The following is a 57,671-nucleotide window of genomic DNA, read 5'->3' on the forward strand; positions in this document are numbered from 1 at the left end:
CGCAACGCCAGCAAGCCGGCCATCGCCGACTCGGACGAGCAGTCCATACGGATGATGCCGTCGTGGTCAAGGTGCATAAAACGGAAGGTCTGATCGATGGAATCGTTAACCAGCGTCAGATCCAGGGCGTAATGCTCGGCGATACGCTGCCAGTAGGCGATGCCGGAACCGCCGAGCGGATCAACCCCAAGCTTCATGCCCGCACGTTGAATCGCCGGCATGTCAACGATATCCGCCAGCCCTTCGACATACGGTTGCACCAAATCCTGCGCGTGCAGGCGGCCGCTGCGCCAGGCCTGATCCAGCGACTGGCGCTGTATGCCCTTCAGACCTTGCGCCAGCAGTTCATTGGCGCGTTTTTCAATCACCGAGGTCAGGTTGGTGTCAGCCGGACCGCCGTTCGGCGGGTTGTATTTGATGCCGCCGTCCTCCGGCGGGTTGTGCGACGGCGTAATGACGATGCCGTCAGCCTGCGCACCGCCCTGGCGGTTATGGCTGAGGATGGCATGGGAAACCGCCGGCGTCGGCGTGAAGCCGTTGTTTTCCTGCACCACCACGTCGACGCCGTTGGCCGTCAATACTTCCAGCACCGAAATAAACGCGGGTTCAGACAGCGCGTGGGTGTCCTTGCCGACGTAACACGGCCCACTGATGCCTTGCTGGCGACGCACTTCGGCAATCGCCTGCGCGATGGCGAGAATATGCGCTTCATTGAAACTGTGGCGCAACGCGCTGCCACGGTGACCGGAGGTGCCGAATTTCACCGCATGGGCGGCGTTGCCCGCTTCCGGTTGCAGCACATAGTACTGCGACGTCAGCTGAGCCACATTAATCAAATCGCTTTGCTGAGCCGGTTGCCCGGCACGTGGATTGTTCGCCATCAACTTTTCTCCCTTTCCTCTGTCCAGCGGCCGGGCGAAGGGTTGCGCGACCACTAGGACGGGCGGTTCGCTAAATCAGATCGTGCCGCACACTTTTTCTGTCAGTTCCGCCGGGAACTGCATCGCCAGCATGATATGTTCAATCATGCTGCGCTTGCGGCCGGTATTGGTATTGGTAATCACCCAATAAGGGGTGCCGGGAACGTGTTTCGGTTTGGTATGGGTTCCGTTTGCCAGCAGCGTTTGCTGATCGCCGGCAAAATAGGTGCGTGTACGCCCATGCAATGCGTCGGTCGCGGCAGCGAAGCCGGCCGCATCGAGGGTGTACAGCGTTGACAGTACCAGCATAAAACGATTTACGGCCTTGCTCTGCTCGGCGTATTCATCCGACAGCAACAGTTCTCGCATGGCGCGGACGCGATCCCGCGGGCGCGACGCGGCAGCTTTTTCCGGCTCCGCGCTGCCACTTGCAGCGGTAGAAACGGGGCGCGCTGGCTGCCCTGCGGTAAACTTCAACATACGCCGTAAAATATCGGACGCACTTTCCCCAATATGTTGCGTGTGGCTGGCAATATAGCGGTAAAGTTCTTCGTCGACTTCAATAGTTTTCATCTTTATCCAGTACTGTATTTTTCTACGTAGAACCCGAAACCGGGTTCTGCATTCAAGCTATGGGATTATAAGGTTAAAAGCGCGAGAGCAAACATAACAAAGTGCCCTCTGGGGGCAAAAGCAGACTATTACCTATAGCCGGCATTACCCACCCACCTCTTTGCTGGTGGGTATGATACCCTAACAGAATGTTTTCAGGTCATGAACTTCGCCATGAAATTACACTATCAATTATTGGCCGCCCAGGCCGAACAGACAAACGCCCTGCCGATTGTGCTGGTACACGGGCTATTCGGCAACCTCGACAACCTCGGCGTACTGGCGCGTGATTTGAACCGCCAGCGCCCGGTAGTAAAGGTTGATTTGCGCAACCATGGACTTTCGCCACACGCAGCCGAGATGAACTATCCGGCGATGGCGCAGGATTTGCTGACGCTGCTGGACAGTCTGAATATCGAGCGTGCCATCGTCATCGGTCATTCCATGGGCGGCAAGGCTGCGATGGCCTTGACGGCGATTGCCCCCGAGCGTATCGCCAAGCTGGTGGCGATCGATATCGCACCGGTGGCTTATCAAACCCGGCGCCACGATGAAATCTTCGCCGCCTTGCAGGCGGTGAGCGCTGCCGGCATTACCCAACGCCAGCAGGCGGCGGAGCTGATGCGCACCATGCTGGATGAAGAAGGGGTAATTCAGTTTCTGCTGAAATCGTTCCATCAGGGCGAATGGCGTTTCAACCTGCCGGTGCTGATCGAACACTATGAAACCATCATTGGCTGGCAACCGGTGCCCGCCTGGCCGCAGCCAATCCTGTTTATCCGTGGCGGGTTGTCACCTTACGTAAAAAACGACTACCGTGAGGACATTGCCCGCCAGTTCCCACAGGCGCGGGCATATGAAGTGGCTGGCAGCGGCCACTGGGTACACGCCGAGAAACCGGAGGCGGTACTGCGCGCCATACATCGATTCATCGACCAGGCCTGACGGCCAATTGGCGAAAAAACGCGCTAAAGATAACGGCTTAGCGCGTTTGCAACGCAGTAAAGCATTGTCGTTGCTCCATCTGCTGGGGTAATATGGCGCGCTATAATTTTGCCGCCGTCGCCAGCGTGGTGTAACACGCCGGAATGGGGGCAAATTTGGGTTAGGTTTTATCGACCTGAACTGTATTAACCGAACCGTCCGGAAGCGTGAAACGCTTTTTGATGCAAACTCCCTTGCAGTACCGCTACCTATGGCAAAAGAACAAACGGATCGCACGACGCTGGATCTGTTCGCAGATGAACGCCGTCCGGGGCGCCCGAAAACCAACCCGCTATCCCGTGATGAACAGCTTAGAATCAATAAGCGGAATCAGCTACGGCGCGATAAAGTACGTGGTTTGCGGCGTGTGGAGCTGAAAATCAACGCGGATGCGGTGGACGCTCTGAACAAACTGGCGGAACAGCGTAATATCAGCCGCAGCGAGCTCATTGAGCAAATGCTGCTGGCGCAACTGGCGGAAGCACAGCCAGAACAATGATCTTATCGGCCGCACGTGCGGCGCGGCGTTAAGGACGACGCCGGATCAACTCCGCATTCCATTCTTCGGGCATCGCATAAACGTGATAAAACCCCGGAGCAAATTTCTGGCATGATACGCGTTTAGCGGTGGGACCTGGTTCCCTACCATGGCGCCATTTTAAACGATACCGGTGCGAAAGGCGGGCGTCGAGTATTGTAATTAATTGAATTTAAAGGTTATACGCGATATGGCTAACGTAGGCATTTTCTTTGGCAGCGACACCGGCAATACCGAAAACATTGCCAAGATGATCCAAAAACTTCTTCGTCAGAGCTTTGGCGACGATGTGGCTGAGGTGCATGACATTGCCAAAAGCAGCAAAGAAGACCTGGATGCATTCGACATTCTGCTGCTCGGTATCCCAACCTGGTATTACGGTGAAGCACAATGTGACTGGGACGACTTTTTCCCTACGCTGGAAGAAATAGACTTCAATGGCAAACTGGTTGCGCTGTTTGGCTGCGGCGATCAGGAAGATTACGCGGAATATTTCTGTGATGCGATGGGCACCATTCGTGACATCATCGAGCCTCGCGGTGCCGCGATCGTCGGTCACTGGCCAACCAAAGGCTATCATTTCGAAGCCTCCAAGGGTCTGGCAGACGACGATCACTTCATCGGCCTGGCGATTGACGAAGATCGTCAACCCGAACTGACCGACGAACGCGTTAAGGGCTGGGTGGCGCAAATCAGCGCAGAGCTGAGCCTGGCGGACATCGTAGGTTAAGCGGCGGTTATTTCCAAGGCCCTGCGAGGCGCATGATTAACGCAGGGCCGTTATCGACATCACGGATTGAAGCGATAGAAGCTACAAAATTGTAACTTCCCCCCTCGTCACGGTAGACTGCGGTTCGGTTTATCCCACCCATCAAGATGTTACATGTGTGACATGTAACGGTGCGAATATATCTTTGTTAACAACCGGCGGTTTCCATTTAGGTCAACCGGTTCTATAATGAGACGCAATAAATTCTTTGTGCCGACCGATGCCATAGGCAAAAATGCCTCAACTTGATTAGCATAGTAACAGGACTGAATCCGCATGACTGACAACAACACCGCATTAAAGAAGGCCGGCCTAAAAGTCACGCTTCCGCGACTCAAAATCCTGGAAGTACTGCAAGATCCGGCTTGCCATCACGTCAGTGCGGAAGATTTGTACAAGAAACTGATTGATATGGGCGAAGAAATTGGTCTGGCGACGGTTTACCGCGTACTAAACCAATTTGACGATGCCGGGATTGTCACCCGCCATAATTTCGAAGGCGGCAAATCAGTATTCGAACTGACCCAGCAGCATCATCACGATCATCTGATTTGCCTGGACTGCGGCAAAGTGATCGAATTCAGCGATGAATCCATCGAAGCGCGTCAGCGTGATATTGCCAAACAGCACGGCATCAAACTCACCAACCACAGCCTGTACCTGTACGGTCACTGTGCCATCGGTGATTGCCGTGAAAACGATACGTTACACGACAAAAAATAACGCTGATGCATTAATAAGCAAGGAACCGCCAGACGGCGGTTTTTTTATGCCTGTCAGACAGGCAAAAAAATCCCCGGACGCACCGGGGAAATCCTGTCACAAAGATAACAATGCAGCGGCAAACTTACTCTCTCATCAGGGTATTTCCCCCCACTCCCCAAGCGCCCCGCCGCCGACACGCAGCGAGGAATTGGTCACTACGCCTGCACCGATTCCGCCCGGCTAAAACGCTGGCCGTCAGGGCTGACCGCACGGATTTGCACGACGCCGGACACTGCCGGTTTGGCGCTGTCATCGTAGCGTTGCCACTGTTTGCCACCGTCGGTGGAATATTCGATAGCCAGACCCGGCAAGGCAATATTGGCCTCCAGTCTGCCGCCGACAATCCGCGCGCCCGGCACCGGCAGGCGGTATTGCACCCCGCCTTTATCCAGCTTGCCCAACTCGCGCTGCCCCAGCAGGTTGGCAAACCGCAACCAGTCCTGCTGCAACTTTTTGTCATCGACAAAGCGGGTTTCTCCGCCCTTGTATTCGCGACCTGCCTTATAGTCCTGTTCCCAGCTGGCACGGTGCCAGGCTCGTTCTGCCACCGACAGCGAGCGCGGGAACATCATGTACTCCATTTGCGGATCGGTGCGCACCACTTCACTCCACAGCTGGGCAGAAAGGCCATAGGCGCCCGGCCACGGTTTGTCGCTCTTGGCGGTGAAATAGTTGCCATCGCGATCCACCGACGTTTCAGCGTTCTGCGGCATGTTATCCGGTGCGAAGCTGAATATTTTGCGTTCATCACTGAAGCGGGTGCCCCAGTAATAGCCGCTTTCGTTTGGATTGACCTCGTACGGGAAGTCCAGATAGACGTAGTCGGGGTTGGAAACCACCACTTCGTATCCCTTGTTGGCCCAGTCATTTACCGAATCGAACCCGCCCCAGTACAGGGTATCCCAGAAGTTGACGCCAACGCGCGCCGTGGCGAACGCCTTGGCGTCTTTGGCATCCTTCAGCCCATCCTGCCAGGCCTGCATTCTCTCGATGCCGTGCGCTTTAACCCGTTTGCTGACTTCCTGACCGAAGTAGCTCGGCAAGTGTTCCATGTCGGCAACCTTGCCCTGCTCGATCATCTGCTGGCAAACCTGCGACTTGGCCCAAGGTTTGTCTTCTTTGCTCAGATCGAGCATGCCCTTGCCCGGTTCCGGCTGTTTGATGTCGGTATAGCCGGCACCCAGACGGATGTTCTTGGCTTCGTCGCCACCAAAATGCCAGGTTTTCAGCGGCTGGCCGGCTTCCTTGTGCATTTGGGCAATTTCACCGATCACCTTGTCGACAAAGCGGGTTGACGAATCCAGGCACGGGTTCAGATAGCTCTGGCGATTGAAGAATTGCACCGAGGTGGTATTGGAGCTGTCGGTTGGATCCAGCAGGCGGAACTCCTCGGCTTGTGCCTGTTTACCCTCGGCAAGCAGTCTCTTGTAACGTGCTTCCATGGATATCACCGCCGCACGCGCGTGCGCCGGCATATCGACCTCCGGGATCACCTCAATCTGGCGAGCCTGGGCGTACTTGATGATGTCGATATAGTCCTGACGGCTGAAGAAACCGCCGTAAATCTCTGGCCCCTGGCCGTACTGCGGCAGCAGGCAGGTTGTTTCGCTCAGATCATGGCAGCGTTGGCCGCCAATCTCGGTCAGCTCCGGCAGGCCGGGGATCTCGATGCGCCAGCCTTCATCATCGGTCAGGTGGAAGTGGAACTTGTTCAGCTTATAGGCCGCCATCTGATCCAGCAGGCGCAGCACCGCATCCTTGTGGTGGAAGTTGCGCGCAACGTCGAGGAACAGGCCACGATATTCAAAGCGCGGCGCATCTTTAACCTCCAGCGTGGCGATTTTCTTGTCGCCGGCGATCGGGATCAGCGACAGAATTGATTGCAGGCCATGGAACACGCCAGCCTGATCGAAGCCGGTCACCACCGCCTGTTTGGCGCCGATCTGCAACTTATAGGCGCCCGCCACTGCCAGCTCCCCCTTGAAGGCGTTCGGCTTGATGTCGGTTTTAATCGGATAACCGCCGCTGGTCGGTGCCACACCCAGCAAGGTAAAACGTTCTCTGACCACATCGGCTGCCGGCTTGGCCAGTGCGCTCAGTTCCAGCGCCACGCCGTTGCTCAGGTCCACGTCCTGGGCATGAACCTTGACTTCCATTGGCGTCGGGATAATTTGCCCGCGCAACGATGCCGCCGGCAGGGTTTTCAGCTCGGCGTTTTTGACAAAGCGCGAAGCTGGCGTCATCAGAACGTTTTTATCGTCCTTGGTACGTTTCCATTGATCGCCGGTAAACGGCGCCACAAACCGATCCAGATCTTCGGTATCGGTATTGGCCAGCATTTTTGGTTTGGCGTCACCAGAGGTTGCGTACCAGCGTGGCAGGAAGTCGGTTTTGAACAGTTGCCAATATTCCGTCACGATCGGAATTTCCACCGCTTTGCCGGCCGGGAAACCGCTGAACGTTTCGCTCGGCATCAATTTATACAGATCGCCGGTCAGGTGAGAGATGGTGAACTGCTCGTTGTCGACCTGCAACGTCTGGCGTGGGCTGTGGAAATAGATCACCCAATCCTTGCCGGTGATATCTTTGCCGTCGTTGGCCAGCGTAATCAGCACCTTGTTGCACGACGCCCAGTCTGCACCCAGCCTGGCGCAATCAACGCCATTTTCCGCCGCACGGTTGTCAACCATCTTGATATTCAGTTTCAACTGGCTCAGTTGATCCACCAGCTGTTGATCGGCCATGGCGCTACCGATATTGCCGAACATGCCAACGCTGGCCGTCAATGCGGCAAGGGCACTCAATTTGAATATGTTCATCTTCGACCTCATGCGTAATCAGTGATTATTTGCGCGAATTTCTTGCCAGATCTTGCCGCACTGAGCGTCATACGCCTGGCCGTTGCCAGTGTGTGCAGCTTGAATGCAGCTCTGATAATCCAGTACGCGGACCGTTTCCTGCTCGGCGAACTGTTGATGCTGTTTCTCTTGCTTCAATACGTTCAATACCGCCTGGCAGGACTGCAGTTTCTCTGGCGAACCTTCTGCCGTATTGATACAGGCGCTGTAGGCTTGGCGCAGTTTGGCGTCTTCCGGCGGGGTTTGTGGCTGAACGCAGGCGCTAAGCCCGAGCACCGCAGCCACCAACAACAATACGTTTTTCATCGCTGTTCCTTGGGCAAGTTTCCCCGGCATTACCACCGGGGAAGGAGCATTAGAAAATGGTAAATGGCGCAATCACGATAAATTTCACGTCGCGCTCATCCTGGAAGATGTTGCCATAGCCGCCACCGTAGCTTGGAATGTCGGTATGGTTGTCGTATTGCGTGAAGTGCAGCTTGAACAAGGTGCCTTTCGCCCGCCCTTCTTGTATGGTGTACAGTGCATCCAGGCTATAGGCACTTTCCTTCAGACGCTGGTTTTGGTCATACATCGGGTTGGTGCTCGGCTTGGCGTCCCAACCGTAAACGTAGGATGCGCCCACCGCCCAGCCCGGCAAATTCCAGTTGCTGAGGTCGTACATGGCACCGGCGAACACCGCTTTTTCGCCATTGGCATTGAAGTCGGAACGGTTATCCCACCAGATATCCAGCCGGCCATTGGAGGAGGCGTAGGTTGGCGTCATACGCTGTAAAAAGAACCCCTGATTACCTTCTGCCTTCACCCAGGTTCCTTCCAGCCGCAAATCTACCTGGCCGATTTTGTAGCCAAACGTCAGCGCTTGCAGCCATGCCATACCGTCATACAGATCGCTGGTGCCTGCCGGATTGACGTCTTTGGCATCATGAATGCGATCGCGTGCCCCGTAAAATTGGTAGCTGGCGCTCAACGGGTTGCCTGCAACGTCGAACTTGTAAGAACCTTTGGCAAAGTATTGGTCCATATAGCCTTGCGACTGGCCGAATGCCGCTTCCAGCACCAGATCGTTCTTAAAGTCATATTTGGCACCCAGCGAGTGCAGATAAGACACGCCGGTTTTCTTGTCTCCCTGACGGAACTTGTCCATTTCCAGGTTCCATGGGGATTTGTATTTGTCGGTCCACATGTAGGAAAAACTCAGGGCACCGGCGTCGCCGTAATCAAAGTTGGCTCCGGCTTCAGCACCCTGATAGGTGCCAGGCATAAAGCTCCAGTGCGGTGCCAGCAGCGTTTGGCCAGTCGGCTGGATCCAGCCTGCTCGCGCCCAGACCGGGCCGTATTTGAATTTACCCGCCGCTTTGTAAACGCTGATACCGCTCTTGTCGCCGGACCAGTCTTCGTCATAGGCATGGTTGGAGTTGGAGAAGGCAATTTCGTTCGGGTGACCACTTTCTGAGGATTCAGCCATTTCGATGGCGGTAAAGGCGGCCAGATCGATACCGAACATATCCGCGGCATAGCCGGAGGAAAAATCCAGATTGGCATTCCAGGTGGAATGCGACAGGTTGGTTTTATATTTGTCGCCATCCGTTACGTCTTTACGGTCGCGTTCACGTTGCCAGTAATAAATACCGCCGGTCAGCGTGGAGTCATCAATAAACCCTGCCGCTTTTGCGTCAGGGGCCATAGCAAAACCCGTTCCCAACAGTGCACCCGCGACTGCGAGCGCCAGCGTTTTACGCCGTGCACCGTGCGTAGCCATAATAAAATTCCTCTTTGACGTAACGTAAAAGTGCGACCGCCGCGTTCACCACTGCCCTGCACGACCGCTAATAAAAACCCAATCGGGTAAAAGTTTTTCGCCATGAGGGAAAAACCCCACAGCATTTATTGCTACTGATAGACTATTTTTCGCGACGCGAATTATCAATTGAAAATTACGATAGGTTTGTCAAAGTATGACAAAGAGCACATATTGATGAGAAATTATTACGCAAATCTATTTAAGGAATTTTGAATAAAAAATTCAATTAAATCAGAATAATTATAGATAAATTAATTTTATACATCTTAGTTGAATGGTTTCAGCCATGGTAAAGTCGTGAATTATCACCAATTTAGAGAGCGCTCTCTAAACGACATTAATTCGCAACGCAAATATACGGCTGGCGGGCAGTTTGCGGATCGATCGGCGCAGGAAAAAACCAGGGAATGACGCCGCGGAAAAGCGGCAAAAAAAAAGCGCAACCGGCGTTGCGCTTGTTGTTCCAAGCGGTTTAGACGCCCGCTTTGGCCCAGGTATCACGCAGGCCTACGGTGCGGTTAAACACCAGATGTTCAGCCGAAGAATAGCGGCTGTCGGCGCAGAAATAGCCTTCTCGCTCGAACTGGTATGCGCGTTCAGGCTGCGCCGCCGCCAGGCTTGGTTCGACAAAGCCGTGCTTGATCACCAGTGATTCAGGGTTGACGGTCGCCAGGAAATCTTCTGCCGCCCCCGGGTTGGCCACGCTGAACAGTCGATCGTACAGGCGAATTTCCGCGGGCAGCGCATGTGCCGCAGAAACCCAGTGGATCACGCCCTTCACCTTGCGGCCATCGGCAGGATCCTTGCTCAGGGTGTCTGCATCGTAACTGCAGAAAATGGTGGTGATCTCCCCTTCCGCGTCTTTTTCCACGCGCTCGGCCTTGATGACATAGGCATTACGCAAACGCACTTCCTTGCCCAGCACCAGTCGCTTGTACTGCTTGTTGGCTTCTTCACGGAAGTCGGCGCGGTCAATGTACACTTCGCGACTGAACGGCACTTCACGGTTGCCCATTTCCGGCTTGTTCGGGTGATTGGGCATGGTAACCATTTCCAGCGCATCTGCCGGCAGGTTTTCAATCACCACCTTGACCGGATCCAGCACCGCCATGGCACGTGGGGCATTTTCGTTCAGATCGTCGCGGATGCAGGATTCCAGCGCCATCATTTCAACGTTGTTATCCTGCTTGGTCACGCCGATACGCTGGCAGAATTCGCGGATGGACGCCGCGGTATAACCACGGCGACGCAGGCCGGAGACGGTCGGCATACGCGGGTCATCCCAACCTTCCACGATGTTCTCGGTCACCAGCAGGTTCAGCTTGCGCTTGGACATGATGGCGTATTCGAGATTAAGCCGTGAAAACTCATACTGACGCGGATGGCATGGAATGCTGATGTTATCCAGCACCCAGTCATACAGACGGCGGTTGTCCTGGAACTCCAGCGTACACAGCGAATGGGTAATGCCTTCCAACGCATCGGAAATGCAGTGGGTGAAATCGTACATCGGATAGATGCACCATTTTTTGCCAGTCTGGTGATGTTCGGCAAATTTAACCCGGTACAGTACCGGATCGCGCATCACGATAAACGGCGAAGCCATATCGATCTTGGCGCGCAGGCAGGCAGTACCTTCGGCAAAGTCGCCGTTACGCATTTTTTCAAACAGCGCCAGGTTTTCTTCTACCGTGCGATCGCGGTACGGGCTGTTTTTACCCGGCGCGGTCAGGGTGCCACGGTATTCGCGGATCTGTTCCGGTGTCAGTTCGTCAACGTAGGCCAGGCCCTTGTTGATCAGCTCAACCGCATACTGATGCAATTGATCGAAATAGTCAGAGGAATAACGGACATTGCCGCTCCAATGGAAACCCAGCCACTCAACGTCACGCTTGATAGACTCAACGAACTCGATATCTTCTTTGACCGGGTTGGTATCGTCAAAACGCAGGTTGCACTCGCCTTGATAATCCTTGGCAATGCCAAAGTTCAGACAAATGGATTTCGCATGGCCAATGTGCAGATAGCCATTAGGTTCAGGCGGGAAACGGGTATGAACCGTTGAATGCTTCCCTGATGCCAGATCTTCGTCGATGATTTGACGGATAAAATTGGTTGGGCGGGCTTCAGCCTCACTCATTTCACTGTTCCTCAAATGCCAGAGTGCTTCACATAACCGCCTATGATCCAACAACCCACGCGCGGAAACAACCGTTAGTTTCATCAAAAAGTATAAGGCTATGCTGCAGCGTAATCCATCATGCCGCCTGCAGGCAGCGGCAGACGCCCAAAAAAAAGCGGGAAGAGATTGCTCTCCTCCCGCCAACGTCTGGGAGCGTCACGTCATGACTCGCTGGCCCCCAAGGTACTACTCAGGAAAAACGGTCTTATTTTTGAATCTCGAACAGGATGGTCTGGCCCGCAACCACATTGCCGCTGGCCTGCGCAGTCAAGCCGGCATAATCGTCGGCGTTGCTGACTACTACCGGGCTGATCATTGAACGGGCATTGGCATTGAGGAACGCCAGATCCAGTTCCAGAACCGGTTGCCCAGCCTTGACTTCGGCTCCCTCTTCCACCAGTCGCGTGAAGCCCTGGCCGTTCAACGCCACGGTATCGATGCCCATATGCACCACGATTTCCGCGCCGTTGGTCGTTTCCAGGCAGAAAGCGTGGTTGGTGTTAAAGATCTTCACCACGGTGCCGTCAGCCGGCGCCACAACGGTTTTGTCGGTCGGGCGAATCGCCACACCGTCACCCACCGCTTTGCTGGCAAAGGCTTCATCTGGCACCTGATCCAGCGCGATCACCTCGCCGCTGACCGGTGCAACCAGCGTTTCCAGCACCGCTTTCGGCGCGTTTGGCACCGCCTGCGGCTTGGCTTCGGTTACCGGCGCGGCGGCCGTGGCTGCAGCGGCAGGCACTGGGCCAGCTGCCACCACGTTGCGCATGGCGCTGGCGATCAGTTCAGCACGGGTACCAACGATAATCTGCACGCTTTGCTTGTTAAGACGAATGACGCCGGATGCACCGAGGCGTTTCGCCAGCGCATCATTTACCAGCGCAGAGTCCTTCACGTTCAGACGCAGACGGGTAATGCAGGCGTCGATGCCGGTCAGGTTGTCAGAACCGCCAATCGCACTGACGTAACGGCGAGCGGTAGTGGTGGTTTCGTTTTCGTCTTTGCCGGCAGAGGCATCAACGTTGACGTCATAACCGTCGCTTTCATCACCGGCAACCGCCAGCTCGCGACCCGGAGTCATCAGATTGAACTTGTTGATGGTGAAACGGAACACCACATAGTAGATAACGAAGAACACCAGCCCTTGCGGGATCAGCATGTACCAGTGCGTCGCCAGCGGGTTGCGTGATGACAGCACCATATCCACCAGACCGGCGCTGAAGCCAAAACCGGCGATCCACTGCATGCTGGCGGCGATAAATACCGAAATGCCGGTCAGTACCGCGTGGATCACGTACAGTACCGGTGCCACGAACATGAAGGAGAATTCCAGCGGTTCGGTGATGCCGGTAAAGAAGGCGGCAAAGGCGGCTGCCATCATGATACCGGCAACTTTGGCTTTGTTCTCTGGGCGTGCACAGTGATAAATCGCCAGCGCCGCGCCCGGCAGGCCGAACATCATGATCGGGAAGAAGCCCGCCTGATAACGACCGGTGATGCCCACCACCGCTTTGCCGGCTTCGATAGACTGCTGGCCGCCAAGGAAGTTAGGGATATCGTTAATGCCGGCCACGTCGAACCAGAACACCGAGTTCAGCGCATGATGCAGACCAACCGGGATCAACAGGCGGTTGAAGAACGCGTAAATACCCGCGCCGATCGAACCCATTTTCTGGATATGTTCGCCGAAGTTCACCAGACCGTTGAAAATCACCGGCCAGATGTACATCAGAATAAAGGCCACCAGGATCATCAGGAAGGAAATGAGGATCGGCACCAGACGGCGGCCGCTGAAGAACGACAGCGCCTTCGGCAGCTCCACGCTGCTAAAGCGGTTGTAAATCTCGGCGGAAATGATACCGACCAGGATACCTACGAACTGGTTCTGAATTTTACCGAACGCAGCTGGCACCTGATCGAGGGGGATTTTTTGAATCATCGACACCGCGGCCGGTGAACAGAGCGTAGTCAACACCAGGAAGCCGACAAAGCCGGTCAATGCCGCGGCACCGTCCTTGTCTTTTGACATCCCGTAAGCCACACCAATGGCAAACAGCACCGACATATTGTCGATGATGGCCGAGCCAGATTTGATAAAGAAAGCAGCGAGAGCGTTGTCACCGCCCCAACCAACAGGGTCAATCCAATACCCGACGCCCATCAAGATGGCGGCGGCAGGCAGCGTGGCGACTGGAACCATCAAGGCCCGCCCCACTTTTTGCAAGTAACTAAGAATGTTCACCTTTTCCCCCTATTCGTCCGCGGACGGACCCTATTGGTAGTTTATTGAGACCAGCTCACTACCTTTTAGAAATAACCTATGACACTTGACAGACTGTATCCCACCATTGACCGCCGGACTCTTGGGGTGCGCCTCTGCGGGTTGGTTCATTTGAACACGCCTTGCGTGACTGACCGCTTATTTGATCTGGCAGACTTCACGGTTTGCGCCTTGCAGCGAGCTCAAATTTCCACCAGCCACTCCCAGGTGTAATAGTGGGATGCAGTCTGTTCATGCGGAGTGTAAAAAAATTATTTCGTATCGCAAATTAAAACCTCATTTTTTGTGATTTATATCACCAAAAATGTGCCTTTATCTGTCACATTGCTAGCCATCACACAAAACTTATTTTATTATTCAAAAAATCAAAGCGGATGACCTTTCACACGCATAGCATAAAGCTGAGTTACGCTTAAGCCATCTGCCAAGGCCCGTACAGTATAGCCATAGTTTACTTACCCAAGAGGTGTATGATGAGACTTATCCCACTGAAAGATACCCAACAAGTCGGCAAATGGGCGGCCCGCCATATCGTGCAGCGCATCAATGCGTTCAAGCCAACGGCCGATCGTCCGTTCGTGCTGGGTCTGCCAACCGGCGGCACGCCGCTCGAAGCGTACAAACATCTGATTGCGATGCACAAAGCAGGTGAAGTAAGCTTCAAGCATGTGGTGACTTTCAACATGGATGAATACGTTGGCCTGCCGCAGGAACACCCGGAAAGCTATCATACCTTTATGTATCGTAATTTCTTTGATCATGTTGATATTCCGCGTGAAAATATCAACTTGCTGAATGGTAATGCCGCAGATGTCGATGCCGAATGCCGTCAGTACGAAGAGAAAATCAAATCTTACGGTAAAATCCACCTGTTTATGGGCGGCGTAGGGGTTGATGGCCACATCGCATTTAACGAACCGGCATCGTCTCTGGCTTCGCGCACCCGCATCAAAACGCTGACCGAAGATACCCGTATCGCCAACTCCCGCTTCTTTGGCGGCGACGTCGGCCAGGTGCCTAAATATGCGCTGACCGTTGGGGTTGGCACCCTGCTGGACGCGGAAGAAGTGATGATCCTGGTGACCGGTCACGGCAAGGCGCAGGCGCTGGAAGCCGCGGTGGAAGGTAATATCAACCACATGTGGACCATCAGTTGCCTGCAACTGCATGCCAAGGCCGTGGTGGTGTGCGATGAGCCGTCCACCATGGAACTGAAGGTCAAAACCGTTAAATACTTCCGCGAGTTAGAAGCGGAAAGCATGAAGAATATTTAATTTTTTGTAGGGGGCTACATGTTCGCTTTAACCCACGGCCGGATTTATACCGGCCACGACGTGCTCGATGACCACGCCGTAATCATTGCCGATGGTCTGATTGAACGAGTTTGCCCGGTAGCCGAGCTGCCTGCCGGCATCGAAACGCGCGATCTGGGTGGTGCCATGCTAGCCCCAGGTTTTATCGATGTTCAGCTTAACGGCTGCGGTGGCGTACAGTTCAACGATTCGTTGGACGCCATTTCGCAGGAAACGCTGGAAATCATGCAGCGCGCCAACGAAAAATCGGGCTGCACCAGTTACCTGCCGACGCTTATCACCAGCAGCGATGAATTTATGAAGCACAGCATCGAAGTGATGCGTGCCTATCTGAAAAAACATGCCAATCAGGCGCTTGGTCTGCATCTGGAAGGGCCTTACCTGAGCCCGGCCAAAAAAGGCACCCATAACCCGGCATTTATCCGCAAAGCTGACCGCGAAATGGTCGACTACATGTGCGCCAACGCCGACGTGATCAGCAAGGTGACGCTGGCACCGGAAATGGTCGAACCGCAGTTTATCAAACAGCTGCGTGACGCGGGCATCGTGGTTTCCGCCGGCCACTCCAACGCCACCTACGATCAGGCGCGTATCGGCTTCGCCGCCGGCATCAGTTTTGCCACCCACCTGTATAATGCCATGCCGTACATCACCGGTCGCGAACCGGGCCTGATGGGCGCGATTTTTGACACGCCGGAAGTCTATACCGGCATCATCGCCGACGGTCATCACGTCGCCTGGGCGAGTATCCGTAACGCCAAACGCCTTAAAGGTGATAAATTGGTGCTGGTCACCGACGCCACGGCGCCGGCAGGTGCAGATATTGACCAATTTATTTTCGCTGGTAAAACAATATACTATCGTGACGGGCTGTGCGTTGATGAAAACGGCACCCTGAGCGGTTCTGCGTTGACCATGATCGAAGCGGTGCAGAACAGCGTCGAACATGTGGGTATCGCCCTGGATGAAGCGCTGCGTATGGCAACCTTGTATCCGGCACGCGCCATCGGCGTCGACCAGCATTTGGGCAGTATTGAAGCCGGTAAGGTGGCGAACCTCACCGCCTTTGACCGAGAATTCAACATCACCAAAACTCTCGTTAACGGCAACGAGGTTTAATCAAACAGCGAGTAAATTTATTAATGAGCACTGGCGGGCAGGCACAGATTGGCAACGTTGATTTAGTCAAGCAACTAAATGGAGCGGCAGTGTATCGCCTTATCGACCAACAGGGTCCGATTTCGCGCATTCAAATCGCCGAACTGAGCCAGTTAGCTCCCGCCAGCGTCACCAAAATTACTCGTCAGCTATTGGAGCGCGGGCTGATCAAGGAAGTCGATCAGCAAGCCTCCACCGGCGGCCGTCGTGCCATTTCCATTGTTACCGAAACTCGTCATTTTCATACCGTAGCCGTGCGCCTTGGCCGGCACGACGCCACCATTACGCTGTATGACATGAGCGGCAAGTCGCTCGGCGAAGAGCACTACCCCTTGCCGGAGCGCACCCAGGAGACATTGGAAAATGCACTGTTCAACGCCATTGCCCAGTTTATCGAAACCTATCAACGCAAACTGCGCGAGCTGATTGCCATTTCAGTGATTTTGCCTGGTCTGGTGGATCCGGCACTGGGCGTGGTGCGCTACATGCCGCATATCAGCGTCAATCACTGGGCTCTGGTCGATAACCTGCAGCAGCGTTTCAACGTTACCAGTTTTGTCGGCCACGATATTCGCAGCCTGGCGCTGGCCGAGCATTACTTTGGCGCCACGCGCGACTGCGAAGACTCCATTCTGGTGCGACTGCACCGCGGCACCGGCGCCGGAATTATCGTTAACGGGCAGATTTTCCTTGGCAACAACGGCAACGTCGGCGAAATTGGCCATATCCAGATCGACCCGCTCGGCGAACGCTGCCACTGCGGCAATTTCGGCTGTCTGGAAACCGTGGCCGCCAACGCTGCCATTGAACAGCGCGTCCGCCAGTTGCTGAGCCAGGGATATCCCAGCAAACTGACGCTCGACGATTGCAGCATCAATGCCATTTGCAAAGCCGCCAACCGCGGCGATCTGCTGGCCAGCGAGGTGCTCGAGCACGTGGGTCGTTATCTCGGCAAAGCCGTCGCCATCGCCATAAACCTGTTTAATCCGCAAAAAGTGGTGATCGCCGGCGAAATTACCGAAGCCGAAAAGGTGCTGTTACCAGCCATCCAGAGCTGCATCAATAATCAGGTACTGAAGGATTTCCGCAAAAATCTGCCGATTGTCACTTCCGAACTGAATCATCGCTCGGCGATCGGGGCTTTTGCGTTAGCAAAACGCGCAATGCTCAACGGCGTTCTGTTACAGCGTTTGCTGGAAAGCTAAAACGCATTCCGGCGGGCAGTTCGCTGGTTCTTTCTGCTCGCCGCCATCATGAGACACTGCACCAATGACCATTAAAAACGTTATCTGTGATATCGACGGCGTGCTGATGCATGACAACACCGCCGTTCCCGGCGCCGATCTGTTTTTGGCACGCATTCAGCAACAGGGCATGCCGCTGGTGATGCTGACCAACTATCCGTCGCAAACCGCGCAGGATCTGGCCAACCGCTTTGCAGCGGCCGGTCTTGAGGTACCGGAAAGCGCCTTTTACACCTCGGCAATGGCCACCGCCGATTTTCTGCGACGCCAGGAAGGCAAAAAAGCCTATGTGGTCGGCGAAGGGGCATTGATTCACGAACTGTATAAAGCCGGCTTCACCATCACCGATATCAACCCTGATTTTGTTATCGTCGGTGAAACGCGCTCCTACAACTGGGATATGATGCATAAGGCATCGTACTTCGTGAACAATGGCGCACGCTTTATCGCCACCAACCCGGACACCCATGGCCACGGCTACGTGCCGGCCTGCGGCGCACTCTGCGCCCCGATTGAAAAAATAACCGGTCGTAAACCGTTTTACGTCGGCAAACCCAGCCCGTGGATTATCCGCGCCGCCCTGAACAAAATGCAGGCGCATTCGGAAGAAACGGTGATCGTAGGCGATAACCTGCGCACCGACATATTGGCTGGCTTCCAGGCTGGTCTGGAAACCATTCTGGTACTGTCCGGCGTATCGACCCTCAACGATATTGAAACCATGCCGTTCCGCCCGAGTTATATTTTCCCCTCCGTTGCCGATATCAACCTGTTCTAATTTACGCTGGCGGCTGCCGATGCCGCCATTCTTTCCTTTGCCGCGCTAATACAGCGCTCGCCCGCGTTGTCGATGAATTTAATTTATTTTGGCCTGGGTAAAGTTTCATTATATCCATCGCTAATGCGCGCAGAATGATCCTTGCCGGCAACAAATAGTGCCGTTCAGAGAGATTCCATTCTATTACGCGATGACGAGGTCATAATGAATTCATTAAGTTCGAACACGGTCACCACCATTGCCAATGATGATGCATCGACAATGCCGGACATGACCGGCAAAAAAATCATGATGGGTTTTTGGCACAACTGGCCGGCCGGCGCCAGCGACGGTTACCAACAGGGTCGGTTCGCCAATATGAACCTGACGGACATCCCGGCAGCCTACAACGTGGTGGCGGTAGCCTTTATGAAAGGTGAAGGCATCCCGACCTTCAAGCCCTACAATCTGAGTGACGCCGAGTTCCGCCGTCAGGTCGGCGTGCTGAACGCCCAGGGTCGTGCGGTGCTGATCTCGCTCGGTGGCGCCGATGCCCATATCGCATTAAAAACCGGCGACGAAGAAAAACTGAAAGACGAAATTATCCGCCTGGTGGAAACTTACGGTTTTGACGGCTTGGATATCGATCTGGAACAGGCAGCCATTGGTGCCGCCAATAATAAAACGGTATTGCCCGCCGCGCTGAAAAGCGTAAAACAGCATTATGCCGCACAAGGCAAAAACTTTATTATCAGCATGGCGCCGGAATTCCCTTATTTGCGCACTACGGGCAGTTATCTGGATTATATTTCCGCTCTTGAAGGCGTTTATGATTTTATTGCGCCACAATATTACAATCAGGGCGGTGACGGCATTTGGGTGGATGAAGCCAACGGTGGTGCCGGCGCATGGATCACGCAAAACAACGACGCCATGAAAGAAGATTTCCTGTACTACCTGACCGAAAGCCTGGTCAGCGGCACCCGCGGCTATACCCGCATTCCCGCAGCAAAATTCGCCATTGGCCTGCCGAGCAACGTGGATGCGGCGGCAACCGGTTATGTCGTCGATCCGCAAGCGGTGTACAACGCGTTCAAGCGGCTGGACGCCAAGGGGTTGTCGATCAAGGGGCTGATGACCTGGTCGGTGAACTGGGATAACGGCAACAGCAAAAACGGCGTACCGTACAACTGGGAATTCAGCACGCGTTATACCGCGCTGATCGAGGGTGGCGTCATGCCACCGGTAGAAAATCCGGATGCGCCCAAGGCGTTGAGCGTTAGCGAACTCACCGCTACCTCGTTGACGCTCGGCTGGGCACCTGCCAGCGGTCCAAATCCGATCGCCAGTTACCGCGTATTACGCAATGGCAGCGTCATTGCGCAACCTGACACACCGTTGTTACACGACAGTGGCCTGACGCCAAACAGTCGTTACAGCTACACCGTTATCGCGATCGACAGCAAAAACAACGCCTCTGCGCCAAGCGCTGCGTTGGTGGTCACCACCGTCGAGGATGGCAGCACGCCGCCGGATCCGGCCATCAGTGAGTGGAAGATTAACCACGCATATCGAGAGGGCGATCGGGTGAGCTATCAGGGCAAGCAATATACCTGCCGTCAGGCGCATACCTCTAACATCGGTTGGACGCCGGATACCACCCTCTCGTTATGGCTGCCGCAGCCGTAACTGACACCTGTGGCAAAAATGTAATACAGACGGGCCTTGCCGTTTATAAAACAGACGAAAAGGCCCAATTTTTGAATATTCAATAAATCGATAGCGATAAAATTGAACATTCGCTAATTTTTCACCCTCGCCAAACAACTATTTTTCAGCGTGGCGTTAAAACGCTTGCATCTGCCTGCGCTTTTGACGCATTTTCATAATCAACAGCGCAGCAAAGCCGCGTCGGCGTTGCCCCGCCGGCCACGCTGCCCATAACAGCAAAACAACATCACAGTCTGATAAAAGTCGTTTAGGAGAGTTTGTATGTGTTCTATTTTTGGTGTGCTCGACCTGAAGTCCGATCCGACAGAACTGCGCAAGAAAGCGCTGGAGATGTCGCGTCTGATGCGCCATCGCGGGCCGGACTGGTCTGGCGTTTATGCCAGCGATAAAGCCATTCTGGCCCATGAGCGTTTGTCGATCGTCGACGTCAACAACGGCGCCCAGCCGCTGTACAACGCCGCACACACCCACGTTCTGGCGGTCAACGGTGAGATCTACAACCACCAGGCGCTGCGCCAAAACCTGAGCGACCGCTACCAATTCCAGACCGGCTCCGACTGTGAGGTGATCCTGGCGCTGTATCAGGAGAAAGGCGCAGACTTCCTCGACGATCTGCAAGGCATGTTCGCCTTTGCGCTGTATGACGCAGAAAAGGATACCTACCTGATCGGCCGCGACCACTTGGGCATTATCCCGCTGTATATGGGTCACGACGAGCATGGCAACCTGTTCGTCGCCTCGGAAATGAAAGCGCTGGTGCCGGTGTGCCGCACCATTAAAGAATTCCCGGCCGGTAGCTATCTGTCGAGCCAGGACGGCGAGATCCGCAGCTATTATCAGCGCGACTGGTTCGATTACAGCAACGTGCAGGATAACGTCACCGACGCCAATGCTCTGCGCAACGCGCTGGAAGACGCAGTAAAAAGCCACCTGATGTCCGACGTGCCTTATGGTGTACTGCTGTCCGGCGGGTTGGATTCCTCGGTGATTTCCGCCATTACCAAGAAATACGCCGCGCGCCGCGTTGAAGACGACGAGCGCAGCGAAGCCTGGTGGCCGCAGCTGCACTCCTTCGCCGTCGGCCTGCAAGGTTCACCGGATCTGCGTGCCGCGCAGGAAGTGGCCAATCATCTGGGCACCGTGCACCATGAGATCCATTTCACCGTGCAGGAAGGCCTGGATGCAATTCGTGATGTGATTTACCACATCGAAACCTATGACGTCACCACCATTCGCGCCTCTACGCCAATGTATCTGATGTCGCGCAAAATCAAGGCGATGGGCATCAAGATGGTGCTGTCGGGCGAAGGTGCCGATGAAGTGTTCGGCGGCTATCTGTACTTCCACAAAGCGCCAAACGCCAAAGAGTTCCACGAAGAAACCGTGCGTAAACTGCTGGCGCTGCATATGTACGACTGCGCGCGAGCCAACAAGGCGATGTCGGCCTGGGGCGTTGAAGCCCGCGTACCGTTCCTGGATAAAAACTTCCTCGACGTCGCGATGCGTATCAACCCGCAAGACAAAATGTGCGGTAACGGCAAAATGGAGAAACACATCATTCGTGAATGTTTCGAATCTTATCTGCCGGCCAGCGTGGCCTGGCGCCAGAAAGAGCAGTTCTCCGATGGCGTGGGTTACAGCTGGATAGATACCTTGAAAGAAGTGGCTGCACAGCAGGTTAGCGATCAGCAGCTCGAGACCGCCAGTTTCCGCTTCCCGTACAATACGCCGACCTCAAAAGAAGGCTACCTGTATCGCGAAATCTTCGAACAGCTATTCCCGCTGCCAAGCGCGGCCGAATGCGTACCGGGCGGCCCTTCCGTCGCCTGCTCGTCGGCCAAGGCCATCGAATGGGACGAATCATTCAAGAAAATGGATGATCCTTCCGGCCGTGCCGTCGGCGTGCATCAATCCGCGTATCAATAAACGCTGCTTTTTGCTGATTGGCGAGCCTCCGGGCTCGCCTTTTTGTTGATGTTTTCAACCATTAATTGCATGAACTGTCGATTTTATAGCCAACCTGTTCACAACCCAGACAAACGGCACATTGCTGGGGTTTTTCGGCAAAAAACTTGTTGACGCAAAACGGCCATATACGCATAATGCGCCCCGCAACGCAGATGAAGGCAGCGCGCAAAAAGATGGCTACGTAGCTCAGTTGGTTAGAGCACATCACTCATAATGATGGGGTCACAGGTTCGAATCCCGTCGTAGCCACCATCTTTTTTTTGCGGGAGTGGCGAAATTGGTAGACGCACCAGATTTAGGTTCTGGCGCCGCAAGGTGTGCGAGTTCAAGTCTCGCCTCCCGCACCACTCTCTTCATCTGAGTTAACTCTGCTGATGGGGTATCGCCAAGCGGTAAGGCACCGGTTTTTGATACCGGCATTCCCTGGTTCGAATCCAGGTACCCCAGCCATTTTCCTTCGGGAAGGGGTCAAGGCAGAAGATTTGTTAAGTTGTTGGGGTATCGCCAAGCGGTAAGGCACCGGTTTTTGATACCGGCATTCCCTGGTTCGAATCCAGGTACCCCAGCCATACAAACAACTTGCAAATCAACGCAGTAAAAATTAGCATGGCTACGTAGCTCAGCTGGTTAGAGCACATCACTCATAATGATGGGGTCACAGGTTCAAATCCCGTCGTAGCCACCATTTTTACTGTCACACTATTGGGGTGTCGCCAAGCGGTAAGGCTCTGGTTTCTGATACCAGCATACCCAGGTTCGAATCCTGGCACCCCAGCCATATTTAGAACAGCCCACTTCGGTGGGCTTTTCGCTTTTCTGCGCACGCAAAAATAACAGGCCGGTTTATAACCGACCCGTGTCTGCGCTGCCGTGCTACAGTCCCAGGGCGTATTTCAGCGCCTTCTGCTTCAATACGCCGGCGCGTTCGGCAGCCATCAGCGCCAGATTGCGCGCCACGCTGAGCGGGGCCAGATTATTGCTGAACGCGGTATAAAACAGATCCATGCCGCTTTGCATCAGCAGGTTATCGGTACGCCGCTGGCGCTGATAGCGTAACAACACGGGCTCGCTGGCCCAGTCTTCACCCCGCTCACGCGCCGTGCTCAACACCGCCAGCAACGCATCCACATCACGGTAGCCGAGGTTGACGCCCTGCCCCGCCAACGGGTTGATGGTATGCGCCGCATCGCCGATCAGCGCCAGTCCCGGCAGAACATAACGCTGCGCATGTCGACGCACCAGCGGGAAGGCGCCGGCGGCATGCGCGCTGACCGCGCCAAGCCGCGCCGGGAAGGCATCGGCAATCTCACGTTGCAGCTCGGTCATCGGCATCGCCTGTAACTGGCGGATCCGCTGCGGGCTGTCGTACCATACCAACGAGGCCCAGTCATCGTACAACGGTAAAAAGGCGCGTGGTCCGGACGGGAAAAACCGTTGCCAGGTAACGTCCTGCTGCGCTGCGCCGGTCTGTACGGTAATCAGCATACAGGACTGGCGATATTGCCAACCGCTGGTGCCAATTGCCGCCCGTTGGCGCACCTGCGAATGCGCACCGTCGGCACCGATCACCAGCCGCGTCGCCAGCACTTCGCCGCTGTCCAGCGTCACCAGCCAGCCTTCGGCGTCGCGTTGCAGATGCTGCAGTCTGGCCGGACAATGCAGCGTCAGGTTTTTACAGTGCGACAGCCGTTGCCACAGCGCCAACTGCAGAATACGGTTTTCCACCATAAAACCCAGCTCCGGCAGGCCAAGCGCCGCTGCGTCGAACGCCACCCGCGCAGACTGCCACTCCCAGGTTTCCAACCGGCGATACGCTGCCAGACGCATCTGCTCAACCGCCGGCCAGGCGCCAAGCTGTTTCAATAAGCCGACCGAGGTGCAACCGATCGCGGAAATACGCAAATCCGGCGGGCTGTGCGGCTCGAACGCCTCCGGCGGCTGGTGCTCCAGCAACGCCACGTCAAAACCCGCCTGTGCCAGCCCCAGCGCCGCTGCTGCGCCGACCATTCCGCCGCCCACGACAACGACGTCAACCCGTGTTTGAGATGTCTTCATGTTTGACTATGCTTGTTGGTTGATTGCCGCCGTTCAACCGCTAACGGCGTTTTGTGTCAGTGTACCGGATTTTTTCTCCGGCTTCAGGTCACAGGGCGTTTTCCTCATGCTGGTCACAACCGCATCAAGTGTTTACAATAAGCGCCCTGCAATGTCACTAATGCACCTTTTTTCGCTCCGCACTGATTAATGGCTATTCAATGACCAAGAAACTACATATCAAAACCTGGGGTTGCCAGATGAACGAATACGATTCATCAAAAATGGCCGACTTACTGGGAAGCACACACGGTTACCAATGGACCGACAACGCCGAAGAGGCGGATGTGTTGCTACTGAATACCTGCTCGATCCGTGAAAAAGCGCAGGAAAAAGTTTTCGCTATGTTGGGCCGCTGGAAGCTGCTGAAGGAAACAAATCCGAACCTGATTATCGGCGTCGGCGGCTGCGTCGCCTCGCAGGAAGGTGAACACATTCGCCAGCGCGCACCGTGCGTCGACGTCATTTTCGGGCCACAAACCCTGCACCGCCTACCGGAAATGATCAACCACGTGCAGGGCACCCGCAGCCCGATCGTTGACATCAGCTTCCCGGAAATCGAAAAATTCGATCGTCTGCCGGAACCCCGCGCCGAAGGACCGACCGCCTATGTGTCGATCATGGAAGGCTGCAACAAGTATTGTACCTTCTGCGTGGTGCCATACACCCGAGGTGAAGAAGTCAGCCGGCCGAGCGACGACGTGCTGTTCGAAATAGCCCAGTTGGCCGCGCAGGGCGTACGTGAAGTCAACCTGCTCGGCCAGAACGTCAATGCCTATCGCGGCGCCACCTACGATGGCGGCGTCTGTTCGTTTGCCGAACTGCTGCGCCTGGTGGCGGCGATTGATGGTATCGACCGTATTCGCTTCACCACCAGCCACCCAATTGAATTCACCGATGACATCATCGCCGTGTATGAAGATACGCCGGAACTGGTCAGTTTCCTGCATTTGCCGGTACAGAGCGGTTCCGACCGCATTCTGACCATGATGAAACGCGCCCACACCGCGCTGGAATACAAGGCCATCATCCGCAAACTGCGCAAGGCGCGGCCGAATATCCAGATCAGCTCCGACTTTATCATTGGTTTCCCGGGAGAGTCCCAGGCCGACTTCGAACAGACCATGAACCTGATTGCCGAGGTCAATTTCGATACCAGCTTCAGCTTCATCTATTCTTCGCGCCCCGGAACGCCGGCGGCAGACATGGTCGATGACGTCAGCGAAGACGAGAAAAAGCAGCGGCTGTATATTTTGCAGGAACGCATTCTACAACAGGCACAGCGCTTCAGCCGTCAGATGCTCGGTACGGTACAACGCATTCTGGTCGAAGGTACCTCACGCAAGAGCGTGATGGAGCTGGCCGGGCGCACCGAGTGCAATCGGGTGGTAAACTTCGAAGGCACGCCGGACTTGATCGGCCAGTTTGTCGATGTGGAAATTACCGAGGTGCTGACCAACTCACTGCGTGGCGTGGTGGTGCGTACCGAACAGCAGATGGATCTGCGCGTGCATGAATCCCCACAGTCGGTGATTGCCCGTACCCGCAAGGAAGATGCCCTGGGTGTCGGCAGCTACCAGCCTTCCCTCCATCGCTGAAACCTCGAGGTAACGCCAGGCGTTCTGGCGCTCCTCGGGCGTTACTCTCCTTTTTCGCCGCCGGGCGTCCGCGTCCGGCGATGTTTTATTTTTTATCAAGAGGCTACAGCATCATGCAACTCCCACACTGCCCGAAGTGCAACTCCGAATACACCTACCAGGACGGCGACATGTACGTTTGCCCGGAGTGCGCCAACGAATGGAACGACAGCAGCGCCGCGCAGGACGATGAGACGCTGACGGTAAAAGACGCCAACGGCAACCTGCTGGCGGACGGCGACTCGGTCACCGTGGTCAAGGATCTCAAGGTCAAGGGCAGCTCATCGATGCTGAAGATCGGCACCAAGGTGAAGAACATTCGTCTGGTAGAAGGCGACCACAATATCGACTGTAAAATCGACGGTTTCGGCCCGATGAAGCTGAAATCGGAATTTGTGAAGAAAAACTGAGCCGCTGGCGGTTGGGCCGATCGTCCCGCGGCCCAACGCGCATTTTTCAACCGTCAGGCCTTGAATTCCAGCGCCAGCGCACAGATAGATCAGGGGTAAACTTGCGCGTCGGCCGTGCACCATGAATAATTCACTTTATAGCCGTTATGCGGCGAGTTACTGGTGTGTTAGCCGCTCACGCCGCCCCGGGCCGATTAAGCAGGCCGTTGGGGCGTCAGCGCCGGTCACCGTGCTGCAACGCAAGTATTCTGCGCCGCATTGACGCCCGGGGTTGCCCCGGGCGCGCCCGTCGGTGACGTAAACCGTGAAACATCAACCAGGCCCTGTGCGAGCCTTGAGGAATCGTTTGAACGTCGCAACACAAGAAATTCTGTTAGAGCCCGCAGATAACAAGCGCTTGCTGAGCCTGTGCGGCCCGTTTGATGACAATATCAAACAGCTGGAACGTCGGTTGGGCATCGAAATCAACCGCCGTGACAACCGTTTCAAGCTGGTCGGCAAGAACCCCTGCGTGGTGGCTGCCGCCGATATCCTGCGCCATCTGTATGTCGATACCGCGCCCATCCGCGGCGTAGTCCCGGATATCGATCCGGAGCAGATCCATCTGGCAATCAAAGAGAGCCGGGTGCTGGAGCAGGTGGCCGACAGCGTGCCGGATTACGGTAAAGCGGTAAACATCAAGACCAAGCGCGGCATGGTGAAACCGCGTACGCCTAATCAGGCGCAATATATCGCCAATATTCTCGATCACGACATTACCTTTGGCATCGGCCCGGCCGGTACCGGCAAGACCTATCTGGCGGTTGCCGCCGCGGTCGACGCGCTGGAACGCCAGGAAATCCGTCGTATCCTGCTGACCCGCCCAGCGGTGGAAGCCGGGGAAAAACTGGGCTTTCTGCCGGGCGATCTCAGCCAGAAGGTAGACCCTTACCTGCGTCCGCTATACGACGCGCTGTTTGAAATGCTCGGTTTTGAACGGGTTGAAAAACTGATCGAACGCAACGTGATCGAAGTCGCGCCGCTGGCCTATATGCGCGGTCGTACGCTGAACGACGCCTTTATCATTCTTGATGAAAGCCAGAACACCACCATCGAACAGATGAAGATGTTCCTGACGCGCATCGGTTTTAACTCCAAGGCGGTGATCACCGGCGACGTGACGCAGATTGACCTGCCACGCAACCAGAAATCCGGCCTGCGTCATGCGGTAGAAGTGTTGTCGGAAGTGGAGGAAATCAGTTTCAACTTCTTCCATAGCGAAGACGTAGTACGCCACCCGGTGGTCGCACGCGTGGTTATCGCCTATGAAGCCTGGGAAGCAGCCGAACAAAAGCGCAAGGATGCACTCGCCGAACAGCGCAAACGCGAGGCGCAGATCGCCTCTGAGCAGGAGACACCATGAGCCAGGTGATTCTGGATTTGCAAATTGCCTGCGAACACGACAACGGCCTGCCTGACGAAGCCGCCTTCCAGCGTTGGCTGGAGGGCGTGCTGCCGCAGTTTCAGGCCGAGGCCGAAGTCACGATCCGCCTGGTTGACGAAGCGGAAAGCCATGAGCTGAACCTGACCTATCGCGGCAAAGACAAGCCGACCAACGTGCTGTCGTTTCCGTTCGAAGCCCCACCGGGCATCGAACTGCCGCTATTGGGCGATTTGATCATCTGTCGACAGGTAGTTGAACAGGAAGCGGTTGAACAAGGCAAATCGCTGGAAGCCCACTGGGCGCATATGGTTGTTCACGGCAGCCTACATCTGCTAGGGTATGACCACATCGAAGACGATGAAGCCGAAGAAATGGAGTCTTTGGAAACCGAAATTATGCAGGGCCTTGGCTACCAGGACCCGTACCTTGCGGAAAAAGACCCCGCCTAAACGCGTTAGCTGAGTCCCCCACAGCCCGGCAACGGGCTGTCGCTAACTTCTTTACTCTGACATGAGTGATATTAACTAAAACGCCATGAGCGACGACCATTCATCAAGCAATGACAGCCCCAGTCCCAAAAAGGGGTTCTTTACTCTTATCCTTAACCAGCTGTTCCACGGCGAACCCAAAAACCGTGGCGATCTGGTAGAGCTGATCCGTGATTCCGAACAAAACGATCTGATCGATCCCGATACCCGAGACATGCTGGAAGGCGTGATGGATATCGCCGAGCAGCGCGTGCGTGACATCATGATCCCGCGCTCGCAGATGGTGACGCTCAAGCGTAACCAGACGCTGGAAGAGTGCCTGGACGTGATTATCGAATCCGCCCACTCACGCTTCCCGGTAATCAGCGAAGATAAAGATCACATCGAAGGCATTTTGATGGCCAAAGACCTGCTGCCGTTTATGCGCACCGAGTCCGAGCCGTTCAGCATCGACAAGGTGCTGCGCACCGCGGTGGTGGTCCCGGAGAGCAAGCGGGTTGACCGAATGCTGAAGGAGTTCCGCTCCCAGCGTTATCACATGGCGATTGTCATTGACGAGTTCGGCGGCGTGTCGGGCCTGGTTACCATCGAAGACATTCTGGAACTGATTGTCGGTGAAATTGAAGACGAATATGACGATGAGGAAGATCGTGATATCCGCCAGCTCAGCCGCCACATGTATACCGTGCGCGCCCTGACGCCGATCGAAGACTTCAACGACGCCTTCGATACCCACTTCAGCGATGACGAGGTCGACACCATCGGCGGCCTGATCATGCAAGCCTTCGGCCATCTGCCGGCACGCGGGGAAACCATTGAAATCGAAGGTTACCTGTTTAAAGTTGCCATGGCCGACAGTCGACGTATCATCCAGGTTCATGTAAAAATTCCGGACGACGCTCCGCAACCGAAACTGGAAGACTAAATTTCACATGGCCAAAGCCTCTTTACTTGAACGCCAGTGGGTTCGCGCCCTGCTGGCGCTGTTGTCCGGTGCCAGCGGAACGCTGGCCTTTTCACCTTACGATCTCTGGCCGGCGGCGATTGTTTCCCTGTTCGGCTTGCTGGCCGTCACCTTGAATCGCAGCGTCAGGCAGTCCGCCCTGCTCGGCTTTGTCTGGGGCATGGGGCTGTTTGGCAGCGGCGTCAACTGGGTGTATGTCAGCATCGCCGATTTCGGCGGCATGCCGTTCGCGGTCAACATCTTTTTGGTGATCCTGCTGGCCGCCTATCTGTCGCTCTACACCGGGCTGTTTGCCGGGGTGCTGACCCGACTGTGGCCGAAAACCGGCTGGCTGCGGCTGGCCATTGCCGCGCCGGCGCTATGGCAGGTCACCGAGTTTCTGCGCGGCTGGGTGCTGACCGGCTTCCCATGGCTGCAATTCGGCTATAGCCAGATCGACGGCCCGTTGAAAGGCCTCGCACCGCTGTTCGGCGTTGATGCCATTACCTTTATTCTGATGTCACTGAGCGGCCTGCTGGTTTACGCCCTCAATCAGCGGCGCATCGTGCCGGCCGCGATCGCGATAGCGATGCTGTTGCTGCCGTGGCCACTGCGCCAGCTGCACTGGTTTACCCCACAGCCGGAACGCGCGGTCAACGTCGCCATGGTGCAAGGCAACATCGCGCAGTCGATGAAGTGGGATCCACAGGCGCTGATCGGTACGCTGCAAACCTATCTGGACGCCAGCCGCCCTTACGTCGGCAAAGCGCCAATCATTATCTGGCCCGAGTCCGCCATTCCCGACGTGGAAAGCAACCAGAACGGTTTTCTGACCATGATGGACGAGCTGATGCGCGCCAAGAACAGCAGCCTGATCACCGGTATCGTTGACGCGCGCGCGGCCGGACGGGGTACCGAGTTCTATAACAGCGTGATCGTGCTGGGCGAGCAACAGCCTTACCGTTATCCGGCCGCCGACCGCTACAACAAGCATCACCTGGTGCCATTCGGCGAGTTCGTGCCATTGGAAACCCTGCTGCGCCCCCTGGCACCGTTCTTTGATCTGCCGATGTCGTCATTCAGCCGCGGCGACTATGTGCAGCCACAGCTGAAGGTGCGTGGTTTCAACCTGACGGCGGCGATCTGCTATGAAATCGTGCTCGGCCAGCAGGTGCGTGACAATTTCCGCCCGGATACCAATTTCCTGCTGACCATTTCCAATGACGCCTGGTTCGGCCATTCCATCGGCCCGTGGCAGCATTTCCAGATGGCGCGAATGCGGGCGTTGGAACTGGGACGCCCGTTATTGCGCAGTACCAATAACGGCGTTACCGCCGCAGTCGGCCCGACCGGCGAAGTGCTTGCCGAGATCCCGCAGTTCACCCGTCAGGTGCTGGAAGTGAAGGTAACGCCTACCACCGGGGTCACGCCGTATGCCCGCTTCGGTTCGCTGCCGTGGTGGATCATCACCGCACTGTTCGGTGGTCTGGCGCTGGTGTTCAGTCTGCGTCGTAAATAACCTACCGGGGCGCAGCACGCTGCGCCCCGTTTCCGCTTGCCCAATCGCCGGCAAATCAACATTTTTGGCACATTCCTTGCTTTAATTCTTCTGTAATCAATCGCTGATTTACTGTTAGAGACCTGTGCTCGCCCCCTGCACAACCTGCGTGCATCACCAGCCCCACAATGGTGCACAAGGGTTTTATTGCATTCATTTGGTGCGCGTGATGTCTCAAATTATGAAACATTTTAGTTTCAACCTGTTCACAATCGGCTATTTTCTAACGGTAATCTGTACCAAGACTATCTTTATAATGTGAGCAACAGATAGCCATTTTTTACCCTGACGCTCTTTAGTCAGAGCCACCACAACAGCAAGGAGTTGGACCATGCAAATGCGTAAACTGGCGTTGTCGTTACTGCTGATCGGAATGGCAAGTAGCGTAGCCCATGCCGAAGAGTTGACCGGTACGCTGAAGAAAATCAAAGACAATGGCGTGATCGTTGTCGGCCACCGCGAATCCTCCGTGCCGTTCTCCTACTACGACAACCAGCGGAAAGTGGTGGGGTATTCCCAGGATTATTCAAACCAGATCGTCGAAGCAATCAAAAAGCAGCTCAATGCACCAGACCTGCAGGTCAAAATGATGCCGATCACCTCGCAAAACCGCATCCCATTGCTGCAAAACGGTACCTTTGACTTCGAATGCGGTTCCACCACCAATAACATCGAGCGTCAGAAACAGGCCGCCTTCTCTGACACCATCTTCGTGGTTGGTACCCGTTTGCTGGTGAAAAAGGGATCTGAGGTCAAGGACTTCAAGGATCTGGCCGGCAAAGCGGTAGTGGTCACCTCGGGCACCACCTCTGAAGTGCTGCTCAACAAGCTGAACGACAAAGACAAAATGAACATGCGCATCATCAGCGCCAAAGACCATGGCGACTCGTTCCGCACGCTGGAAAGCGGCCGTGCGGTGGCGTTCATGATGGATGACGCCCTGTTGGCCGGTGAACGCGCCAAGGCCAAAAAACCGGATCAATGGGAAATCGTCGGCACCGCACAGTCCAAGGAAGCCTATGGCTGTATGCTGCGCAAAGACGATCCGCAATTCAAGAAACTGGTTGATGACACCATTGCGCAAGCGCAAACCTCAGGCGAAGCCGCCAAATGGTTTGATAAGTGGTTCAAACAGCCTATCCCACCGAAAAACCTGAACATGAACTTCGAGCTGTCTGATGACATGAAGCAATTGTTCAAAGAACCAAACGACAAAGCACTGAACTAATAACAATAGAGCGGAGGCGGTGTACGCCGCCCCGCCCTTTGATGGTCGCGACAGACAGGTAACCGATGCGGCAGGCCGTTCCCCTGCCGCATTTTCCAACGCAGTCACCGCACATCCAAGCCAGCCCGACTGGCACTGCGGCGTCCAGCGTTATGCAACCATCAATATTTAGCGCGCCCGGCGCGTGTTTATCGGAGTTTGTTATGTCAATAGATTGGAACTGGGGTATCTTCTTGCAGCAGGCCCCGTTTGGCAACACCACCTATCTGGGCTGGATCTGGTCCGGCTTTCAGGTGACGATTGCCCTCTCCGTCTGTGCATGGATTATCGCTTTCTTTGTCGGCTCGCTGTTCGGGATTTTACGTACCGTGCCGAACCGTTTTTTGGCCGCCATCGGCACCGCCTACGTCGAACTGTTCCGTAATGTGCCGCTGATCGTACAGTTCTTTACCTGGTATCTGGTGATCCCCGAACTGCTGCCGCCGGACATCGGCATGTGGTTTAAGGCCGAGCTCGATCCCAACGTGCAATTCTTCGTTTCGTCAACCATCTGTCTTGGCCTGTTTACCGCCGCCCGCGTGTGCGAGCAGGTACGTGCCGCCATCCAGTCGCTGCCGCGTGGCCAACAGGCCGCAGGCCTGGCGATGGGTCTGACGCTGCCGCAAACCTACCGCTACGTACTGTTGCCGAACGCCTACCGGGTGATTGTGCCGCCGATGACCTCGGAAATGCTCAACCTGGTGAAAAACTCCGCCATTGCCTCGACCATCGGGCTGGTGGATATGGCCGCTCAGGCCGGCAAACTGCTGGATTACTCCGCTCATGCCTATGAGTCCTTCACTGCCATCACCCTGGCCTATATCGGCATCAATGCCGTGATTATGCTGGTGATGCGCGTCGTTGAACGAAAAGTGCAGTTGCCTGGCAATATGGGGAGTAAATAATGTACGAGTTTGACTGGGGATCGATAGTCCCAAGCCTCCCTTATCTGATGCAGGGCATGATAGTTACGCTCAAGATCACCGTCACCGCCGTGGTCTTCGGCATCGTCTGGGGCACCATTCTGGCGGTGATGCGCCTGTCGCCACTCAAGCCGATCAGCTGGTTCGCCACGCTGTACGTCAACCTGTTCCGCTCGGTACCGCTGGTCATGGTGCTGCTGTGGTTCTATCTGGTGGTTCCAAGCTTATTACAACAGGTTCTAGGCATCTCGCCGAAAACCGATATTCGCCTGATCTCGGCTATGGTAGCCTTTTCGCTGTTTGAAGCCGCCTACTATTCGGAAATCATCCGCGCCGGCATTCAAAGCGTGTCGCGTGGCCAATCCTCCGCGGCGCTGGCGCTGGGCATGACCCACTGGCAATCGATGAAGCTGGTGATTCTGCCGCAGGCGTTTCGCGCCATGGTGCCGCTGCTGCTGACGCAGGGCATCGTGCTGTTCCAGGATACCTCGCTGGTTTACGTGCTGAGCCTGGCTGATTTCTTCCGTACGGCCTCGAGCATCGGCGAGCGTGACGGTACGCAGGTCGAAATGATCCTGTTCGCCGGCTTTGTCTATTTTGTGATCAGCATCGCCGCCTCGGCGCTGGTCAGCTATTTGAAGAAAAGGACTGTTTGATGATTTCCCTGAAAAATGTTTCTAAGTGGTACGGTCACTTTCAGGTGCTGACCGATTGCTCCACAGAGGTAAAAAAAGGTGAGGTAGTCGTGGTCTGCGGTCCTTCAGGCTCGGGCAAATCGACGTTGATCAAGACCGTCAACGGCCTGGAGCCGATCCAGCAAGGCCAGATCCTGGTCAACGATACCCCGGTCAACGACAAGAAAACCAACCTGGCGCAGCTGCGTTCCAAAGTCGGCATGGTGTTCCAGCATTTCGAACTGTTCCCGCATCTGTCGATCATTGAAAACCTGATCCTCGCCCAGGTCAAAGTGCTCAAGCGCGATAAGGCCGCGGCACGAGAAAAAGGCCTGAAACTGCTCAAGCGCGTCGGATTGACCGCCCACGCCGACAAATACCCGGCACAGCTTTCCGGCGGTCAGCAGCAGCGTGTGGCCATTGCCCGTGCGCTGTGTATGGATCCCATCGCCATGCTGTTCGACGAACCGACCTCGGCGCTCGACCCGGAAATGATCAACGAAGTGCTGGACGTGATGGTCGAACTGGCTCACGAAGGCATGACCATGATGGTAGTCACGCACGAAATGGGCTTCGCGCGTAAGGTAGCGCACCGGGTGATCTTTATGGATGAGGGGAAAATCGTTGAAGATCGCAATAAAGACGATTTCTTCAACAATCCGCAATCCGAACGCGCCAAAGACTTCCTGGCGAAAATCCTGCATTGATCCCTGCCAATGCGCCCCCGGTGGGCGCATTAAAAACGCTTGTCTATCGGCAATTTTGATCCGATGCTCAGGATAAAACCAACGAGCAGAGGACACACCGCCATGCCACGCCCCATAATTATTGATTGCGATCCCGGCCTCGACGACGCCATTGCCCTGGCAATGGCACTGCGAGCGCCTGAACTGGACGTAAAAGCCATTACCACCTCTGCCGGCAACCAGACGCCGGAAAAGACCCTGCATAATGCCCTCGCCCTGCTGACGCTGATGCAACGCGAAGAGATTCCGGTCGCCGGCGGCGCCGCCAAGCCGCTGCTGCGCCCGCTGGTGATTGCCGAACAGGTACACGGCAAAACCGGCATGGGCAACACCCGCCTGCCAGCGCCGCGCATCCAGCCAACGGCGACCAATGCCGTGGCGCTGATCGCCGAGCTGCTGCGCACCAGCCGGCAGCCCATCACGCTGGTCGTCACCGGGCCAATGACCAATATTGCGCTGCTATTGGCTCAGTATCCGCAACTAAAGGCCAACATCGAACGCATCGTGTTTATGGGCGGCGCGCTGCACGGCGGCAACGCCACGCCGGTGGCCGAATTTAATATTTATGTCGATCCCGAAGCGGCAGAGATGGTACTGCAGTCCGGCGTGCCGCTGACCATGGCCGGTTTGAACGTGACTCATCAGGCGCTGATGCTGCCGCGGGACGTTGAACGCGTAAAGGCGATCGACAATCCGGTGGCCAACGCGGTGGGGGAAATGCTCGACTTTTATCTGCCCATCTATCTGCGCCATGCGCGCGGGCTGCCGGGCGCGGCGATGCATGATCCCTGTGCCATCGCCTGGCTGCTGGCGCCACAGCTGTTCGACAGCTGCGAACGCTGGGTGGGGGTGGAAACCCAAGGCGCATATACCCTTGGCCAAACCGTGGTGGATGAGTTCCAGCAAAGCGGCAAACCGGCCAACGTACAGCTGTTGACCGGTATTGATCGCCAGGGTTTCGTTGAGCTGCTGCTGAACTGCCTGCGCCGCTATTGAGTTACAGACCGGTATCGACGCCCGCTTGCAATCAGTTTTTTTGACTTAACTCAGCGAATTTTTGCGCTATCACTGCGCATTGGTTATCCATAAGATGTCTTCGAGCTGCCAACATCAATCAACGAAGACCTCAGGAGATAGCGCGATGAGTCGCATACTGGTTTTGAAATCAAGCATTCTGGGTGAGTTCTCCCAGTCAGGGAAATTAGTCGATTATTTTGTTGAAGAATGGCAATCAGCGCATCCGAAAGACAGTTTTACCGTGCGTGATTTAGCCAATCCAACGCTGCCGGAGCTGGATGGCGAGGTGATTGGCGGCTTTACCGCCGGTGACAAGCCGCTGACACCCAAGCAAAAAGCCACTCTGGCGCTGTCTGATGAGCTGATCGCCGAGCTGAAGAGCCACGATATCCTTATCATCAGCGCGCCGATGTACAACTTTAATATCCCGACGCAGCTGAAAATCTATTTCGACCTGGTGGCACGTGCCGGCCAAACCTTCCGCTACACCTCCGAAGGCGCGCAAGGCCTGGTCACCGGTAAAAAAGCGATCGTGATTTCCAGCCGCGGCGGCATACACGCCGATACGCCGACTGATTTGATTACGCCGTATCTGAAGCTGTTCCTGGGCTTTATTGGCATTACCGAAGTGGAGTTCGTGCTGGCCGAAGGGTTTGCCTACGGCACCGAGGCCGCAGAACGCGCCGCCACCCAGGGGCGTGCAACCGTGGCGAGCAAGATACAGGCGACGCAACGGGCCGTACCGGCAGCGCAACGGCAAAGCGGCAGCGCATGGAGAGCCTGGCTAAAGAAACTGTTGGGTTAACCGCCCGCCCCCGCCGCCCCCCGGCGGGGTCGCAGAAATGCGCTGCACCGCCGCGGCATTACGGCTCAAACGGCCGGCGCTGAAATTGATCGTGCCCGCACTTCGGGCATTTTGGCAGCACTTCCGGTGTGTAAAATGCCTGGTGATGATGGCATTTTTCACACACCAGATTCCCCAACCCCACCACTTCGCCGCTGTGGTATACCCCGTGGTGACTAACGTCTTTAAATACTTCGCGCCACTCCAACTGGGTTTTGTCGGTGATATCCGCCAGTTCCTGCCACAGACTTTCTTTAATTACCCGCATGAAGACGCTATCGGTAAAATCATCGCGATTCTCTTCATAGCTACGGGCAAACTCTTCCAGATCGCGTCGAACCGCCTGTTTTACCTGCTCCACCTCGGCGTGGCTCAGCTCGCCAACCGCATTGAGCCGCCGTTCGGCGCTGGCGACCAGGTCGTCAATGTCACGCTCACCGTTCTTTAAACGCTCGGTCAGTGATGTCAGCAATTCGTGATAGTACTGAGCAACCTTGTTCATATTCTCTCCTCGATGAACGTCTGCGACAGAAGCCGTTTTAAACTACCTGTTCTCATTTTAGCCGTAAATTACTGATGTCACTTGGCAAGCAATGGGATTACCAGGTTGTGAAGCGCATCATGGCGGGCATAAATTTAAATACGCCGGCGCAGGGGCGCTTGGAGTTGTTGCCGGCAGGCCTTATCAGCTATGCTATGCGGATCTAAATACTAAACAAAATGCTACGGATGTAGCTGTTTGACACCTACAGGACCACCAGCCGCCATGCAAGAGCAATATCGCCCCGAAGATATAGAAACCAACGTACAGCGTCACTGGCAAGAAAAGCAGACATTCAAGGTGACCGAAGACGCCAGCAAAGAGAAGTACTATTGCCTCTCCATGCTGCCGTACCCTTCCGGGCGTCTACACATGGGCCATGTGCGCAACTACACCATTGGCGACGTAATTTCCCGTTATCAGCGCATGCTGGGCAAAAACGTGCTGCAACCGATCGGCTGGGACGCCTTCGGCCTGCCGGCAGAAGGCGCCGCGGTCAAAAACAACACCGCGCCAGCGCCGTGGACTTACGACAATATCGAATACATGAAGAACCAGCTGAAACTGCTGGGCTTCGGCTATGACTGGGATCGTGAAATCGCTACCTGCAAGCCCGACTACTACCGCTGGGAACAGTGGTTCTTCACCAAGCTGTACGAAAAAGGCCTGGTCTACAAGAAAACCTCCGCGGTCAACTGGTGCCCGCACGATCTGACGGTATTGGCCAACGAACAGGTAATCGACGGCTGCTGCTGGCGCTGCGATACCAAAGTCGAGCGTAAGGAAATCCCGCAGTGGTTCATCAAGATCACCGCTTACGCCGATCAGTTGCTGAACGATCTGGACACGCTTGAAAGCTGGCCAGAGCAGGTAAAAACCATGCAACGCAACTGGATTGGCCGTTCTGAAGGCGTGGAAATCACCTTCGACGTCGCCGACAGCGACGAAAAGGTCACGGTGTATACCACCCGTCCGGATACCTTCATGGGCGCAACCTACGTCGCAGTCGCAGCGGGCCATCCGCTGGCGCAACAAGGTGCCATCAACAACCCGGCGTTGGCCGAGTTTATCGAAGAATGCCGCAACACCAAGGTTGCCGAAGCCGAAATGGCGACCATGGAAAAGAAAGGCATGGCCACCGGCCTGTTTGCCATCCACCCGTTAAGCGGTGAAAAACTGCCGGTGTGGGTCGCCAACTTTGTGTTGATGGAATACGGTACCGGTGCGGTAATGGCCGTGCCAGCCCACGATCAGCGCGACTGGGAGTTTGCCACCAAATACGATCTGCGCATCGCGCCGGTGATCCTCAATCTTGACGGCAGCCAGCCTGACGTGAGCAGCGAAGCCATGACCGACAAAGGCGCGCTGTTCAACTCCGGCGAGTTCGACGGTCTGGACCACGAAGCCGGCTTCAATGCCATTGCCGACCAGCTGGTCGCCAAGGGCGTAGGCCAGCGCAAGGTCAACTACCGCCTGCGCGACTGGGGTGTTTCCCGCCAGCGCTACTGGGGTGCTCCAATTCCAATGGTGACGCTGGAAGACGGCACCGTGATGCCGACGCCGGAAGAGCAGCTGCCGGTGATCCTGCCGGAAGACGTGGTGATGGACGGCATCACCAGCCCGATCAAGGCCGATCCCGAGTGGGCGAAGACCACCGTCAACGGCCAGCCGGCCCTGCGTGAAACCGATACCTTCGACACCTTTATGGAGTCCTCCTGGTATTACGCGCGCTACACCTGTCCGCAGTATGACGACGGGATGCTGGATCCGGCTGCTGCCAACTACTGGCTGCCGGTCGATCAGTATATCGGCGGTATCGAACACGCCATCATGCACCTGATGTATTTCCGCTTCTTCCATAAGCTGATGCGTGACGCCGGCCTGGTGGATTCCGATGAGCCGGCCAAACGCCTGCTGTGTCAGGGGATGGTGCTGGCCGACGCCTTCTACTACACCGGCAACGGCGGGGAGCGCGTGTGGGTTTCCCCGGTTGACGCCACCGTTGAACGCGACGAAAAAGGCCGCATTGTCAAAGCAACCGATCCACAAGGCCGCGAACTGGTCTATGCTGGCATGAGCAAAATGTCGAAGTCGAAGAACAACGGCATCGATCCGCAGGAGATGGTGGAAAAATACGGTGCCGACACCGTGCGTCTGTTCATGATGTTCGCGTCGCCGGCAGAAATGACGCTGGAATGGCAGGAGTCCGGCGTTGAAGGTGCCAACCGCTTCCTGAAACGCGTCTGGAAACTGGCTTTCGATCACCTCGAAAAAGGCGCGGTGCAATCGCTGGACGTTGCGGCACTGAACGAAGATCAAAAAGCGCTGCGCCGCGATGTGCACAAAACCATCGCCAAAGTAACCGATGATATTGGCCGTCGCCAGACCTTCAACACCGCCATCGCCGCAGTGATGGAACTGATGAACAAACTGGGCCGCGCGCCGCAGGACAGTGAGCAGGATCGCGCGCTGCTGCAGGAAGCGTTGCTGGCCGTGGTGCGCATGCTGTATCCGTTCACGCCGCACGTGTGCTTTGACCTGTGGCAGTCGCTGGGTGGCGCTGGCGATATCGACACCGCGCCATGGCCGCAGGCCGATGACGCCGCCATGGTCGAAGACTCCAAACTGGTGGTGGTACAGGTCAATGGCAAGGTTCGCGCTAAAATTACCGTGCCAGCCGATGCAACCGAGGAACAGGTGCGTGAACGTGCCGCTGAGGAACATCTGGTGGCTAAATATCTGGACGGGGTCACGGTACGTAAAGTGATCTATGTTCCGGGCAAATTGCTTAACCTGGTTGTGGGTTAACACAAGGAGGCGTTGTGCGACTTCGTATTATGACGTTGTTGCTGGGGTTGGCGGTGCTGGTCACCGCCGGCTGCGGTTTTCACCTGCGTGGTACCACGCAGGTTCCCTCGGAAATGAAAACGCTGATGCTGGACAGCTATGACCCTTACGGTCCGCTGACTCGCGCTGTGCGTGAACAGTTGCGTCTGAACGGCGTGACCATCGTCAAGGATGCCAAGCGTCAGGACATCCCTTCCCTGCGTATCGTCGGCACCAAGCAGAGCCAGGACACGGTGTCAATCTTCCAGGACGGCAAAACTGCGGAATACCAGATGGTCATGACCGTCCAGGCGCAGGTACTGATCCCGGGCCACGACATCTATCCGCTGGATGCGAAGGTCTTCCGCTCGTTCTTCGACAACCCGCTTACCGCGCTGGCAAAAGACTCCGAGCAGGAAATCATCCTGCAGGAAATGCGTCAGCAGGCAGCACAGCAACTGGTGCGTAAACTGCTGAGCGTGCATGCGGCAGAAGAAGACGCCCAGCAAAAAGCCGCAGCAGCCGCGGCGGCCGTCGCTGAGCAACCGGTAAGTCGCCCAGCGCAATGATCCGCCTTTACCCTGAACAACTTGCCGCGCAGCTCCGAGAAGGGCTGCGCGCTTGTTATTTACTGAGCGGCAATGAACCGCTGTTATTGCAGGAAAGCCAGGATCTGATTCGCCAGGCCGCGCAACAGCAGCAGTTCAGCGAACATTACAGTATTTCCCTCGATGCTCACACCGACTGGGATGCCATCTTCAGCATCTGCCAGGCGATGAGTCTGTTCGCCAGCCGGCAAACGCTATTGCTGATATTGCCGGAAAACGGCCCGACAGCGCCGATTGGTGAACAGCTGGTGAAACTGTCCAGTCTGTTGCATGACGACATTCTGCTGATGCTGCGCGGCCCACGCCTCACCAAGGCGCAGGAAAACAGCGCCTGGTTCAAGGCACTGAGCCCAAACGGCGTTTACCTCACCTGTCAGACACCGGAGCAGGCACAACTGCCGCGCTGGGTGGCAACGCGCGCCAAAACGATGAAGCTGGAACTGGACGACGCCGCCAACCAGCTGTTGTGCTACTGCTACGAAGGCAATCTGCTGGCGTTGGCACAGGCGTTGGAACGGCTGTCACTGCTGTATCCGGACGGCAAACTGACGCTGCCGCGCGTTGAGCAGGCGGTAAACGACGCCGCGCACTTCTCGCCATATCACTGGCTGGATGCGCTGCTGGCCGGCAAAAGCAAACGTGCCTGGCATATCCTGCAACAGCTGCAACAGGAGGACGTTGAGCCGGTGATCCTGCTGCGTACGTTGCAGCGCGAGCTGCTGATGTTGCTGACGCTGCAACGCCGCATGGCCAGCGCACCGCTGCGTACCCTCTTCGACCAGCACAAAGTCTGGCAGAATCGTCGTAACCCGATCACACAAGCGCTGCAACGGCTGTCCGCCGCCCAGCTGCAACAGGCGGTGCACCTGCTGACGCAGATCGAAATCACGCTGAAACAGGACTATGGCCAATCGGTATGGCCACAACTGGAGAGCCTGTCGATGCTGCTGTGTGGTAAACCTCTGGCCACGAGCGTCCCCGATGCCCACTAATCCACCGCGCGCCGCGGCGCTGCACGCCCTGTTCGGCGGCACCTTTGATCCGATTCACTACGGCCACCTGCGGCCGGTAGAAGCGCTGGCCGCTGAAGTCGGCCTCAACCAGGTGACGCTACTGCCCAACCACGTACCGCCGCACCGTCCGCAGCCGGAAGCGAGCGCCCAGCAACGTCTGGCGATGGTCGAGCTGGCCATCGCCGATAACCCGCTGTTTGCCGTTGACGATCGCGAATTGCAGCGCTCCTCTCCGTCGTACACCGTTGAGACGCTGGAAACGCTGCGTAAAGAACGTGGCAGCACGCAGCCACTGGCGTTTATCATTGGTCAGGATTCATTGCTGAGCCTGCACAAATGGCACCGCTGGCAGGACCTGCTGAGTTATTGCCACCTGCTGGTGCTGGCGCGCCCGGGCTACGGTGAGCAGATGGAGACGCCGGCACTGCAACGCTGGCTGGAGGCGCATCGCATCCGTGACGCCGCCGCGCTGAGCGAACGGCCGCAGGGCTATCTCTATTTGGCGCAGACCCCGCTGCTGGAAATTTCCGCCACCGAGATCCGCGAACGCCGCCATCACGGCATCAGTTGCGATGATCTCTTACCGCGTTCGGTGCAGCGCTATATCGAGTTGCAGGGTTTATATCGCTAGCTCAGACCCCGTGATATACTGCGCCGCTATTTTTCAGGTATCCGCCTGCATGAAACCGATTGAACAGAACACACCCGAGGGGGAACCTTTGCAAGGTAAAGCGCTCCAAGATTTCGTTATCGATAAAATCGATGACCTGAAAGGCCAAGACATTATCGCTCTGGACGTCCAGGGCAAATCCAGCATCACTGACTGCATGATCATCTGCACCGGCACCTCAACCCGCCACGTGATGTCGATCGCCAACCACGTGGTGCAGGAATCCCGTGCCCAGGGCATGGAACTGTTCGGCATGAAAGGCCAGGAAGCATCTGACTGGGTGGTTGTCGATCTGGGCGAAGTGATCGTACACGTGATGCAGGAAGAAAGCCGCCGCCTGTACGAACTGGAAAAGCTCTGGAGTTAAGCGGTGAAACTGCAACTGGTCGCCGTTGGCACCAAAATGCCGGACTGGGTTCAGACCGGCTTTATGGATTATCTGCACCGTTTCCCTAAAGATATGCCGTTTGAGCTGACCGAAATCCCGGCAGGCAAGCGCGGCAAGAATGCCGACATCAAACGCATTCTGGACAAGGAAGGCGAGCAAATGCTGGCGGCCGTGGGCAAAGGCAACCGTATCGTCACGCTGGATATCCCCGGCAGCAAATGGGAAACGCCGCAGTTGGCACAACAGCTGGAACGCTGGAAACAGGATGGCCGCAACGTCAGCCTGCTGATCGGTGGTCCGGAAGGGCTGGCGCCGGCATGTAAAGCCGCTGCGGAACAGAGCTGGTCACTCTCGCCGCTAACGCTGCCGCATCCTCTGGTGCGCGTATTGGTGGCGGAAAGCCTCTATCGTGCCTGGAGCATTACGACCAATCATCCTTACCACCGGGAATGACCGGCGCTGACAGTGAGAGTGAAATAAAACAACGGGATGAAAATAGAACGTAACCCTTTTCGCGACTATACGGCTGAATCTGCCCTGTTTGTACGCCGCGCCCTGGTGGCGTTCTTGGTTATTCTGGCGCTGACCAGCGTCCTGATCGCCAATCTGTACAATTTGCAGATCGACCGCTTTGAGGATTACCGTACCCGTTCCAATGAAAACCGCATCAAGCTGGTGCCAATCGCCCCCAGCCGCGGCATTATCTACGATCGTAACGGCACGCCGCTGGCGCTCAACCGCACCATCTACCAGCTTGAGCTGATGCCGGAAAAGGTCGACGATCTGCAGGCTACGCTGCAAGCGCTGCGCCCGGTGGTCGATCTGACCGATGACGACATCACCAACTTTGAAAAAGAGCGCAAACGCTCGCGACGCTTCGTCTCCATACCGGTAAAAACCGCGCTGAGCGAAGTTCAGGTCGCCCGCTTTGCGGTCAACCAGTTCCGCTTTCCCGGCGTGGAAGTCAAAGGCTATCAGCGTCGCTATTATCCTTACGGTTCCGCCCTTACCCATGTAATTGGCTACGTGTCGAAAATCAACGACCGTGACGTCGAACGTCTGAACAAAGACGGCAAAATGCCGAACTACGCCGCCACTCACGACATTGGCAAGCTGGGCATCGAGCGCTATTACGAAGAAACGCTGCACGGCAAAACCGGCTACGAAGAGGTTGAAGTCAACAACCGCGGCCGGGTGATCCGCCAGTTGCACGAACAGCCGCCGTCCGCCGGGCAAGACATCTATCTGACGCTCGATCTCAACCTGCAACGTTATATCGAGCAGTTGCTGGTCGGCAGCCGTGCCGCAGTGGTGGTGAGCGATCCGCGAACCGGCGGTATCCTGGCGCTGGTGTCCAACCCCAGCTATGACCCGAATCTGTTCGTTGACGGCATCTCCAGCAAAGAGTATCAAGGGTTGTTGAACGACCCGAATCGCCCGTTGATCAACCGCGCGACGCAGGGCGTCTATCCGCCAGCGTCGACGGTAAAACCCTACATTGCCGTTTCTGCCCTCAGCGCCGGCGTGATCACCAAAAACACCGTGGTGTTCGACCCCGGCTGGTGGCAGTTGCCCGGCTCGGAAAAGCGTTTTCGCGACTGGAAAAAGTGGGGCCACGGCCGCCTGAACGTAACCAAAGCGCTGGAAGAATCCGCCGATACCTATTTCTATCAGGTGGCGTATGACATGGGCATCGACCGACTGTCGAGCTGGCTGGGCAAGTTCGGCTACGGCGACTATACCGGTATCGATCTCTCCGAGGAGCGCTCCGGCCTGATGCCAACGCGCGAATGGAAACTCAAACGCTACAAGAAACCCTGGTATCAGGGAGATACCATCCCGGTCGGTATCGGCCAGGGGTATTGGACCGCCACGCCTATCCAGATGGCCAAGGCGCTCAACACGTTGATTAACGACGGCAACGTCAAAACGCCGCACCTGTTGGAAAGCACCAAAATCAACGGCGCGCGGGTGCCGTTCCGCCAGCAGGAAAGCCTGCAGATCGGCGATATTCACTCCGGCTACTGGGAAATTGCCAAAGACGGCATGTACGGCGTTGCCAATCGTCCTAACGGCACTGCACGCAAGTACTTTGAAAAGACACCGTACAAAGCCGCGGCGAAATCGGGTACCGCACAGGTATTCGGCTATGAAACCTATAACGCCCACAAACTCGCAGAGCATCTGCGTGACCACAAATTGATGACCGCATTTGCGCCGTACGAAAACCCAACGGTCGCGGTGGCCATCATTCTGGAAAACGGCGGCGCCGGCCCGGCGGTCGGCACCATTACCCGCCAGATCCTGGATCATATTTTGCTGGGTGATGACAACACGCAATTACCGGACGCGCCACCGGCGGCGCCCGGTTCAGAAGGTGAGTAACAGACCATGACAGAAAGCCAACAAAAGGGCTCGATCTGGACCAAAATCCACATTGATCCCACGTTCCTGCTGTTCATTCTGGCCCTGCTGGTGTACAGCGCCTTCGTCATGTGGAGCGCCAGCGGCCAGGATATCGGCATGATGGAGCGCAAGATCGGCCAAATCGTCATGGGCCTGATCGTGATGGGCGTAATGGCGCAGATCCCGCCGCGGGTGTATGAAAGCTGGGCACCGTATCTGTATATCTTCTGCGTTATCCTGCTGATCCTGGTGGACGCCTTCGGCCAAATCAGTAAAGGCGCCCAGCGCTGGCTGGATCTCGGCTTCGTGCGCTTTCAACCGTCGGAAATCGCCAAAATCGCCGTGCCGCTGATGGTGGCGCGCTTTATGAACCGCGATGTCTGCCCACCGTCGTTGAAAAACACCGGCATTGCGCTGGTGCTCATTTTCCTGCCGACGCTGCTGGTGGCCGCGCAACCGGACCTCGGCACCTCGATTCTGATTGCCGCGTCCGGGCTGTTTGTGCTGTTCCTGTCCGGTATGAGCTGGAAGCTGATCGCCGTCGCGGCGGTGCTGCTCGCCGCGTTCATTCCGGTGCTGTGGTTCTTCCTGATGCATGACTATCAGCGTGACCGCGTGATGATGCTGCTCGATCCGGAAAGCGACCCATTGGGCGCCGGCTATCATATTATCCAATCGAAAATCGCCATCGGTTCCGGCGGCCTGTCGGGCAAAGGCTGGCTGCACGGCACCCAGTCGCAGCTGGAGTTTTTGCCAGAGCGTCACACCGACTTCATTTTTGCCGTGCTGGCGGAAGAACTGGGGCTGATCGGCGTACTGGTGCTGCTGGCGCTGTACCTGTTGGTGATCATTCGCGGGCTGATGATCGCGGCCAAGGCGCAAACCACCTTTGGTCGCGTGATGGTCGGCGGGTTGATGCTGATTCTGTTCGTTTATGTGTTTGTTAACATTGGTATGGTCAGTGGCATTTTGCCGGTAGTTGGCGTACCTTTGCCTCTGGTCAGTTACGGTGGATCGGCGCTGATCGTGCTTATGGCTGGGTTCGGCATCGTGATGTCGATCCACACGCATCGGAAAATGCTGTCTAAGAGTTTATAAGAGGTGAGTAATGCGTAAGGAATGGCTTTGGATTGGCGCGGTTGCGGTATTGCTTTCCGCCTGCACCACCACAACGACAGAACAGCAGGCCCCGCCGCAACAGCCATATAACGGGCCGGTGGTAGAGATTGGCGGCGTGGAGCCTCACTATGAACCCTATAACCCTGGCACCTCCCAGGACTATAAGGTTAATGGCGACACCTATCGCATCGTCAAGGATCCGCAAAACTTCTCGCAAACCGGGCTGGCCAGCTGGTATGGCGAAGAGCTCAATGGCAATACTACCGCCATTGGCGAGCCGTTTGACCCGAACGCACTGAGCGCCGCGCACCCTACTCTGCCGATTCCAAGCTACGTGCGGGTGACCAACCTGGCCAACGGCCGCCAGCTGGTAGTGCGCGTCAATGACCGTGGCCCGTATACCAAGGGGCGTATTATCGATCTGTCCAAAGCCGCGGCCGATCGTTTGAACCTGTCGAACAATACCAAGGTGAAGGTTGATTTTATCAACGTCGCCCCGGACGGTACCTTGAGCGGACCGGGCACCATCGGCACCACCGTCGCCAAGCAGAGCTATGCGCTACCGGCGCGTCCTGATCTGAGCAGCGGCGCCATGGGAACACCCATTCAGCAAGATCCGCCGGCATTGAACGCCAACGACGTCCGTCCGATTGACAATGCCAGCCTGAACAACGGCGAAACACCCGCAGCCGGCAACAGCCGCAGCGGCTTCCTCGGCGCGCCAAGCGCCGTACCGGCAGGCGTGCTGGAAAGCGACGAACCGGTTAACGCGGTAGCACCCGCTGCCGTCGGCGTGGCGGCAGGTGCTGCGACAGCCAGCGCAGCCTCTGCCGGCGGCGGTTCTGCATCCGGTTTCGTGGTGCAGGTCGGCGCGTTGAGCAATGCCGAACGTGCACAGCAGTGGCAACAACAGCTCAGCCAGCAGTTCAGCGTGCCGGGCGCCGTGACCAACAGCGGAAACGTGTACCGTGTGCAGCTTGGCCCGTTCAGCGATCGTCAGCAGGCGCTGCAATTGCAGCAACGATTGGCAACTCAGGCACAGCAACAATCATTTGTCACTGTGGCACCTTAAACAGATACCCGGCTGGCGAGAATCCACGGAAACATTTTCTTTCAGCAAAAGATGTGTAAAGCATTGTTAGTCGGATGAATGACTAATGCTTGCCGGGATCCCATCTGTTATAGTGTGGCTCGTTTTTTCATTTACTTTCTCACGGATGTTGTAGTCCAGATCATGAAACATGTAACTTCTTTTCGCATAATCAAGAGCATAGCGCTCGGCACCGTTATCGCGATGAGCGCAGCCAATAGCGCACATGCCGATGATGTTAATATCAAAACCATGATCCCGGGTGTCCCGCAAATCGATGCGGAATCGTACATCCTGATTGATTACAACTCCGGTAAAGTTCTGGCGGAATCCAATGCGGATGCACGTCGCGATCCCGCCAGCCTGACCAAAATGATGACCAGTTATGTCATCGGCCAGGCGCTCAAGTCCGGCAAAATCGGCCAGGAAGATCTGGTGACCGTCGGTCAAGACGCATGGGCTACCGGCAACCCGGTGTTCAAGGGATCTTCGCTGATGTTCCTGAAGCCTGGCGATCGCGTGCCGGTTTCCAAACTGACCCGCGGTATCAACCTGCAATCTGGTAACGACGCCTGCGTGGCGATGGCCGATTACGTTGCCGGTAGCCAGGACGCGTTCGTCAATCTGATGAACACCTACGTCAAGCAACTGGGCCTGCAGAATACCCACTTCCAGACCGTGCACGGCCTGGATGCGCAAGGTCAATTCAGCTCGGCGCGCGACATGGCGCTGATCGGCCAGGCGCTGATCCGCGATGTGCCGGATGAATACGCCATCTATAAAGAAAAAGAGTTCACCTTCAACAACATCCGGCAGGTGAACCGCAACGGCCTGCTGTGGGATACCAGCCTGAACGTTGATGGTATCAAGACCGGCCATACCTCTGCCGCAGGCTACAACCTGGTGGCATCGGCGACCGAAGGCCAGATGCGTCTGATTTCTGCGGTACTGGGCGGCCGTACCTATAAAGGCCGTGAAACCGAAAGCAAGAAACTGCTGACCTGGGGCTTCCGTTTCTTTGAAACCGTCGCACCACTGAAAGCCGGCAAGGAATTTGCCTCTGAACCCGTGTGGTTCGGTGACGCCGATCGCGTCGAACTGGGCGTCGACAAAGACGTTTACCTGACCATTCCACGCGGCCGGATGAAAGACCTGAAAGCCAGCTATGTGCTCAACACGCCGGAAATTCACGCACCGTTGGCGAAAAACCAGGTGGTTGGCAGCATCAACTTCCAACTGGATGGCAAGACCATCGATCAACGCCCGCTGGTGGTATTGAGTGAAGTGAAGGAAGGCGGCTTCGTCAGCCGTATCGTGGATTACATCAAACTGATGTTCCATCACTGGTTCGGCTAACGCTTGAAATCGGCGAAAACGCCCACATATAGCAATTAACACTAACTCTCGCTCCGGCGGGAGTTATAATTTATACAGCCCGCAGATTTGAAGCTGCGTACACTGACTCCGGCTAGCTGGTTTGCCAGCCTGCCGAGACGCCGTACAAGCCATGCCGCAACGCCAATAATGCCGGGTTTAAAAGATGTCACTCTGGAGCGCACATGCAAAAAACTAAACTGAACGAACTGCTCGAATTCCCCTGTTCCTTTACCTACAAGGTGATGGGCCTGGCGCAACCCGAGCTGGTAGACCAGGTGGTTGAAGTGGTGCAGCGCCATGCGCCAGGGGATTATACCCCGCAGGTCAAGCCGAGCAGCAAAGGCAACTACCACTCCGTTTCCATCACCATTACCGCCAGCCATATCGACCAGGTGGAAACCTTATACGAAGAGTTGGGCAATATTGAAATTGTCCGCATGGTGCTGTAATCACAGCATAAAACACTGCTTAGCAACCCGGGCTTGGCCATACTCTGCCCGGGTTGCGTATTTTTGGTCAGCGAAATGCTGGTCGCGAGCCAGAGCGCCCGGTATAATGGCTTTACCACTTCTGTAACCTGACGATGACTCATTTGCAACACAATAAGATCATTTTGCGTCAGCTGGGGTTGCAGCCCTATGCGCCTGTATCCCAAGCCATGCACAACTTCACCGATCGCCGTAGCGAAACCACGCCCGACGAACTATGGCTGGTGCAGCATCAGCCGGTATTCACGCAAGGGCAGGCCGGCAAGGCCGAACACCTTCTGATGCCCGGCGATATCCCGGTGGTCCAGAGCGATCGCGGCGGCCAGGTCACCTACCATGGTCCGGGCCAGCAGGTGCTGTATGTGATGGTCGATCTTAAGCGCAATAAGGTGGGCGTTCGCCAGTTGGTCACCGCCATTGAAGACACCGTTATTAATACCCTCGCCCACTTCCGCATTGAATCGCATGCACGCCCCGATGCGCCTGGCGTTTACGTGGGCAAGCAAAAAATCTGTTCCCTGGGCTTGCGGATCCGCAAGGGCAGCTCCTTCCACGGCCTGGCCCTTAACGTGTCGATGGATCTCGGTCCGTTTCAGCGTATCAACCCCTGCGGCTACGCCGGTATGCAGATGACCCAGGTCAGTGCGCTGGTGCCCGGCGTTGGCATAGAAGACGTACATCCCATCCTGGTTCAGGAATTTGTTCATTTACTCGGCTACCAGACGGTCGAGTCTGGTAACTGGGATATCAACGACTATCTTTAATATTTAGCTCCCAACATAATTAATCAATAAAGAAAGCAATTTGCTTTTCTGATGTGGGCCGATCGGGTCAATGCAAGAAAATGATATGTACAGCGTCAGATTCTTGCTTTTTTTAAATTTTTTATTAATTTAACTTCACTCAGGTGCCTTCAACCGCAGCACTATTATTCTATTCTGCAATATAATTACTAATTCCAACCCCTCCCCCCGCAAAAAGATCAGATCGAACATATTAAATCAACCATGAAAAATCCTAAAATATCAGGCAATTAATTCTCGCCTTTGCCTGCCAAGAGAAGGTCAAATCCTAAATCTCATCTTTTGTTAAGTTTTTAATTGACAAAAACCAAAAAAAGTTCAATAAACTAGTTACTCTTCATGTTAGTGAATTGTAGGGGTGGTTTTGCGTAAAAATGACGAGACATCCCAACCAGCCAGCTAAAAGCTAGCTGGTAATTGGAACAACTAACGCGAATGAGCGCGCTTACATTACGAGTAACGATTACTTTTCGGTGGTTGTCGTTTGAAATTATAAAATTCTCGCTGGTGGGTAAGGAATAATTAGGATGAAGAGGTTAGAGCTACTAGATTATGCACGACACTTTGCCGCACTAATGGTCGTTCTTTTCCACTATACCTTTAACGGTATTAATAATGGTAAAGTTTATACAATTGATTTTATTCCTGGGCTTACTGAAATCACCAAATACGGTTATCTCGGCGTAGATTTGTTCTTTATGATAAGCGGCTATGTCATATTTTACTCTGCTAAAAACAGAAGTGCTGCAAAGTTCGCTGCCTCACGAGTAATAAGATTATACCCCGCCTATTGGTTTGCAGTCATTTTCACAGCTACCTTTGCTTACTTCCTCGGTGGCGAATCAATGTCAGTAAATATAAAAACGGTATTAGTCAACTTGACTATGCTGCAATCAATGTTAGGGGTTAGTGACGTTGATGGCGTTTATTGGACGTTAATATTTGAACTGAAATTCTACCTACTTATTTTTGCCCTGTTATTCATCGGACTACAAAACCAGCTAGAAAAAATAATTATCGGCTGGGCCGCCGTAATAGTTGCTTCGTATTTCATAGGCATAGGTGAGCATGTCTATATGGGTGGATATTACTGCTTCTTTGTTTCTGGAGCACTATTTGCAATGTTAAAAGAACGTTTTTCGTTCACTCGGCTTATCATGCTGGCAGCGTTGTATATAATTGGCACTCTCTATATGATTAATCGCAGAGAGTTATCGGGACATGGATCCAGTAGTGAATCGTTCATCATTCTAGCAGTCATTACTATCTTTTACCTGTTCTTCTTCCTGCAAAACACAACTACCTTTGGCAAACTGAAGCTAAAAGGTTCTAAATTAGCCGGCGCATTAACCTACCCTATTTATTTGATCCATGCTCACTTCGGCTATATGATGCTGAACAAGTTTGCGACAAATGAAAATAAAGTATATGTTTACGTGCTGCTTATTGCCTCCGTATATCTAATTGCAACTCTGATACACTTTATCATTGAAAAAAGATTATCATCCGTTTGGAAATCCCTCTTCGCATTCGTTATTGAGAAGCCAGTAGCGCAAACTCAATTATACTTTGATACTATCAAGCACCAGATAATAAAAACTAAAGAAAAGGCTTAGTCGTTATTCCGCTTGCCGGATGACTTATGCCAGTTAATGAATAAAGTGAACGTATATAAAACTTACTTTCACTTTATTCAACATTACCCATCACGACAGTAACCTCCGTTTTACAGTTCAATGAATAATTTTCTTTAATCTGTTACGCATGGCTCAGTCTTGGCTCCTCCTATCAACAACGCCTTACCACGATAGGGCAAGCTACCGATCGCATCTCATTTCACCCCGATGCTCCCCCATGCACCCGCGAGGTTTACCACAGAAAACTCTACACGCAGCCCTGCCCCGCAGCCACAACAAGGCTAAAGAGTGCACATACCATCAAGATCGATGGACAAATGTAGGACGAGATTGGGCTAAACGGACGTTGCATAGGCTATGACAAAGCACAAAACAATGGCCATGACTGGCTTTCATAATGATACAAGAGGGGCTGAATGGATCATGGTAAAAGTGGTATAGTAACACCAATATTTTACCTGCTTTTCACTAAGACTATTTAATTTGTTGATTTTAAAAAACAAAAAAAGTCTATTCTCGTAACTGGAACCTGCAAGACTATGAGTAAACCAATTCAGATGGAACGCGGCGTAAAATACCGCGATGCAGACAAAATGGCGTTGATCCCGGTAAAAACGGTGGTCACCGAACGGCAGGAGCTGTTACGTAAACCCGAGTGGATGAAGATCAAGCTGCCTGCCGATTCAACGCGTATCCAGGGTATCAAGGCCGCCATGCGCAAGAACGGCCTGCATTCAGTCTGTGAAGAGGCCTCTTGCCCCAATCTGTCCGAGTGCTTCAACCACGGCACCGCCACCTTTATGATCCTCGGTGCCATCTGTACCCGTCGCTGCCCGTTCTGTGATGTGGCGCACGGCCGCCCAGTGGCTCCCGACGCCAACGAGCCGGAAAAGCTGGCGCAAACCATCGCTGATATGGGCCTGCGCTACGTGGTAATCACCTCGGTTGACCGCGATGACCTACGCGACGGTGGTGCCCAGCACTTTGCCGATTGCATTGCCGCCATTCGCGCCAAAAACCCGAACATCAAGATCGAAACGCTGGTGCCAGACTTCCGCGGCCGAATGGATCGCGCGCTGGATATTCTGACCGCGACGCCGCCGGATGTGTTCAACCACAATCTGGAAAACGTGCCGCGCGTTTATCGCCAGGTGCGTCCGGGCGCCAACTACGAATGGTCATTGAAGCTGCTGGAGCGTTTCAAGGAAGCACATCCGGATATTCCGACCAAATCCGGCCTGATGGTCGGCCTGGGTGAAACCAATGCCGAAATCGTTGAGGTGATGCGTGATCTGCGCCGCCACGGGGTGACCATGCTGACGCTGGGCCAGTATCTGCAGCCAAGCCGTCACCACCTGCCGGTGCAACGTTACGTCAGCCCGACCGAGTTTGACGAAATGAAAGAAGAAGCGCTGGCAATGGGCTTTACTCATGCAGCCTGCGGCCCGTTTGTGCGCTCTTCCTATCATGCCGATCTGCAGGCCAAAGGCATGGAAGTCAAATAGCACGCGGTAAGAGCGTAATTTTTTGTTACGCTTTGCCCAGTAAAAACACCAAACGGATGTCTTGCGGCATCCGTTTTTGTTATTTCCTCGACGCTGCGGTTAGAGGTCTTTCTTTTCGACGTTTTGCGCCGTGGTCTGTTGTTCAGCGTTATTCTGCACCGGCGGCGTATCATCGCCAACCGCTTTTTTAAAGCCTTTCAGCGCCGCGCCAAGATCCGCGCCCAGGGTGCGCAACTTACTGGTGCCGAACAGCAGTACGATCAACACGGCAATCACCAGCAGTTTGGTAATACTGATACCTTCCATATATTCCTTCTCTATTCATGTTTGCTGCGGACGCAGCGAAGAAACAAACCTTGCCTGTGGATATTTACCTACTTTTGATCGGCTAAAACAACTACAACCTGTAACAGAGTTAGATCGTCATGGTCGCGTGCTGGCCGCTGACGGGACTACAAAAGCCGGCACGCAAGGTGTAAGATTTCTTCCCTGGGAGATGGCATTCCTCCATAACCGCCCTTACCGGCTGATGATGCCTACGTCACCTCAGAGAGGTGGGTAGCATTGCGCCGGTACTTGTCATATCGCAAACCGCAACGGCATGGCTGGCATTGATTCTTCACGCTGTTGTGCGGGATCGCTGAACTACCCCATCGGCAACATGAATAGTTGAGCACCGCCTATCTGAGATGGTCAATTTTAATGAAGGGATTTTCTGATCATGATGAGTTCTTTGCTAGCTGTATTTATTGGTGGTGGTTTGGGCAGCGTACTGCGCTGGGTCGTCGGCATGAAACTGAATCCGCTGCATGCGCATATTCCGCTTGGCACGCTGGCAGTCAATCTGCTGGGTGGATTTATCATCGGCTTGGCGATGGCCCTGTTTAGCCGTGCGGGCTCCATTGATGCCACCTGGCGTCTCTTGATCACTACTGGCTTTTGCGGCGGTTTGACGACCTTTTCAACGTTTTCGTTAGAAGTTGTTTACCTGATCCAGGACGGGCGCATGCTCTGGGCGTTAACTAATGCGCTGATTAACCTGGCAGGATCGCTGACAATGACCCTATTGGCGTTCATGTTGGTCAATTGGATCGGCGGCCAGTAACCTCAGCTTAATGTTTTCTTAATCTTGCGTACGGATAATCTCCTCCAGTGTGATCAACTGGATGAGATTCCCATGCCGAGCTTGCCAAAAAACCTGTCTGAAATGGCCGCGACCGTATTTTGCCTGGCAATCGTGGTGACGTTCATCAACGTATACCTGTTCGCCTAACGTTATTAGCACGGTTGTAAAAAACTCCACAAAAAGCCGATCTTGCCTTACAATTGAGAATGAACGTTCACACTCAAACGTCAGCGATTTGCTGGCACAGGATCGGGCTATGCCAACCCCAACGGCAAGCAGACAGGCCAAGGCTGAACTGCGACGCAACCAAATAGTCGATGCCGCGAAAATCTGCTTCCGGCAACGCGGCTTTCACGCGGCCAGCATGGCGGAAATCGCCCAGCGCTCTGCACTGAGCGTTGGCCAGATCTATCGCTATTTCGCCAATAAGGACGCCATCATTGAAGAAATCGTCAACCGTATCATCAATGATAAAATGCGGCGACTGGAAGACATCAGCGACCATATCAATCTGATCGCCGGTACCCTCGCCGCCCGCACGCTGTATCAAATGCCCGGCCAAAGCGAGATCGATCACCTGCTGATGCTGGAAGTCACCGCCGAAGCCACACGCAACCCGCTCGTCGCCAAGATGCTCAGCGATGCCGAAGCGCGTCTGTTCCACCATGTCTGCCGCAACCTGAAGGCGCTCTATCCGCAATTTAGCGATGCGGAAATCGCCGCTCGGGTCGAGTTCATCGCGGTGCTGAGCGAAGGCACCGGCTACCGCCTGTTGACCACGCAAAAAGCTGACATCATCCTGCTGGAAGGTTTGTATCGGCAGGCCATCTCTCATCTTTTCCACCAGCCAGAAATTCCTAATGACTAAACAACAACACCGCCAGCGCCTGATTTATGCGCTGGTGCTCGGCCTTTTGGCAGCGCTTGGCCCGCTGTGTACCGACCTGTATCTGCCCGCCCTGCCGGAACTGGCCGGGGAACTGAACACTGCCACCGCCACCGCACAGCTGAGCCTGACCGCTGGCCTGCTAGGTCTGGGCCTCGGTCAGCTGATATTCGGCCCTTACAGCGATAAGCTGGGGCGAATGCGCCCCTTGCTGCTGTCACTGCTGCTGCTATTGGCGGCCTCGCTGTGGTGTGCGCTGGCTCCCAGTATCGATCAGTTGCTGATCGCCCGTTTATTGCAGGGTCTGGCCGGCGCCGGCGGCGCGGTGATCTCTCGCGCCATCGCCCGCGACCTGTATTCCGGCCATGAATTGACGCGTTTTTTTGCGCTATTGATGCTGGTAAACGGACTGGCGCCGATCGTCGCTCCGGTGCTGGGCGGCGTACTGCTGAAGTTTATGGATTGGCGCGGTATTTTTGGCGCGCTGGCGCTGATCGCCCTGCTGTTGTTTGCCCTTTCGTTACTTAAACTGCATGAAACATTACCCGCGGAGCGTCGCAGCCAGGGCGGTATTTTGACCATGCTGATGTCGCTGGGCGGCCTGCTGCGCCAACGCCAGTTTATCGGCCTGTGCCTGACGCAGGGTTTTGTGATGGCCGGCATGTTCGCCTATATCGGCGCCTCGCCGTTTGTGCTGCAAGAAATTTACGGGCTTAGCCCGCAAATGTTTAGCCTGTGCTTTGCGATTAACGGTATAGGTCTGGTGATTTCCGCCCAAACGGCGGCACGGCTAAGCCATCGCTTCGGCGAACTGCGGGTGCTGAAAGCCGGGCTGAGCCTGGCGGCCGTCTCGTCGCTGCTGCTACTGCTGGCCGGCTGGTTGCATGCGCCGCTGATACTGCTGCTGGTGCCGCTGTTCCTGTCGGTAGCGGTGGTTGGCACCGTGGGCCCCACTGCCTCGTCGCTGGCGATGCAAAGTCAGGGCGATCGGGCCGGCAGCGCATCGGCGTTAATTGGCGTGTGCATGTTCGCGCTGGGCGCTTGCACCGTGCCGATTACCGGCTTGGGTGGCACCTCCAGCACGTCAATGGCTCTGACCATCGTCGGCTGTTATGCCATCGCCATTACGCTGTTCACCACGCTGGTGCGTAAACCGCAGGCGGCATGAACAGGCAATAAAAAACCCGCTCGATGAGCGGGTTTTAAGAATATTAGCAATTATAGCTTAGATAGCGATAACGTTAGCAGCAGATGGCCCTTTGGCACCGTTCGTGATTTCAAATTCTACACGCTGGCCTTCAGCAAGAGTTTTGAAACCATTGCTAGCGATGGCAGAAAAGTGAACGAAAACGTCCTTGCTACCATCTTCCGGGGTAATGAAGCCGAAACCTTTGGATTCATTAAACCACTTAACGCTACCTTTAATCTTAGACATCAAACTTACCTTTAACGTGAATGTAAGACACAAAACGTGTGTCCATTACAGTACAGCAACTGGGCGAGATTTTGTCCACCACCGAGATCACATAAAACCAATAAAAAATGAAATAATCGCATGTCCCCCCACTCCCGCTTCAACATGCCGGTAAAGCACCGCCGCCAGACATGACGAACAGGGGTTTTGGCACGCCAGACGTCCCGGTTACAGCGCCTCCGCGAGCGTTGCCCGGCTGTCACTGCGCCACATTCCGCGCTATCATAGGCACTGTATTGTACAAACTGATGAGAATGACCATGAACGGCAAGATAACGACTTTTTTTGAAGACAAAGGCTTCGGCTTTATTACCGATGAGAACGGAGAAAATCGTTATTTTCACGTGATTAAAGTGCAAAACCCGGAGCTGATAAAGAAAAACGCCGCGGTCACCTTTGAACCGACCAACAATGCCAAGGGCCCTTCCGCCTTTGCGGTTAAGGTTCTGGCACCAAGCAAATACATCATCATTGCCAATGAGCGCATCAAGATCAGCAGCATCAAGTCGTTCCACACCTTCACCAAAGAAGTGCCGGTAAAAGCCGAGGTGGACAAAGAAAATACCGTGCTGTCAGTCGGCCTGCTGATGAATCGCATCCGTCCGCAGGCGGCGGCCGAGCCGCAAGCCATGCAAAGCCTGCGCATGCTGTCGATCGTCACCTTTCAAAACGTCACCCACACCTTCTCCGAACACGAGATTGATATGGATGAAACCTTGAGCGCGTTGAAGGCGCTGTAACGCCGGCAACAAATCCCTAAGGCAATTTCAAAGCACCTGTGTTAGCGTGGACTTTCACCTCACACAGGGAGCTGCCATGTCTGAGTCCCGCGACGTTAAAGGCATCATTCATCGCACCATGCGAATCGCCTGCCCGAAATGTGCCTATGTCACCAATCAACAGTGCTCGCGCCTGCAGCAAAGCGTGATGCTGATTTGCCCAAACTGCGGCGTTAAATTCAAACCACAGCAGGGCTGAGCGCCTACTTGAAGAGAATGTGATCGACGCTGTTGCCACTGATCACATTAAACGGTTCCACCCGATTACGCCCCAGCGATTTGGCGCGATACAGCGCGATATCCGCCATATTCATCAATTGCTCCAGCGATTTGTCTTCATTCATTGCCAGGCTGGCGACGCCAACGCTAATGGTCAGCTTCAACGGTGCGCGATCGCCAATGTCGATTTGCGCTTTTTCCACCTGACGCCGCAAATATTCCCCCATCGCCACCGCCTGCGCCGCCAGCGCACGCGGCAGCACGATGACAAACTCTTCACCGCCCAGACGACCGAGCAGTTGATCGGGGCGCAATTCACGACGCAGCAGATGAATAAAATTCGCCAGCACCCGATCGCCAATCACGTGGCCGTAGCTATCGTTAATCAGTTTGAAATGGTCGACGTCAATCAACAGCAACGAAACCGCTTCTTTGCAGCGCTGTTTATGCTCCAGCAGTTCGCGAGCCTTGCGCATCAGCGCGCTGCGCGTCAAAGTGCCGGTGAGAAAATCATGGCTGGCACTGTGTTCCAGCCGTCGCAGCAGTTTGCGATTGACGGCTATCGAACTCGACAGAATCAACGGCCCCATTACCAGCATGGCAATGCCCAAGCGGGCGGACATCAGCGTATCCAGCAGTGCGCCGCGGGTGCTCGGGGTTTCATACAGCATTAAATTGGCCGAAATACTGCTTATTTCGATAATGCCGGTCAATAACGTCAACAGCGTAACGGTAAAGAGCTGATAACTGACCGCGCACCACAGCAGTGCCGGGATCGGGAAGGCAATCGCTCCCGGACCACCGATGT

53 protein-coding genes, 6 tRNA genes and 1 riboswitch (1 of these 60 running past the window's edge) are annotated in these 57,671 nt (G+C 55.2%); of the genes, 47 read left to right on the forward strand and 12 right to left on the reverse strand.

Annotated features, from left to right (window positions below; all coding sequences use genetic code 11):
- Together NYE85_RS21115 and seqA are read right to left on the reverse strand one after the other, a co-directional pair.
- Positions 1–881, reverse strand: an 881-nt coding sequence (locus NYE85_RS21115; protein WP_259006690.1) for a phosphoglucomutase, incomplete at its 3' end; no start/stop codon positions are given.
- 75 nt (positions 882–956) lie between these two features.
- Positions 957–1,493, reverse strand: coding sequence for a replication initiation negative regulator SeqA (gene seqA, locus NYE85_RS21120; protein ID WP_259006691.1), 537 nt, complete (start codon positions 1,491–1,493; stop codon positions 957–959).
- Positions 1,494–1,694: 201 nt separating this feature from the next.
- Here seqA and ybfF point away from each other — a divergent pair, with 201 nt between their 5' ends.
- The 4 genes from ybfF to fur all read left to right on the forward strand — a co-directional run bounded on the left by ybfF (position 1,695) and on the right by fur (position 4,546).
- On the forward strand, positions 1,695–2,477 hold the full coding sequence (ybfF, locus tag NYE85_RS21125; RefSeq protein ID WP_259006692.1) for an esterase: 783 nt from the start codon (positions 1,695–1,697) through the stop codon (positions 2,475–2,477).
- Positions 2,478–2,727: 250 nt separating this feature from the next.
- Positions 2,728–3,015: a LexA regulated protein gene (gene ybfE, locus NYE85_RS21130; RefSeq protein WP_259006693.1), complete on the forward strand. Its 288-nt coding sequence runs from the start codon at positions 2,728–2,730 to the stop codon at positions 3,013–3,015.
- Between the two features lie 229 nt (positions 3,016–3,244).
- A complete protein-coding gene (fldA, locus tag NYE85_RS21135) occupies positions 3,245–3,784 on the forward strand; it encodes a flavodoxin FldA (RefSeq protein WP_259006694.1) in 540 nt (179 codons plus the stop codon).
- 315 nt (positions 3,785–4,099) lie between these two features.
- Positions 4,100–4,546, forward strand: a complete 447-nt coding sequence (gene fur, locus NYE85_RS21140; protein ID WP_259006695.1) for a ferric iron uptake transcriptional regulator — start codon at positions 4,100–4,102, stop codon at positions 4,544–4,546.
- 197 nt (positions 4,547–4,743) lie between these two features.
- On the opposite strand, the gene NYE85_RS21145 is transcribed toward fur, so the two are convergent.
- The 5 genes from NYE85_RS21145 to nagE form a co-directional block, all read right to left on the reverse strand.
- Complete coding sequence (locus NYE85_RS21145; protein WP_259006696.1) at positions 4,744–7,407, reverse strand: family 20 glycosylhydrolase; 2,664 nt, start codon at positions 7,405–7,407, stop codon at positions 4,744–4,746.
- A gap of 18 nt (positions 7,408–7,425) precedes the next feature.
- The gene (chiQ, locus tag NYE85_RS21150; RefSeq protein ID WP_259006697.1) at positions 7,426–7,752 is read right to left on the reverse strand and encodes a ChiQ/YbfN family lipoprotein; all 327 of its coding nucleotides are present in this window, start codon (positions 7,750–7,752) and stop codon (positions 7,426–7,428) included.
- A gap of 49 nt (positions 7,753–7,801) precedes the next feature.
- Positions 7,802–9,208: a chitoporin ChiP gene (locus tag NYE85_RS21155; protein ID WP_259006698.1), complete on the reverse strand. Its 1,407-nt coding sequence runs from the start codon at positions 9,206–9,208 to the stop codon at positions 7,802–7,804.
- 514 nt (positions 9,209–9,722) lie between these two features.
- Entirely contained in the window at positions 9,723–11,390 is a 1,668-nt protein-coding gene (glnS, locus tag NYE85_RS21160; protein WP_259006699.1) for a glutamine--tRNA ligase, read from the reverse strand.
- Positions 11,391–11,637: 247 nt separating this feature from the next.
- Positions 11,638–13,674 (reverse strand): N-acetylglucosamine-specific PTS transporter subunit IIBC, encoded by a 2,037-nt coding sequence (nagE, locus tag NYE85_RS21165; RefSeq protein ID WP_259006700.1) that lies wholly within the window; start codon positions 13,672–13,674, stop codon positions 11,638–11,640.
- Between the two features lie 512 nt (positions 13,675–14,186).
- Here nagE and nagB point away from each other — a divergent pair.
- The 12 genes from nagB to NYE85_RS21225 all read left to right on the forward strand — a co-directional run bounded on the left by nagB (position 14,187) and on the right by NYE85_RS21225 (position 22,662).
- Complete coding sequence (nagB, locus tag NYE85_RS21170) at positions 14,187–14,987, forward strand: glucosamine-6-phosphate deaminase (protein ID WP_259007000.1); 801 nt, start codon at positions 14,187–14,189, stop codon at positions 14,985–14,987.
- An 18-nt stretch (positions 14,988–15,005) separates the two neighbouring features.
- A complete protein-coding gene (gene nagA, locus NYE85_RS21175; protein ID WP_259006701.1) occupies positions 15,006–16,145 on the forward strand; it encodes an N-acetylglucosamine-6-phosphate deacetylase in 1,140 nt (379 codons plus the stop codon).
- A gap of 23 nt (positions 16,146–16,168) precedes the next feature.
- Positions 16,169–17,389, forward strand: coding sequence for an N-acetylglucosamine repressor (locus NYE85_RS21180; RefSeq protein WP_259006702.1), 1,221 nt, complete (start codon positions 16,169–16,171; stop codon positions 17,387–17,389).
- Between the two features lie 64 nt (positions 17,390–17,453).
- The gene (locus NYE85_RS21185; RefSeq protein ID WP_259006703.1) at positions 17,454–18,206 is read left to right on the forward strand and encodes an HAD-IIA family hydrolase; all 753 of its coding nucleotides are present in this window, start codon (positions 17,454–17,456) and stop codon (positions 18,204–18,206) included.
- 204 nt (positions 18,207–18,410) lie between these two features.
- Positions 18,411–19,874, forward strand: a complete 1,464-nt coding sequence (locus tag NYE85_RS21190; RefSeq protein ID WP_259006704.1) for a carbohydrate-binding protein — start codon at positions 18,411–18,413, stop codon at positions 19,872–19,874.
- A gap of 303 nt (positions 19,875–20,177) precedes the next feature.
- Complete coding sequence (gene asnB / locus NYE85_RS21195; RefSeq protein WP_259006705.1) at positions 20,178–21,842, forward strand: asparagine synthase B; 1,665 nt, start codon at positions 20,178–20,180, stop codon at positions 21,840–21,842.
- A 217-nt stretch (positions 21,843–22,059) separates the two neighbouring features.
- Positions 22,060–22,136 (forward strand) — tRNA-Met (locus NYE85_RS21200).
- A gap of 10 nt (positions 22,137–22,146) precedes the next feature.
- A tRNA-Leu gene (locus tag NYE85_RS21205) sits at positions 22,147–22,231 on the forward strand.
- Between the two features lie 28 nt (positions 22,232–22,259).
- A tRNA-Gln gene (locus tag NYE85_RS21210) sits at positions 22,260–22,334 on the forward strand.
- Between the two features lie 44 nt (positions 22,335–22,378).
- Positions 22,379–22,453, forward strand: a tRNA-Gln gene (locus NYE85_RS21215).
- 39 nt (positions 22,454–22,492) lie between these two features.
- A tRNA-Met gene (locus NYE85_RS21220) sits at positions 22,493–22,569 on the forward strand.
- An 18-nt stretch (positions 22,570–22,587) separates the two neighbouring features.
- Positions 22,588–22,662: transfer RNA gene (locus NYE85_RS21225), tRNA-Gln, on the forward strand.
- Positions 22,663–22,757: 95 nt separating this feature from the next.
- Here NYE85_RS21225 and ubiF read toward each other — a convergent pair.
- Positions 22,758–23,939 (reverse strand): 3-demethoxyubiquinol 3-hydroxylase, encoded by a 1,182-nt coding sequence (gene ubiF, locus NYE85_RS21230; protein WP_259006706.1) that lies wholly within the window; start codon positions 23,937–23,939, stop codon positions 22,758–22,760.
- A 200-nt stretch (positions 23,940–24,139) separates the two neighbouring features.
- Here ubiF and miaB point away from each other — a divergent pair, with 200 nt between their 5' ends.
- The 12 genes from miaB (at position 24,140) to NYE85_RS21290 (ending at position 35,869) form a co-directional block, all read left to right on the forward strand.
- A complete protein-coding gene (miaB, locus tag NYE85_RS21235) occupies positions 24,140–25,576 on the forward strand; it encodes a tRNA (N6-isopentenyl adenosine(37)-C2)-methylthiotransferase MiaB (protein WP_259006707.1) in 1,437 nt (478 codons plus the stop codon).
- 113 nt (positions 25,577–25,689) lie between these two features.
- Positions 25,690–26,025, forward strand: coding sequence for a zinc ribbon domain-containing protein YjdM (locus NYE85_RS21240; protein WP_039992370.1), 336 nt, complete (start codon positions 25,690–25,692; stop codon positions 26,023–26,025).
- A 346-nt stretch (positions 26,026–26,371) separates the two neighbouring features.
- Positions 26,372–27,427, forward strand: coding sequence for a PhoH family protein (locus NYE85_RS21245; RefSeq protein WP_259006708.1), 1,056 nt, complete (start codon positions 26,372–26,374; stop codon positions 27,425–27,427).
- On the forward strand, positions 27,424–27,897 hold the full coding sequence (gene ybeY / locus NYE85_RS21250; RefSeq protein WP_259006709.1) for an rRNA maturation RNase YbeY: 474 nt from the start codon (positions 27,424–27,426) through the stop codon (positions 27,895–27,897). Before NYE85_RS21245 ends, ybeY begins: the two co-directional genes overlap by 4 nt.
- A gap of 85 nt (positions 27,898–27,982) precedes the next feature.
- Positions 27,983–28,861, forward strand: coding sequence for a CNNM family magnesium/cobalt transport protein CorC (corC, locus tag NYE85_RS21255; protein ID WP_004965923.1), 879 nt, complete (start codon positions 27,983–27,985; stop codon positions 28,859–28,861).
- A gap of 7 nt (positions 28,862–28,868) precedes the next feature.
- Positions 28,869–30,398 (forward strand): apolipoprotein N-acyltransferase, encoded by a 1,530-nt coding sequence (gene lnt, locus NYE85_RS21260; RefSeq protein ID WP_259006710.1) that lies wholly within the window; start codon positions 28,869–28,871, stop codon positions 30,396–30,398.
- A gap of 370 nt (positions 30,399–30,768) precedes the next feature.
- A complete protein-coding gene (locus tag NYE85_RS21265; RefSeq protein ID WP_259006711.1) occupies positions 30,769–31,665 on the forward strand; it encodes an amino acid ABC transporter substrate-binding protein in 897 nt (298 codons plus the stop codon).
- Positions 31,666–31,868: 203 nt separating this feature from the next.
- The gene (locus NYE85_RS21270; protein WP_039992372.1) at positions 31,869–32,609 is read left to right on the forward strand and encodes an amino acid ABC transporter permease; all 741 of its coding nucleotides are present in this window, start codon (positions 31,869–31,871) and stop codon (positions 32,607–32,609) included.
- A complete protein-coding gene (gene gltK, locus NYE85_RS21275; RefSeq protein ID WP_004965933.1) occupies positions 32,609–33,283 on the forward strand; it encodes a glutamate/aspartate ABC transporter permease GltK in 675 nt (224 codons plus the stop codon). The genes NYE85_RS21270 and gltK overlap by 1 nt, the downstream gene beginning before the upstream one ends.
- The gene (locus tag NYE85_RS21280) at positions 33,283–34,008 is read left to right on the forward strand and encodes an amino acid ABC transporter ATP-binding protein (protein ID WP_004965935.1); all 726 of its coding nucleotides are present in this window, start codon (positions 33,283–33,285) and stop codon (positions 34,006–34,008) included. Before gltK ends, NYE85_RS21280 begins: the two co-directional genes overlap by 1 nt.
- 102 nt (positions 34,009–34,110) lie before the next feature.
- Positions 34,111–35,043, forward strand: a complete 933-nt coding sequence (gene rihA, locus NYE85_RS21285) for a pyrimidine-specific ribonucleoside hydrolase RihA (RefSeq protein ID WP_259006712.1) — start codon at positions 34,111–34,113, stop codon at positions 35,041–35,043.
- A 145-nt stretch (positions 35,044–35,188) separates the two neighbouring features.
- Positions 35,189–35,869, forward strand: coding sequence for an FMN-dependent NADH-azoreductase (locus tag NYE85_RS21290; RefSeq protein ID WP_259006713.1), 681 nt, complete (start codon positions 35,189–35,191; stop codon positions 35,867–35,869).
- A 58-nt stretch (positions 35,870–35,927) separates the two neighbouring features.
- Here NYE85_RS21290 and NYE85_RS21295 read toward each other — a convergent pair whose 3' ends face one another.
- Positions 35,928–36,410: a zinc ribbon-containing protein gene (locus NYE85_RS21295; protein WP_259006714.1), complete on the reverse strand. Its 483-nt coding sequence runs from the start codon at positions 36,408–36,410 to the stop codon at positions 35,928–35,930.
- Between the two features lie 264 nt (positions 36,411–36,674).
- Between NYE85_RS21295 and leuS the strand changes: the two genes are divergently transcribed.
- The 14 genes from leuS to lipA all read left to right on the forward strand — a co-directional run bounded on the left by leuS (position 36,675) and on the right by lipA (position 52,379).
- Positions 36,675–39,257 carry a leucine--tRNA ligase gene (leuS, locus tag NYE85_RS21300; protein ID WP_259006715.1) on the forward strand — a complete coding sequence of 861 codons (2,583 nt, stop codon included), beginning with the start codon at positions 36,675–36,677 and terminating at the stop codon, positions 39,255–39,257.
- Positions 39,258–39,271: 14 nt separating this feature from the next.
- Positions 39,272–39,844 (forward strand): LPS assembly lipoprotein LptE, encoded by a 573-nt coding sequence (gene lptE / locus NYE85_RS21305; RefSeq protein WP_259006716.1) that lies wholly within the window; start codon positions 39,272–39,274, stop codon positions 39,842–39,844.
- Complete coding sequence (gene holA, locus NYE85_RS21310; protein ID WP_259006717.1) at positions 39,841–40,875, forward strand: DNA polymerase III subunit delta; 1,035 nt, start codon at positions 39,841–39,843, stop codon at positions 40,873–40,875. Before lptE ends, holA begins: the two co-directional genes overlap by 4 nt.
- On the forward strand, positions 40,865–41,527 hold the full coding sequence (gene nadD / locus NYE85_RS21315; protein WP_259006718.1) for a nicotinate-nucleotide adenylyltransferase: 663 nt from the start codon (positions 40,865–40,867) through the stop codon (positions 41,525–41,527). Before holA ends, nadD begins: the two co-directional genes overlap by 11 nt.
- Before the next feature lie 88 nt (positions 41,528–41,615).
- Positions 41,616–41,933: a ribosome silencing factor gene (rsfS, locus tag NYE85_RS21320; RefSeq protein WP_039992842.1), complete on the forward strand. Its 318-nt coding sequence runs from the start codon at positions 41,616–41,618 to the stop codon at positions 41,931–41,933.
- A gap of 3 nt (positions 41,934–41,936) precedes the next feature.
- Positions 41,937–42,407 (forward strand): 23S rRNA (pseudouridine(1915)-N(3))-methyltransferase RlmH, encoded by a 471-nt coding sequence (gene rlmH, locus NYE85_RS21325; RefSeq protein ID WP_004965954.1) that lies wholly within the window; start codon positions 41,937–41,939, stop codon positions 42,405–42,407.
- Positions 42,408–42,443: 36 nt separating this feature from the next.
- Positions 42,444–44,339 carry a peptidoglycan DD-transpeptidase MrdA gene (gene mrdA, locus NYE85_RS21330; protein ID WP_259006719.1) on the forward strand — a complete coding sequence of 632 codons (1,896 nt, stop codon included), beginning with the start codon at positions 42,444–42,446 and terminating at the stop codon, positions 44,337–44,339.
- Between the two features lie 6 nt (positions 44,340–44,345).
- On the forward strand, positions 44,346–45,458 hold the full coding sequence (gene mrdB / locus NYE85_RS21335) for a peptidoglycan glycosyltransferase MrdB (protein ID WP_004965959.1): 1,113 nt from the start codon (positions 44,346–44,348) through the stop codon (positions 45,456–45,458).
- A gap of 10 nt (positions 45,459–45,468) precedes the next feature.
- Positions 45,469–46,551 (forward strand): endolytic peptidoglycan transglycosylase RlpA, encoded by a 1,083-nt coding sequence (gene rlpA, locus NYE85_RS21340; RefSeq protein WP_259006720.1) that lies wholly within the window; start codon positions 45,469–45,471, stop codon positions 46,549–46,551.
- A 162-nt stretch (positions 46,552–46,713) separates the two neighbouring features.
- Positions 46,714–47,925 (forward strand): D-alanyl-D-alanine carboxypeptidase DacA, encoded by a 1,212-nt coding sequence (gene dacA / locus NYE85_RS21345; RefSeq protein WP_259006721.1) that lies wholly within the window; start codon positions 46,714–46,716, stop codon positions 47,923–47,925.
- Between the two features lie 203 nt (positions 47,926–48,128).
- Positions 48,129–48,395, forward strand: coding sequence for a DUF493 family protein YbeD (gene ybeD / locus NYE85_RS21350; RefSeq protein WP_004965965.1), 267 nt, complete (start codon positions 48,129–48,131; stop codon positions 48,393–48,395).
- A gap of 134 nt (positions 48,396–48,529) precedes the next feature.
- Entirely contained in the window at positions 48,530–49,198 is a 669-nt protein-coding gene (lipB, locus tag NYE85_RS21355) for a lipoyl(octanoyl) transferase LipB (RefSeq protein ID WP_259006722.1), read from the forward strand.
- Positions 49,199–49,764: 566 nt separating this feature from the next.
- Complete coding sequence (locus NYE85_RS21360; RefSeq protein ID WP_259006723.1) at positions 49,765–50,853, forward strand: acyltransferase; 1,089 nt, start codon at positions 49,765–49,767, stop codon at positions 50,851–50,853.
- A gap of 560 nt (positions 50,854–51,413) precedes the next feature.
- Positions 51,414–52,379: a lipoyl synthase gene (gene lipA / locus NYE85_RS21365; protein ID WP_259006724.1), complete on the forward strand. Its 966-nt coding sequence runs from the start codon at positions 51,414–51,416 to the stop codon at positions 52,377–52,379.
- A 99-nt stretch (positions 52,380–52,478) separates the two neighbouring features.
- Here lipA and tatA read toward each other — a convergent pair whose 3' ends face one another.
- Positions 52,479–52,685: a Sec-independent protein translocase subunit TatA gene (gene tatA, locus NYE85_RS21370; RefSeq protein WP_259006725.1), complete on the reverse strand. Its 207-nt coding sequence runs from the start codon at positions 52,683–52,685 to the stop codon at positions 52,479–52,481.
- A gap of 177 nt (positions 52,686–52,862) precedes the next feature.
- Positions 52,863–52,925, forward strand: a riboswitch (Fluoride riboswitch).
- 175 nt (positions 52,926–53,100) lie between these two features.
- On the opposite strand from tatA, the gene crcB reads away from it, so the two are divergent.
- The 3 genes from crcB to NYE85_RS21385 all read left to right on the forward strand — a co-directional run bounded on the left by crcB (position 53,101) and on the right by NYE85_RS21385 (position 55,559).
- Complete coding sequence (gene crcB / locus NYE85_RS21375; RefSeq protein ID WP_259006726.1) at positions 53,101–53,484, forward strand: fluoride efflux transporter CrcB; 384 nt, start codon at positions 53,101–53,103, stop codon at positions 53,482–53,484.
- Positions 53,485–53,761: 277 nt separating this feature from the next.
- Positions 53,762–54,373, forward strand: a complete 612-nt coding sequence (locus tag NYE85_RS21380; protein ID WP_259006727.1) for a TetR/AcrR family transcriptional regulator — start codon at positions 53,762–53,764, stop codon at positions 54,371–54,373.
- Positions 54,366–55,559 carry a Bcr/CflA family efflux MFS transporter gene (locus NYE85_RS21385; protein WP_259006728.1) on the forward strand — a complete coding sequence of 398 codons (1,194 nt, stop codon included), beginning with the start codon at positions 54,366–54,368 and terminating at the stop codon, positions 55,557–55,559. The genes NYE85_RS21380 and NYE85_RS21385 overlap by 8 nt, the downstream gene beginning before the upstream one ends.
- 57 nt (positions 55,560–55,616) lie before the next feature.
- On the opposite strand, the gene cspE is transcribed toward NYE85_RS21385, so the two are convergent.
- Entirely contained in the window at positions 55,617–55,826 is a 210-nt protein-coding gene (cspE, locus tag NYE85_RS21390; protein ID WP_002210315.1) for a transcription antiterminator/RNA stability regulator CspE, read from the reverse strand.
- Positions 55,827–56,125: 299 nt separating this feature from the next.
- Here cspE and NYE85_RS21395 point away from each other — a divergent pair, with 299 nt between their 5' ends.
- Both NYE85_RS21395 and NYE85_RS21400 read left to right on the forward strand, forming a co-directional pair.
- Entirely contained in the window at positions 56,126–56,605 is a 480-nt protein-coding gene (locus tag NYE85_RS21395) for a cold-shock protein (RefSeq protein WP_039991019.1), read from the forward strand.
- Between the two features lie 76 nt (positions 56,606–56,681).
- Entirely contained in the window at positions 56,682–56,843 is a 162-nt protein-coding gene (locus NYE85_RS21400) for a YnfU family zinc-binding protein (protein ID WP_004954320.1), read from the forward strand.
- A gap of 4 nt (positions 56,844–56,847) precedes the next feature.
- Here the strand turns inward: NYE85_RS21400 and NYE85_RS21405 are convergent, their stop codons facing one another.
- Positions 56,848–57,671 carry the 3' portion of a sensor domain-containing diguanylate cyclase gene (locus tag NYE85_RS21405; protein ID WP_259006729.1) on the reverse strand. 625 nt of this gene lie beyond the right edge of the window, so 824 of the gene's 1,449 nt are visible here — the last part of the coding sequence; its start codon lies beyond the right edge, outside the window; its stop codon occupies positions 56,848–56,850.

This window comes from Serratia sp. AKBS12, from assembly GCF_024793895.1.
Lineage (GTDB): Bacteria > Pseudomonadota > Gammaproteobacteria > Enterobacterales > Enterobacteriaceae > Serratia_F.

What these genes read in the sequence shown, in the direction of transcription:
- seqA (WP_259006691.1), bottom strand. Translation starts at nt 1,493, where the DNA reads ATGAAAACTATTGAAGTCGACGAAGAACTTTACCGCTATATTGCCAGC.
- ybfF (WP_259006692.1), top strand. Translation starts at nt 1,695, where the DNA reads ATGAACTTCGCCATGAAATTACACTATCAATTATTGGCCGCCCAGGCC.
- ybfE (WP_259006693.1), top strand. Translation starts at nt 2,728, where the DNA reads ATGGCAAAAGAACAAACGGATCGCACGACGCTGGATCTGTTCGCAGAT.
- fldA (WP_259006694.1), top strand. Translation starts at nt 3,245, where the DNA reads ATGGCTAACGTAGGCATTTTCTTTGGCAGCGACACCGGCAATACCGAA.
- fur (WP_259006695.1), top strand. Translation starts at nt 4,100, where the DNA reads ATGACTGACAACAACACCGCATTAAAGAAGGCCGGCCTAAAAGTCACG.
- NYE85_RS21145 (WP_259006696.1), bottom strand. Translation starts at nt 7,407, where the DNA reads ATGAACATATTCAAATTGAGTGCCCTTGCCGCATTGACGGCCAGCGTT.
- chiQ (WP_259006697.1), bottom strand. Translation starts at nt 7,752, where the DNA reads ATGAAAAACGTATTGTTGTTGGTGGCTGCGGTGCTCGGGCTTAGCGCC.
- NYE85_RS21155 (WP_259006698.1), bottom strand. Translation starts at nt 9,208, where the DNA reads ATGGCTACGCACGGTGCACGGCGTAAAACGCTGGCGCTCGCAGTCGCG.
- glnS (WP_259006699.1), bottom strand. Translation starts at nt 11,390, where the DNA reads ATGAGTGAGGCTGAAGCCCGCCCAACCAATTTTATCCGTCAAATCATC.
- nagB (WP_259007000.1), top strand. Translation starts at nt 14,187, where the DNA reads ATGAGACTTATCCCACTGAAAGATACCCAACAAGTCGGCAAATGGGCG.
- nagA (WP_259006701.1), top strand. Translation starts at nt 15,006, where the DNA reads ATGTTCGCTTTAACCCACGGCCGGATTTATACCGGCCACGACGTGCTC.
- NYE85_RS21180 (WP_259006702.1), top strand. Translation starts at nt 16,169, where the DNA reads ATGAGCACTGGCGGGCAGGCACAGATTGGCAACGTTGATTTAGTCAAG.
- NYE85_RS21185 (WP_259006703.1), top strand. Translation starts at nt 17,454, where the DNA reads ATGACCATTAAAAACGTTATCTGTGATATCGACGGCGTGCTGATGCAT.
- NYE85_RS21190 (WP_259006704.1), top strand. Translation starts at nt 18,411, where the DNA reads ATGAATTCATTAAGTTCGAACACGGTCACCACCATTGCCAATGATGAT.
- asnB (WP_259006705.1), top strand. Translation starts at nt 20,178, where the DNA reads ATGTGTTCTATTTTTGGTGTGCTCGACCTGAAGTCCGATCCGACAGAA.
- ubiF (WP_259006706.1), bottom strand. Translation starts at nt 23,939, where the DNA reads ATGAAGACATCTCAAACACGGGTTGACGTCGTTGTCGTGGGCGGCGGA.
- miaB (WP_259006707.1), top strand. Translation starts at nt 24,140, where the DNA reads ATGACCAAGAAACTACATATCAAAACCTGGGGTTGCCAGATGAACGAA.
- NYE85_RS21240 (WP_039992370.1), top strand. Translation starts at nt 25,690, where the DNA reads ATGCAACTCCCACACTGCCCGAAGTGCAACTCCGAATACACCTACCAG.
- ybeY (WP_259006709.1), top strand. Translation starts at nt 27,424, where the DNA reads ATGAGCCAGGTGATTCTGGATTTGCAAATTGCCTGCGAACACGACAAC.
- corC (WP_004965923.1), top strand. Translation starts at nt 27,983, where the DNA reads ATGAGCGACGACCATTCATCAAGCAATGACAGCCCCAGTCCCAAAAAG.
- lnt (WP_259006710.1), top strand. Translation starts at nt 28,869, where the DNA reads ATGGCCAAAGCCTCTTTACTTGAACGCCAGTGGGTTCGCGCCCTGCTG.
- NYE85_RS21265 (WP_259006711.1), top strand. Translation starts at nt 30,769, where the DNA reads ATGCAAATGCGTAAACTGGCGTTGTCGTTACTGCTGATCGGAATGGCA.
- NYE85_RS21270 (WP_039992372.1), top strand. Translation starts at nt 31,869, where the DNA reads ATGTCAATAGATTGGAACTGGGGTATCTTCTTGCAGCAGGCCCCGTTT.
- gltK (WP_004965933.1), top strand. Translation starts at nt 32,609, where the DNA reads ATGTACGAGTTTGACTGGGGATCGATAGTCCCAAGCCTCCCTTATCTG.
- NYE85_RS21280 (WP_004965935.1), top strand. Translation starts at nt 33,283, where the DNA reads ATGATTTCCCTGAAAAATGTTTCTAAGTGGTACGGTCACTTTCAGGTG.
- rihA (WP_259006712.1), top strand. Translation starts at nt 34,111, where the DNA reads ATGCCACGCCCCATAATTATTGATTGCGATCCCGGCCTCGACGACGCC.
- NYE85_RS21290 (WP_259006713.1), top strand. Translation starts at nt 35,189, where the DNA reads ATGAGTCGCATACTGGTTTTGAAATCAAGCATTCTGGGTGAGTTCTCC.
- NYE85_RS21295 (WP_259006714.1), bottom strand. Translation starts at nt 36,410, where the DNA reads ATGAACAAGGTTGCTCAGTACTATCACGAATTGCTGACATCACTGACC.
- leuS (WP_259006715.1), top strand. Translation starts at nt 36,675, where the DNA reads ATGCAAGAGCAATATCGCCCCGAAGATATAGAAACCAACGTACAGCGT.
- holA (WP_259006717.1), top strand. Translation starts at nt 39,841, where the DNA reads ATGATCCGCCTTTACCCTGAACAACTTGCCGCGCAGCTCCGAGAAGGG.
- nadD (WP_259006718.1), top strand. Translation starts at nt 40,865, where the DNA reads ATGCCCACTAATCCACCGCGCGCCGCGGCGCTGCACGCCCTGTTCGGC.
- mrdA (WP_259006719.1), top strand. Translation starts at nt 42,444, where the DNA reads ATGAAAATAGAACGTAACCCTTTTCGCGACTATACGGCTGAATCTGCC.
- mrdB (WP_004965959.1), top strand. Translation starts at nt 44,346, where the DNA reads ATGACAGAAAGCCAACAAAAGGGCTCGATCTGGACCAAAATCCACATT.
- rlpA (WP_259006720.1), top strand. Translation starts at nt 45,469, where the DNA reads ATGCGTAAGGAATGGCTTTGGATTGGCGCGGTTGCGGTATTGCTTTCC.
- dacA (WP_259006721.1), top strand. Translation starts at nt 46,714, where the DNA reads ATGAAACATGTAACTTCTTTTCGCATAATCAAGAGCATAGCGCTCGGC.
- ybeD (WP_004965965.1), top strand. Translation starts at nt 48,129, where the DNA reads ATGCAAAAAACTAAACTGAACGAACTGCTCGAATTCCCCTGTTCCTTT.
- lipB (WP_259006722.1), top strand. Translation starts at nt 48,530, where the DNA reads ATGACTCATTTGCAACACAATAAGATCATTTTGCGTCAGCTGGGGTTG.
- NYE85_RS21360 (WP_259006723.1), top strand. Translation starts at nt 49,765, where the DNA reads ATGAAGAGGTTAGAGCTACTAGATTATGCACGACACTTTGCCGCACTA.
- lipA (WP_259006724.1), top strand. Translation starts at nt 51,414, where the DNA reads ATGAGTAAACCAATTCAGATGGAACGCGGCGTAAAATACCGCGATGCA.
- tatA (WP_259006725.1), bottom strand. Translation starts at nt 52,685, where the DNA reads ATGGAAGGTATCAGTATTACCAAACTGCTGGTGATTGCCGTGTTGATC.
- crcB (WP_259006726.1), top strand. Translation starts at nt 53,101, where the DNA reads ATGATGAGTTCTTTGCTAGCTGTATTTATTGGTGGTGGTTTGGGCAGC.
- NYE85_RS21380 (WP_259006727.1), top strand. Translation starts at nt 53,762, where the DNA reads ATGCCAACCCCAACGGCAAGCAGACAGGCCAAGGCTGAACTGCGACGC.
- NYE85_RS21385 (WP_259006728.1), top strand. Translation starts at nt 54,366, where the DNA reads ATGACTAAACAACAACACCGCCAGCGCCTGATTTATGCGCTGGTGCTC.
- cspE (WP_002210315.1), bottom strand. Translation starts at nt 55,826, where the DNA reads ATGTCTAAGATTAAAGGTAGCGTTAAGTGGTTTAATGAATCCAAAGGT.
- NYE85_RS21395 (WP_039991019.1), top strand. Translation starts at nt 56,126, where the DNA reads ATGAACGGCAAGATAACGACTTTTTTTGAAGACAAAGGCTTCGGCTTT.
- NYE85_RS21400 (WP_004954320.1), top strand. Translation starts at nt 56,682, where the DNA reads ATGTCTGAGTCCCGCGACGTTAAAGGCATCATTCATCGCACCATGCGA.